This window comes from Legionella septentrionalis (assembly GCF_003989745.1).
GTDB lineage: Bacteria > Pseudomonadota > Gammaproteobacteria > Legionellales > Legionellaceae > Legionella_A > Legionella_A septentrionalis.
The window spans coordinates 1-57671 of the sequence record NZ_RZGS01000005.1 but is presented as its reverse complement, the minus strand read 5'-3'; the positions used below and the strand labels follow the sequence as shown (position 1 = coordinate 57671).

Sequence of the window (57671 nt, the reverse complement as noted above, 5' to 3'; positions counted from 1 at the left end):
ATGTCGATCTGGATACGGTTAAAGCGGTGGTAGCCAACCGTTTTCAAGTCATGGCTTATTATTATAAGCACGTAGTGCGTCCTATTCTCCGCCATGAGAAACGCAATAACGTTGCAAATAAAGTAGACAAGCGTTTATTCCAGCGCGCCGGGCGTTTGTTACGCCGCCAGGAAGAATTATTATCTCCGCGGGCGCATTCTCGCTTGCAAGCTTTATTGAATCGATATGAGCAATTGCGTCTGGTTTATAATTACCGCCTATCATTACAAAATGTCTGGACAAAAACTGCTGTATCGCAAAAAGAGTTGATTGAATCATTACAGCAATGGTGCAAGCAAGCTGAAGAATCGGGATTAGAGGTTCTTCGTCAATTTGCGCAACAATTGAAAGGTTTTGTTCCGAAAGCAATCACGCATTGATAGGAAAATATTGCTGACGGTATAACCGCCAGCAATATCCTTGTTTATGCACTATAGTCTTGTTTGCTCGGATTGTTTTTCGTTTGTTTGACAGCAGTAAATTTTTGTTTTTTTGGACAATATCCATCAGGAACAACAGGGAGGTAAAGGATGGAACGACGTGTTGCTATAGTGACTGGCGGTACGGGAGGGATTGGTTCTGCCATCTCTCGGCGTTTGGCAGCCAATTATCAAGTTATCGCTTGTTATTTTAAGAATGGGCATCATGAAGAAGCGAAGCGCTGGCAGGTTACTCAAAAAGAAGCAGGCTTTGACATAGACATTCTCTATGCTGATTTGGCTAATTTTTCCGATTGTGAAAAACTGGTCGCACTTGTCATGGAACGTTATGGCCAAATTGATGTTTTGGTCAACAATGCAGGGATCACCTGCGATACTTCTTTTAAGAAGATGACGCAACAACAATGGCAGCAAGTGATTGATGCCAATCTCAACAGTGCGTTTAACATGACGAGAAATGTATTGCCAGCCATGCTGGAGCACAATTATGGACGAATTATCAGTATCTCCTCAATTAACGGCCGCAAGGGACAATTTGGGCAGTGCAATTATGCTGCAACCAAAGCGGCTTTATTTGGGTTTAGTAAGAGCTTGGCGCAGGAAGTGGCAAGCAAGGGTATTACTGTGAATACCGTTTCACCCGGTTATATTGAAACCCCCATGCTATCTTCTCTGAAACCTGAAATTTTAAGTTCCATTATTGCGCAAATTCCTGTTGGCAGATTAGGCAGGACAGAAGAAGTAGCTGCCGCCGTAGCATTTCTGGCGCATCCTGAATCCGGCTTTATTACGGGTGCCAATCTGGATGTAAATGGCGGTCAATACATGTAATCTGTGGATAAGCTGTTGCCGAGATGCTCTCTCTTTTAAGGAAGATTATGACTGAAAAAGTGGTGTTAATTACGGGTGGTATGGGGGATATTGCTACGGCTATCGCCAAACAATTAAATAAAGCCTATGGCCCGGTAGTTGCTTTGGATGTGGCTTCTCAGGAAGAGGGGGAGCATTGGCGGGCTAATTTAAATGAACAAGGTTTTCACAAAGTTCATTACCGTAAAATGGATGTGACAAATTTTGAAGAGTGTGGAGAAGTCATTGCAGCCATTGCAGCGCAATTTGGCCGGATCGATGTATTGATTAACAATGCAGGGATTACGCGGGACGCTGTATTTCATAAAATGACTAAGCAGCAATGGGACGATGTGTTACGTGTAAATTTGGATGGGATGTTTAATGTGACACGGCATGTGGTTGAATACATGCGTGCACAAGAAAGCGGGCGCATTGTCAATATTTCTTCAGTTAATGGACAACGCGGCCAATTTTCGCAAGCCAATTATGCGGCATCCAAAGCGGGAGTATACGGATTTACCAAGAGTTTGGCGCAAGAATTAATGGCTAAAAATATTACCGTGAATAGTCTGTCGCCTGGCTATGTGAATACCCACTTAATGGAAGGCATCCGCCAAGATATTCTTGAAAAAATAGTGGAACAAATTCCCGCCAAACGCTTAGCAAAACCCGAGGAAATCGCTTGGGCTGTCGATTTTTTGCTTGATGATAGGAGCATTTACATTACAGGTTCCAATTTAAGCATCAACGGTGGTTTGCATATGTATTAGGCTTGCAGCGATGAGACTTATAAAAAAATATAAAAACCGTCGTCTATACGATACGGAAACCAGCAAATACATTACGATTGAAGAACTTGAGCGATATACCGTCGAGGGAATTTTATTTCGTGTGGAAGATGCTGCTTCGGGGAAAGACATTACAAACAATACTCTTTTACAAATTTTGGTAGAAATGGAGGCGGGGCCTACGCAATTTTTGTCAACTGACTTACTTAGGCAGCTGATTAATTTGGCCCGCCATCCTATGCATGAAACGTTTAAAAGCATGCTGGAACAAACCATGGCGCTCATGGAAAAGCAATTTCGGGAAAATCCTTATTTTAATTCGGAAGCAACGAAAGCCTGGAATGAACAAATGCAGCAATTTATTTCTCAATGGCAGAATTTCTTCCGTAATTAATGGTGCAGCGCAACGTAATTTGTCTTGACAAAAAAGTCAGGCAGTCTACAATTTCATTGTGCACTGCAACATAAAAGGAACAGATTATGAACCGTGAATACTTTGAAAAATTGTCTGATATGGCAAAGAAGGCACAAGCTCCTTTTCAAGCCTGGGCTGAATTAAATGTGAAAACATTGCAAAGTTTTTCGTATGTAAAACCTGATGAATTTGCAAATATTAAAAAGCCTGAAGAGCTTTTTGAAAAACAAATGCAAATGTGGGTAGAAAATGGGCATAAAGCATTAGATTACATGCAGAAATCATTTCAAATTTATGAAAAAGCAATGCTTTCCTTAATGCAGGAAACAAAACAGCAGTCTGAAACTAAAAATTGATAATCATCATCCTAGCTGTAGCGTCATGCACAGCTAGGATTTTTCTCTATTGCGATTACTGGCTTCGCACTCTTATACACATATTCTCCAGGTGCTTTTTCTATACTTTTATATGGTAATTCATCAATATTGGGGATATTTCGCAGACGGCCTGATTTTTTATTCAGCCATTGAAACCAGGTTGCCCACCAGGAACCTCGATGATGTGTGGCTTGCTTCAACCAATCATCCGCTGCCTCAGGTGCTTTAGAATTCGTATAAAAGCCATATTTTTCACCGCCGGGAGGAATAATGATTCCTGCAATATGGCCAGAGCCTCCCAATAAAAAATGTTTTTCTCCCTTAAAAAGTTTGAACCCCTCATAAATGGTTTTCCATGGGGCAATATGGTCTTTTTGCGTTGCAACGAAAAAAGTGGCGACGGTAATTTGCGTCATATCCAGCGGGGTATGATTCAAATGGATTTTGCCGGGTTTAATTAAATCATTACAGAGATACATCCAGCGCAAATACTGCGAATGCATTTTGGCGGGCATATTCGTTGAATCTGCATTCCAAAATAAAATATCAAACGGTACGGGCGCTCTTCCACGCAAATAGTTTTTAATGAAAAATGACCATATCAAATCACTAGCGCGCAACGAATTAAATGCATTCGCCATAAAATGGCCATCAAGATAACCTTGCTGATTCATTTTTTCTTCGAGTTTGCAGAGTTGCTCCTCATCAATAAATACGGCAATGTCTCCCGGATCACTGAAATCTATCATGGATGCAAGAAATGTTGCTGAGCGGATAAAATCATCTTGATGTGCCTTAAGATAAGCTAATAACATTGCCAATAGCGTACCGCCGATGCAAAAACCCAATGCATTGACTTGCTTAACGTTTAATTGCTGCTGGATAATGCGGATTGCGGTAAGAGGGCCTTCATGCAAGTATTCGTTTAAACCCTTATGGGCAAAACGCCTGTCTGGGTTAACCCAAGAGATAACGAATACAGTAATTCCCTGACTGACCAGCCATCGGATCAGGGAGTTTTCCTGGCTTAAATCCAAGATGTAATATTTATTAATCCAGGGTGGGATGATGAGAAGCGGAATAGATTTTACCTGTCTCGTATGGGCAGTGTATTGAATTAATTCCATTAATTCATTTTTATAAATTACGTTTCCCGGAGTAACAGCAAGATTTTCTCCAATTTTAAAGGCGCTCGTATCCGTCATTTTAATAGAGAGCCGAGAGGAGCCGGCTTCCAAATCATCCAGGAAATTTTGCAAGCCTCGCAGCAGATTTTTACCTTGGCTTTGCATGGTTTCAGCCAAAAGTTGCGGATTTGTGTGTAAAAAATTATCCGGGGAGAGTGCATCTAAATATTGGCGCGCAAAAAATCTAACGCGTTTGGATTGCACGGGGCCTGAGTATTCTAATTGTTCCAACAATGCCTTTAAATGCTCAGCAGCAAGTAAATATTGTTGGCTTAATAAATTAAAAAAAGGATTATTGACCCATTCTTCACTACTGAAGCGCTTATCTTGAATAGGCATGGGTTGACCTTTCTGCCAGGATTCAAGATGTTGGTATAAAAGCGTCGCTGCATCATGACAGTAGGCAATTTGCATTTGCCAGAGGCTTTGCGGATTTTTGTTTAAAGCCATGGCGGTTGCTTGCACGTCTTTAAATAAGTCCATGATTTTTTCAAAAAACATGGATAGGTGTTGTGGTTGTTCCTTAAAGGAAGCTAATAAACGCAAGCTTTTTTCTGCAATGGATTGCATCAGTTCACTCAGTTCTTTGTCTTGAAACACGAATAACTCCTTTTAAGATTGTGCTTCCCGTTTGCAGTCTGCAAAGGCGCGTTTTATTTTCCTGCGACTTGCATGAAATTAGCAAGCCGGATAAATAGCATAGCCTAAGGAACAGCATGTGTTTGCAAATGCGCAAACGGTTATGGCTTGGGCGTCTTTATGATATAAGATACAATGATTTATTTGCCCTCAAAGTTCCCATGCGCCTTAAGCAATTAAAATTAGCAGGCTTTAAATCGTTTGTGGATCCCACGGTCGTTCCCTTTTCCAGTGAATTGGTAGCGATTGTTGGCCCAAACGGCTGCGGCAAATCTAATATCATTGATGCCGTGCGCTGGGTGATGGGAGAAAGTTCTGCCAAAAGCTTGCGCGGCGAGTCCATGACGGATGTTATTTTTAATGGTTCTGCAAACCGCAAGCCAGTCGGACAAGCGTCTGTTGAATTAATTTTTGATAATAGCCTTGGCCGCTTGACAGGACAATATGCGGCTTATCAGGAAATTTCAGTTAAACGTTTGGTGACCCGTGACGGGGATTCGGCTTATTTTTTAAATGGCAGCCGTTGCCGACGCCGCGACATCAGTGATATTTTTCTAGGAACCGGCGCAGGTGCCAAGGGGTATGCCATCATAGGGCAAGATATGATTTCACGCCTTGTCGAAGCACGTCCGGATGATTTAAAAGCATATATTGAGGAAGCGGCCGGCGTATCCAAATATAAAGAGCGCCGCCGTGAAACGCTGCAAAGGATAAGCCACACACGTGAAAACCTGGATAGAGTGGCGGATATCCGTGAAGAGCTCGGTAAACAACTTTTGCGTTTGGAGCGGCAGGCAAAAACGGCGCAGCGTTTTAAGGCATTAAAAGAAAAAGAGCGTTTATACAAGGCAGAAATACTAGCCTTAAAATGGCGGATTTTAGCTGACGAACAAAGCGTATTGCATACAAAGCTTAAGCATCTTTCCCTGCAATACGAGCAGCAGCAGACCCAACTTATTGGTCATAAGAAAGGTGAAGTTGCAGTTAAAGACACGTTAAATACAACACAAGAGCAATTTCAGAAAATTCAAAAAAATTTTTACGAATTGGGACATGAAATTGCCCGTCTTGAAGAAGCGATTCATAATCAGCAGCGCGAAAGGCTTAGACTAGCCGAATACATTGAGCAATTGAAGCAAGAATCGCTGGTTTCAAAAGAGAAACAAAATTATCTAGAAAGTGAGATTAAGCTTGCACAAAAAAGCGTGGAAGAGTTAAGTGTAAATTTGATAAAGCTTGAGGGAGAATTATCCATCCAACAGCGCATGCTACAAGAAAAACAAGAAGCAGAGCTTGAGTGGAATAAAAAATGGCAGCAAATGCTTGCTGAGCAAAATACCGCCCGGCAAAAAATTGAAATCACCAAACTTAATTTACAACACCTAGAGCAGCGGCGTGCGCAAACTTTAGTACGCCTGGAAAAAATTAAACAAGAACATGCTTCTTTTTCGTTCGAAGCGCTTGCGGCAGAGATAAATGCTTTGCAAGACACGAGTAAGAACATAGAAGAAGAACAAGACGAAATCATTATAAAAGCCAAGCACATAACAGAAACTTGTACGAAATTGCAGACGAAGCTGCAGGAAACCGAGCAATTATTGCGTGCCACGCAAACCAAGGTACAAAAGCTAACCACAGAAAGAGCGGCATTACAAGCAGCACAAAATGCAGCATTTAAAGTCAAAAATGATCTTCATGCTTTGCCGCAGTGGCAAAATAACCCACGGTTAATAGATGCCATTCATGTCTCTGAACCCTGGCGCCCCGTGTGTGAATTTATCTTTGCTGAAAGCTTACATGCCATTTTATTGGATTCACTGCAGCCAGTCTTGGAAAAAGCCATGGAGGCACAGGGGAAGACGGCGGCATGGGTTACCCCTGTACAAAAAATAGAGGCAGGGGCACCCTACCCACGTTTATGCGATAAAGTTTCCGGCACGATACCAAATTGGGTTTATGCGTTTGAGCATATTTTTGCTGCTGAAACTTTACAGGAAGCATGGTTGTGGTTATCCGATTTAAAACCGCATCAATCCATAGTCACCCTCGATGGGTATTGGTTAGGCCCAGGCTGGATGCGCACGATTAATTTAGCGGAACAAAATAAGAACAGCCTTCTTCTTTGTAAAGAAACCTTGCTTAAGGTTAATGAGGAATTGGTTGCAGCCGAGGCAGAATTCCAAAATTTATTACTAAGACGTGAAGAAATACATGAAAGTTTGGCAAAAAATACGCAATTGGAACATGTCATACAAAAAAATATGGCAGGAGGGCGAGAAGCCCTGCAACAAAATAGGCTGGCACTACAACACAAAGAGCAATTGCTGCAACAGGCACGGTCGCGCAGTGCCGGCATAAAAGAAGAAATTGACGAATTGCAAGAATTGCTGGAATCGTTGGCGTTTGAATCACTGCAAACCGAACATGCCTTGGCTGCAACTAGGCAAGCTTATGCCCAAAGTGAAGAGCAACTGCAAAGCGTTATGGCGGTTAAAGATTTACAGCTCAATGAGCTTGAGCAATGCCGGCATTTAGTAGATAAAACCCGCGCGCAATTGCATCAGGCAGAGTTGCAATGTAATCGCGAAAAGATGAAAGCCGAACAGCTTCAGCAGGGGTTGCAGCAGGAATTGCTCCGTAGTGAACAACTGGAGTTGCGGTTGAATAAATTGCTGCAGCAGCATCATGAATTGGATGCGCCCGATGCAGAATGCAAGGGCAAACTTGAAGAAAAAATAAACCTGCACCAACAAGCTGATGCACAATTGCAAAAAATACAGCAACAGATCGATGCATTGCAAGCCCAGTGGCAAGAATTGGAATGTGTTTTAAAACAGGAAGAGGAACAAGTTTCCCTGCTGCGCGAGCAAATCCAGAATCTGCATTTGCATGAGCAAACATTAAAAATTCGCATTGCGGATGTGCTTGCAGCCTTAAAAGAATTTAATACTCAGCCCCTCCCTTTGCTGGAAGCTATTCCTGATGACGTAACCTTGGCCTTACGCGAGCAAGAACTGTTGGAAATCAATCAAAAAATTAAAACGCTTGGACCTGTCAATTTAGTCGCTATTGACGAATACCAGGTGGAGTTGGAGCGGAAACAGAATTTGGATGAACAGCATCGTGACTTGAGTGAGGCATTAGTCATTCTTGAAGCTGCCATCGCCAAAATGGATCAAGAAACCGAACGGCGTTTAGAAGAAACATTCATGCAAATCAACACCTCGTTTCAAGCACTTTTTCCTCGTCTTTTTGGAGGCGGTCATGCCAAGTTGACATTAACTTGTGATAATCTTCTGGAAGCAGGAATTCAAGTGATGGCTAACCCTCCTGGGAAACGGAATAGCACTATCCATATGTTGTCGGGTGGCGAAAAAGCCATGACCGCAGTGGCCCTTGTTTTTGCAATTTTCCAGCTTAACCCAGCGCCTTTTTGTATGTTGGATGAAGTGGATGCACCGCTAGACGATGCTAATGTAAGGCGTTTTTGCGATCTGATTAAAGAAATGTCACAATTCGTACAATTTTTGTTTATTACACATAATAAAGTTACCATGGAGTTGGCAGATCACTTAATGGGGGTAACGATGCGTGAACCTGGGGTTTCGCGCATCGTTGCAGTAGACGTGCAATCTGTTGTTAATTCGTTAGAATGAGGAGCTTATGATGCAGGCAAACTGGAGTTTGATGCTAAACATCCTATTGTTAATTGCAGTGATTATTGCCATAGGACGCATGTTAAAGGCGCGACGTCAAAGTTCGGCTGTAATAAATCATCAGCCGTCTGTGGGGCAAATCGATTCTCCTGCTTTTGAGGACATCATTGCTGTACGTAAAGTCGATCAGGAGCCTAAAGTACAGGCAATCCCTGAGCCGGTTTATGTCGTTCATGAAAAACCGCAGGCATATAGCGCGCCGCCGCCCTCTGCAAAACCTTCCCTACATGAAAAACAAGCCATCTCACCTAAGCTTTCCCCGCAAGAAAAAATAATGGTTAAAGAGGAACCGGCGGCGCGTAACTTAAGCCATGCGTTTATGGTATTTTTATTAGCCAAGGAAAATCGTCAATTCGCAGGCTATGAATTGCTGCAAACCGTATTGGCTGCAGGTTTGCGCTTTGGCGAAGGCAATTTATTCCATCGCCACCAATATCCAAATGGTCAGGGTCCTGTACTCTGCAGTCTGGCTGCAGCTACGTCAACTGGCGTATTTGATTTGCAAAACATCGGTGCATTCAGTGTGCGTGGTTTATGCTTGTTTATGCAAACATCAGGAAATTCGACTATAGATAGCGAGCGTTTTTCCATCATGCTGGAAACTGCAAAACAATTGAGCGAAGGCTTAGATGCCCATCTTCTCGATGAGCAGAGAAAGCCTTTAACTGATGCTGCCTTGCAGCGTTATTATCAGCGTTTGCAGCTGGAAGAAGTGGCTGATTAACCGCTCGTGGAAAACAATGAGCCACCATCCTGGTTAAAACATTATCCTGACTATTGTTCATTGGAAATTAAAGTCAAACCAGGCAGTAAAAAAAATCAGCTTCTCTTGGATGGAAATGGCGGGGTGCTTCTTTGCCTGCAGGCACCCGCCAAGGAAGGGGAGGCCAATCGGCAGCTCATTAAATATCTAGCCAAGTTATTACGGGTTAAACAAAAAGATATAACGATTCAACAGGGTGCTGTGAGCCGAAAAAAACGCTTGCAAATTCAGGCAAAGCCGGAAGAGCAAGAGAAAATTATAAAAACAATCACCGAACTAAACGAGTAATGCATCATGATGAGACTTCAGGAAATCGCCGCCTTATTAAATACAACATGTACACAAGACGCAGAATTGAGCAGTATATCGATTGATAGCCGTCAAGTGCAGCCACGCAGTTTATTTGTCGCCATCAAAGGGGAGCGCTTCGACGGGCACGACTTTATTGCCGAAGCAGTCAGCAGGGGGGCTATAGCGGTTCTTTGTGAAAAAGAAATACCGCATATGCAGGCAGTGCAATTTGTGATCCCGGATGCTCTGCACGCATTGGCGCTTATTGCGGCGCAGCATCGACAAAAGCATGCTTGCAATGTCATTGCTTTAACCGGAAGCAATGGTAAAACGACGGTGAAAGAAATGATTGCGGCCATACTTCCGCAGCCATCCCATGCTACCCGTGGTAATTTAAATAATCATATCGGTGTGCCGTTGAGCGTTTTACACCTTAAGCCGGAACATCGTTATGCCGTTTTTGAATTAGGTGCAAATCATCCCGGAGAAATTGCGCATAGCGTGGCTATCGTAAAACCGCAAGTCACGTTAATTAATAACATTGCCCCGGCTCATGTAGAGGGATTTGGTTCCATCGATGGCGTGGCCAAGGCGAAAGGTGAAATTCATCAGGGTTTGCCGAAAGATGGTACGGCAATTATCAATGCCGATGATGCATATGCGCATTTTTGGGATGACTGCTTGCAAGGGAAGAAAAAGGTCCAATTCTCTGCCGCGAAATCAACCGATATCCATGCGCGCGACATTATTTTTGATGAGAAAGGTCATGCCCAATTCGTTTTAGTGACGCCAGCAGCAGAAGCGCAAATTAGTCTGCGGGTGCCAGGTTACCATAACGTCTGCAATGCCTTGGCAGCTGCTGCATGTACCTGGGCGCTGGGCATCGACACTGTGCGAATTGCCTCTTCTCTATCAGAGTTTGCCGGGGTAGCGGGCAGGATGACACCACGCATTGGAAAAAATCAATCTTTAGTTTTGGATGATACCTATAATGCAAACCTTCGCTCCGTATTAGCGGCGTTGGAAGTTTTAGCAAAATATAAAGGCAAGCGCATTTTTGTATTTGGGGATATGGGGGAATTGGGGGAATGGGCCAGGCAACACCATGAGGAAGTGGGTGAAGCTGCGCGTCAGCATGGCATTGACATGCTGATGACATGCGGCGCCCACAGCCAGTTTACTGCGCATGCTTATGGTGCTCGCGGTAAGCATTATCCCAGCCAGGCTGCTTTAATACAGGATTTGTTGCCATGCTTGGATGAGGAAACCATTGTTTTAGTTAAAGGTTCACGTTCGGCTGCTATGGAGAATATCGTTCAGCAATTAATAAATTAATGGCAACAATATTGCATATGAGCCGCTCATGGTGAATAGTTGAAGTTAGAGGAATATGATATGCTTTGCTGTTTTTTTATTAGGGCTTGTTAACAACTCTTGCTAAAAGTATAAAAATCTATCGATTTGTGGCTAAGCTGTGCTTTTCAGAGCGGTGCACAGCAATGTCTGCAATCGAACAGCTTGTCCTCTTTTAGTGACTGATTAACCAAGCTATTCGCCTCCCACATAGAATTAAGAACGATAGAGGTAACATACATGTTGTATTGGTTAACGCAACTATTGCAAGGACAATATCACGCATTTCGAGTCTTTCAATATTTAACATTCCGCTCTATTCTGGCAGCATTGACTGCTTTGTTGGTAGGGCTTTTTTGTGGTCCGGCCATGATCCGCTGGTTGCGCGGTTTGCAGATTGGACAAATGGTTCGCGACGACGGTCCCAAAACGCATCTCTCGAAAGCCGGTACTCCAACGATGGGCGGAGTATTGATTTTATTAGCCGTGACCGTAAGTACCTTGCTTTGGGGAGACTTACGCCAAGCAAGCCTGTGGCTGGTATTATTGGTCACCCTGGGGTTTGGATTGGTGGGCTGGGTCGATGACTATCGCAAATTGGTCCTTAAAAACAGTAAAGGGTTGCCGGCGCGCTGGAAATATTTTTGGCAATCATTAATTGCTATCGTGGCAGTTGTTTATTTGTATTGGCATGCTGACATGCCGATCCAGACACAGTTGACGATCCCGTTTTTCAAGAATTTATTAATCGATTTGGGTCCTGTTTTTCTGGTTTTAGCTTATTTTGCAATTGTTGGAAGCAGCAATGCGGTTAATCTTACCGACGGGCTGGATGGTTTGGCGATCATGCCTATCGTCATGGTAGCGGGTGCCTTAGGCGTATTTGCTTATGCTGCCAGCAATGCAGTATATGCTCATTATCTTGCCATTCCATATGTACCGAATACTGGTGAGTTGACTATTTTTTGTTCTGCAATGGTTGGCGCAGGTTTGGGTTTTCTTTGGTACAACAGTTATCCTGCCCAAGTATTCATGGGGGATGTCGGTTCGCTTGCATTAGGGGCGGCCCTAGGTAGTGTTGCTGTGGTGGTAAGGCAAGAACTGGTTTTGTTGATCATGGGCGGGTTATTTGTACTTGAAACCTTGTCCGTCATTTTGCAAGTAGGTTATTTTAAGTATTCGGGCGGCAAACGTTTATTCCGTATGGCGCCTTTGCATCACCATTTCGAGTTAAAAGGATGGTCGGAGCCGAAAGTTATTGTGCGTTTTTGGATTATGACCGTTATTTTTGTGCTTTGCGGTCTTGCCACATTAAAACTGCGGTAATTGATTCAAATTAAAGGTTGGCACTATCAACCATTTTATGAGAGGTATCTATATGCACCCGTCGTTGCATCTAGTAGTTGGTTTGGGTAAAACCGGGCTGTCGATTGCTCGTTACATGCATCGAAGAAACATGCCTTTTGTGATGTTTGATACGCGTGAAAACCCGACGGGATTAGCTGAGTTTCAGGCTCAATTTCCGGATGTAGACGTTTTTTTGCAAACATTGCCGGAAAGTTTGTATCCGCAGCTGAGCGAAATCATTTGCAGTCCAGGTGTGTCTTTGGATGAACCCTTTCTTAAGAAAGCCATGCAGCAGGGTATTTCTGTATTGGGCGACATTGAGTGTTTGGCGCGTGAAGTTGATGTTCCTATCGTCGCTATTACTGGCACCAATGGTAAATCCACTGTCACCACGTTAGTAGGTGAAATGGCCAAAGCTTCAGGATTGACCGTGGCAGTAGCCGGGAATATTGGCTTGCCTGTATTAGATATTTTGGATGTTGGCGTGCGTTACGATTTGTGGGTATTAGAATTATCGAGTTTTCAATTAGACCTCACGCACTCATTAGCTCCTGTGGCTGCCACCATTTTAAATGTCACGCCTGACCATTTGGACAGGCACCACACGTTTGATGCTTATGTTCAGTCAAAGCACCGGGTTTATCAGCAAGCCAAGACATTGATTTATAACCGTGCGGACGAATATACGCATCCTGATGCTAGTAAAGTTCAGGCTGCCAAAGTATTAAGTTATGGCCTCGATGCACCACGCGCCGGAAATTGGGGATTAATCACCACCGATGCCATTACTTACCTTTCCCACGGAGAGGAGCGCTTGTTGCCCACCGATGCTTTGCGTATAAAAGGAAAACACAATTGGTTAAACGCTCTGGCTGCCTGTGCTTTGGCAGATGCAGTAGGTATCGCTCCAGTTTTTATGACTGAAGTGTTAACGCGTTTTTCAGGTTTGCCGCATCGCAGCCAATGGGTGAGAACATTGGACGGCGTGGATTGGATTAATGATTCGAAGGGCACGAACGTAGGTGCGACGATGTCTGCAATTTCAGGGATAGGAGGCTCTATGCAAGGCAAAATCGTATTAATCGCCGGGGGACAGGGAAAGGGCGCTGATTTTTCAGAGCTTCATCAACCGGTGGCTGATTATGTCCGTTCAGTTGTTTTAATTGGTGAAGATGCTGATAAAATCGAAAAAGCAATCGGAAATGCCGTACCCGTATTACGTGCACCTTCACTGGATGAAGCAGTCCATGTGGCGAAATCTCACGCAAAACCGGGTGATGTCGTGTTGTTGTCGCCTGCATGTGCAAGTTTTGATATGTTTCGGGATTTTAATCATCGCGGAGATGATTTTATTGCTGCGGTGAACGCTTTGTGAGTACCATGCGACCTCGCCATTATACACAACGTGGAAAACCGACGAATAAACCATTGGCTTTGTATGATAAATGGTTGATTGCTGCAGTCATGGGGCTAATCATCATTGGCTTAATGATGGTTGCCTCAAGCTCGGTGATGATATCAGCCAGAAATTATCACCAGCCATTTCATTTTTTAATCCGGCAAGCCTGTTACCTTGCGCTGGGTTTTAGTGCAGCCATCATTATTATCCGCACCGACAGCAGCGTTTGGGAAAAAGCCAGCATTCCGTTGCTGTTGATTTGTTTGTTAATGCTTCTTTTGGTACTGATTCCAGGTATCGGACGCATGGTCAATGGTAGCCGTCGCTGGCTTTCTCTGGGGCCTATCGGGATTCAGGTTTCAGAGCTTGCAAAAGTGACCATGATTTTTTATTTGTCGGGATATTTGGTTCGCCAGCAGCAAATGATGAATCAAAGTCTCATGGGCTTTATCAAGCCCATGATCATATTGGGGATTTTTTCTTTTTTATTACTTTCGGAGCCAGATTTTGGAGCCACGGTGGTGATTGCAGGAACTGCGATGGCCATGTTGTTTTTAACGGGCGTGAAATTGCGTTATTACGTGGGTTTATTATTGTTGGTAAGTGCGAGTTTTGCTTTTCTGGCAATTTCATCCCCTTATCGTTTAAAGCGGTTAACCGGTTTTTTAAACCCATGGGCTGATCAGTACAATACAGGTTATCAATTGACTCAATCCCTCATTGCCTTCGGACGGGGGGGATGGTTTGGCGAAGGGTTGGGTGATAGTGTGCAAAAATTATTTTATTTGCCCGAAGCACACACAGATTTTTTATTTGCAGTACTGGCGGAAGAATTAGGGCTGGTCGGAATTCTGCTTGTTTTAACTTTGTATAGTATACTGGTTTTTAGGGGTTTATTAATTGGTTTGAATGCTTATGCCCAGAATCGTTTATTTGCCGCATACACGGCTTATGGAATTACGTTCTGGTTGGGGTTGCAAGCGGCGATTAATATGGGTGTCAATGCTGGCTTGCTGCCAACAAAAGGATTGACGCTGCCGTTAATGAGCTACGGTGGTGCCAGCATGGTCGTCTGCATTTGTGTTATCGCTTTATTGTTACGAATTGATCATGAAAATCGTTGGCAGTCTCTTGGTTTATAAAGAGGCAATGCAATCGACTACACAAGGGGGAATGCTGTGGACAGCAGAGGAAACTTTCTATCACCAAGGATGGGGCGGGTAGAACATATACATTTTGTGGGTATCGGCGGTTCCGGCATGTGTGGTATTGCCGAGGTATTACACAATGAGGGTTATCGCATCACAGGTTCTGATTTAGGTGAAACCCGTTCTGTGCAACATTTGCGATCCTTAGGCATTCCAATACATATCGGGCATCGAACTGAAAATATTTCTGGGGCAGATGTGGTGGTCCGCTCTACGGCAGTTGCCGATCACAATCCGGAAATTATAGCTGCTCGCGAACAAATGATCCCGGTAATCCCGCGCGCTATGATGCTGGCCGAACTGATGCGGTTTCGCCAAGGCATTGCAATAGCAGGGACTCATGGTAAAACTACAACCACAAGTTTGGTTAGCAGTTTATTGGCTGAAGGCGGGCTTGATCCAAGTTTTGTCATTGGTGGTAAGTTAAACAGTTGTGGCAGCAATGCCCAGCTCGGTAAATCGGCTTATTTTGTAGCCGAAGCCGATGAAAGCGATGCGTCATTTCTGTTTTTAAAGCCGACGATGGCTGTAGTGACTAATATTGATGCGGATCACATGGGCACATATGGAAATGATTTTAATGTCTTGCGCAATACATTTATTGAATTTCTGCATCATTTGCCATTTTACGGCGTTGCCGTGGTTTGTATAGAAGATGAAGAAATCCGCCATATTTTGCCTGCCATTCAACGGCCTACGTTAACCTATGGTTTTCGCGAGGGAGCACATTATCGTGCCTTGGACTGGACGCAGCAGGGGTTGCTTAGCCGCTTTCATGTGGAAAGGCCAGCCCCGCATAAACCTTTAACCATACAATTTCAGTGGCCTGGTCGCCACAATGTATTAAATGCACTGGCGGCTATTGCCATTGCCACCGAGTTAGAGGTGGACGATGACTCCATTGTCCGGGGCTTAGTCAAGTTTGAGGGTGTTGGCAGGCGTTTTCAAATGTTGGGGGAACGTGATTTTCCCAAGGGTAAGGCTTTAATTGTTGATGATTATGGTCACCACCCCAGTGAAATTTCCTCCACTATTGATGCGTTTCGTGCCGTTTGGCCGGATAAGCGGCTCATCCATGTATTCCAACCGCATCGTTATACGCGCACGCAATCCCTTTTTCCGCAATTTGTTCAGGCTTTAAGCCTTTCGGATGAATTGTTGCTGCTGGATATTTATTCAGCCGGTGAACCGGCAATTCCTGGCATCTCCAGTGAAAAACTGGCACAGCAAATCCGTGCTCATTTTCCTAATGTATCATTAGTGAACGATCAAAACCTTGAGCAAACGTTGGATCAGCTTGTTGCCGATGGGGATGTGATTCTCATGCAGGGGGCCGGTAATATCGGTCAATTGGCCAATAACTTGGTGCAAAAATTGCGAGAAACAGCGTGAACACTTCGGTTGCGGAATTAAACGACGTCATTTATAAAGGGCAGTTATTGTTTAACGAACCCTTGGCTGATTATACAACCTGGCGTATTGGCGGTTCTGCCAAAAGGATGTATAAACCGGCAAATCTTGCTGATTTAGTCCTCTTTTTAAAGCAATTGCCTGATGAAGAGCCTTTGCTTTGGCTAGGTTTGGGCAGCAATACGTTAATTAAAGATGGCGGTTTTGCAGGTACGGTTATCCTGACCCAGGGTTGTTTAAATGCCATAGAGTTGGTTAAAGCGGAGGAAGTCCGTGTTGAGGCAGGCGTTTCTTGCGCTAAAATGGCTAGGTTTTGCGCCCGCAATCAATTGGCAGGCGGCGAGTTTTGGGCCGGGATTCCTGGGACGATGGGTGGTGCGTTGCGTATGAATGCAGGCTGTTTTAATGGCGAAACCTGGAAATACGTCGTTGAGGTAGAAACCATTACCCGCCACGGGGAAATCCGTCGTCGTGCCCCGGCAGAATTTGAAATTGCCTATCGTCACATGGCCGGATTGGCTGAAAATGAATGGTTTATTGCTGCCACTTGTCGTTTAATTCCTGGCGATAAAGAGAAATCGTTACAATTGATAAAAGAATTATTAGCGCGGCGCGCTGAAACTCAGCCCACGAATGAATATAATTGCGGTTCGGTTTTCAGGAATCCTCCCAATCATTATGCAGCCAAGCTAATTGAATCATGCGGTTTAAAAGGCAAGCGTCTTGGCGGCGCTATGGTTTCTGAAAAACATGCTAATTTTATTATTAATCATGAAGGTATGGCTTCAGCAAGCGACATCGAGTCTTTAATTCACTTTGTGCAAAAAACAGTGTATGAGCAGACAGGAATCGAATTAGTCCGTGAAGTGCATATTGTTGGAGACGAACATGTCAAATCGAATTAATTTGGTATTGCTCTATGGAGGCAAATCCGGAGAGCATGAAATTTCATTAATATCAGCCGCTTCAGTCTTATCCAATTTAGAAACCTCTCGTTATAACATCATTCCCATTGGCATAGACAAAGAAGGACGATATTTTTTAAACCAGTATGAAGAATTATTGGCTTACCCACATTCCCTGCCCATAGTAACCGCAAATTCCACACCCCTGGATTCCATTGTCATCGACGGCCGTTTTGCGGTAAAAGCCGATGTCGTATTTCCTGTAACCCATGGGCCACTTTATGAAGATGGATGCCTGCAAGGTTTGTTAGAGTTAGTTGGTGTGGCTTATGTAGGTTGTACGGTATTATCTTCCGCAGTTGGCATGGATAAAGACATTGCAAGGCGCTTGGCTTGTGTAAACGGGATAAAATCCGCACGCTATCGCTTGCTTTCTTGGCATGCTTCCACAGAGGAGGTTGAACAATTTTGCCATGAAGTCGCGGCGGAATTCGGTTGGCCTTTATTTGTGAAGCCCTGTTGCATGGGCTCAAGCGTCGGCATTCACAAGGCTAAAAATAAGTCGGAACTCATGGCTGCCATAGCCGATGCAAAGCAATATGATGAAGAAATTTTGGTGGAAGAATACATCAAGGGCCGCGAAATTGAATTGGCGGTGCTTGAAAATTCATCACCTGCGCATCCCCCAAAAGTAACTTTGGCTGGCGAAATTTGTGTCAATCATGCGGATGGGTTTTATTCTTATACTGCCAAATATCTGGAAAGTGAACAAACTGAGCTGCACGTGCCGGCAAAAATAAATGAAGAATTATTAAATCGCTTACAAAAGAGCGCCGCTGAAATTTTTGTTAATTTAAAATGCAAGGGGTTGGCTAGAGTTGATTTTTTTGTAAATGATGAAACGGGCGATATTTATTTTAATGAAATCAATACCTTGCCTGGGTTTACTCCAATCAGCATGTATCCCAAATTATGGCAGGCAAGCGGTTTACCTTATCAAGCATTGCTGGATGAGCTTATTAATCTGGCGTTATTTCATCATGAGTGCCGCCAGCGTTTGGTAACGCATTATCAGTAACATTAACAGGTGGTGGATGTGGACAGAGGGCGATTACGTTACGTAACTTTTTTGACGCTGCTTTTCGCCTGTGCATTTTTATTAACAGCGCGTCTGGTTTATTTGTTTCTCGCTGATGCGCAACGTTTCCCCATCACCACGGTTAAAATCACTGCAAGTTTCCAGCACATCACGCGTAAACAACTTGAAGAAGTTTTGACCAATTATCTTAATTCGAGTTTTTTTTCCTTACCAGTCAGACGCTTGCATGCTGACTTGGTTTCTTTGGATTGGGCTGAACAAGTAAATATTGAACGCATTTGGCCTGACACGCTTAAGATCACTTTGGTGGAAAAAGCCCCGATTGCAAGTTGGAATGATGCATTGGTTACTGCAGAAGGGCAATTGTTCAGTATTGGCCAAGAACAGGCAGAGACGAACTTGCCACAATTATTAGGACCTGCAAATCAACAAGCGGACGTCTTACAAATTTATCAAAAATTGAGTAAGCTATTAGCAACATATGGGTTACATGCAGCTTCTTTGCAACTGAGAAATAACCAGGCTTGGGAACTATCCTTGACCAATGGTATCCAGCTGCATTTAGGCAAGCGAGATTTAGAAAAGCGTGTCGAGCGGTTTTGTAAGGCATATCTCGCTGTTTTTGCAGATAAATCAGAACAACTGTCTAGTGTTGATTTACGTTATGCACGCGGTATGGCGGTGCGATGGAAACAACAAACGGGAAGATAATGGCTAAAAAATCCGAAAAAAACATCATCACCGGCTTGGATATAGGTACATCCAAAGTCGTGGCCTTGGTAGGCGAAGTAACGCCTAGTGGCACTATAGAAATCATTGGTATAGGCCGTCACTCCTCCCGCGGTCTTAAACGAGGCGTAGTGGTTGATATCGAGGCAACCGTTAATTCTATCCAGCGAGCTGTTCAGGAAGCTGAACTCATGGCAGGATGTGAAGTAAGAAACGTATACACGGGTATTGCCGGGAGCCATATCCGTAGTTTAAATTCGCACGGTATTGTAGCAATACGCGATCAGGAAGTTTCTCCAGCGGATATTGAGCGGGTCATTGATGCCGCCAAAGCCGTTGTGATTCCGGCTGATCAAAAAATTCTTCACATTTTGCCGCAAGAATTCATTATTGATAACCAGGGTAATATCCGCGAACCCGTCGGCATGGCGGGTGTGCGTTTGGAAGCACGCGTGCATATCGTGACCGGAGCGGTCAGTGCTGCGCAAAATATTGCCAAATGCGTACGGCGTTGCGGGTTAGACGTAAATGATATTATTTTGGAGCAATTGGCTTCCAGTCATGCCGTGTTGACGGATGATGAGAAAGAATTGGGCGTTTGCCTCATCGACATTGGCGGGGGTACCACCGATGTAGCCATTTTCCTGGGCGGTGCTATCCAGCACACAGCCGTAATCCCTATTGCTGGCGATCAAGTAACCAATGACATTGCCGTTGCTTTGCGTACCCCAACCAAAGCGGCTGAAGTCATCAAATTAAACCATGGCTGCGTCATGTCAGAGCTTGCAAATGCTAGCCAAATGATAGAAGTATTAAGTGTTAATGAACGTCCCGGCCGGAAAATTTCTGCTAAAGCCCTCTCAGATGTTGTTTCAGCGCGTTATGAAGAATTATTTATGTTGGTACGCAATGAATTACGACGCAGCGGTTTTGAAGAATTGATCGCAGCAGGCATTGTGCTAACCGGGGGAGCATCCAACGTACATGGTGCGATCGAGCTGGCGGAGATGTGTTTTGAAATGCCTGTTCGCCACGGTTGTGCGCAACCAATTGCCGGATTGGGTGAAGCTTCAACTAATCCTTCATTGGCGACTGGCGTGGGATTGTTATTACACGGCTTTCAACAGCAGTATGAAGGTGGTTATAATGTTCCTGTACTGAACGATACAAGCAGTAGCATTTGGACGCGGATGAAACAATGGTTTCATGGTAATTTTTAAGATAGCTGCGTTTAGTAAGTTTTAAGTCTTAAGAGCTGTTTACGAATTTACTCCAAGGCGGAGTCAGTTTGTAAGCAGCTCTGTGCCGTATAAGGCATTCTCTCAAGAATGCTACAAATCAACCTGAATCACGAGAGGTACACGAATGTTTGAATTAATGGAGAGCAGCCAGCAAGACAATGCCGTGATTAAAGTCGTTGGAGTCGGCGGTGGCGGTGGTAATGCCGTAGAACACATGGTTTCTGAAAATATTGATGGTGTAGAGTTTATTTGTGCGAATACCGATGCACAAGCGTTGAAAAAATCCAATGCAAAAATTCTTATTCAATTGGGTGATCAATTGACGAAAGGATTAGGAGCTGGCGCAAACCCAAAAATCGGGCGTGAAGCAGCAGAAGAAGATCGCGAACGCATTAAAGAAATTTTGCATGGTGCGGACATGATTTTCATAACCGCTGGGATGGGAGGCGGAACAGGCACGGGTGCCGCGCCGGTATTTGCTGAAATTGCAAAAGAATTAGGCATTCTAACAGTCGCTATTGTTACGAAACCGTTTTCTTTTGAAGGGAAACAGCGTGCCTTGGCAGCTGAAGAAGGTATAAGACAGTTAGCCGAGCATGTGGATTCATTGATCACGATTCCAAACAATAAATTATTGAGTGTCTTGGGCAAAAACATCAGTTTATTGAATGCATTCAAAGCCGCAAATAATGTATTGCTGGGTGCGGTAAAAGGTATTTCCGATTTAATTACCCGTCCTGGTCTGATTAACGTCGATTTTGCTGACGTGCGTACCGTTATGTCTGAAATGGGCATGGCCATGATGGGCACAGGCAGCGCCAAAGGCGAGCAAAGAGCACGGCAAGCTGCTGAAGCTGCAATTGCTTCTCCCCTCTTGGAAGACGTCAATTTCTCTGGTGCGCGTGGCATTTTGGTCAACATTACTGCTGGCTTGGATATGTCAATTGGCGAGTTCGAAGAGGTGGGTGATGTAATTAAAGGCTTTATTTCTGATGATGCAACGGTAGTCGTCGGCACAGTAATTGATCCCGATATGACGGAAGAAATGCGAGTTACGGTTATTGTAACCGGACTCGGCGATTCCAGGCAGCGGCAGGGTAGTGTCCAGCAAAATGCAGGACGTGCACGCCTGGTTGAATCAAGACGTGGCGATGGCTCCCTTGATTATGAGCAGTTGGAGCGGCCTGCAGTGATTCGCAAACAAGCGGCAACTCCAGCCGTTAAACAAGGTAGCGAGGCTGTGCCGGATGTGGATTATTTGGATATTCCAGCCTTTTTACGCAGACAGGAAGAAGCATAAAATCTTCGAAAAACGGCCTAAAAAGGCCGTTTTTCATAGGATAAATTGAAAAAATTAGACTAATCAATAAATTGTTGCTAAGATTCCGGGGGTTTCCATATTTAAAAAGGCTTAGCTTAAAGGTGCGCGCTGAATGATAAAACAACGAACTCCTAAGAAGGTGATTCAAGCAACGGGTGTTGGCTTGCATTCCGGTGATAAAGTGCTTCTCACCTTACGTCCGGCGCCGATTAACACGGGTATTGTCTTTAGACGAATCGATCTTTCCCCAGTGGTAGAAATTCCAGCTTCTTATGAATACGTTTGCGATACGATGCTGTGTACTTCCCTGCAACGCGATGGTGTTAAGGTAGCAACAGTTGAGCATCTGCTCTCTGCATTTGCAGGTTTAGGCATTGATAACGCCTATGTTGATATAAATGCGCCTGAAATTCCAATTATGGATGGAAGTGCGGCTCCTTTTGTATTTCTCATTCAATCGGCAGGGATCCGTGAGCAAAGTGCCGCAAAACGCTTTATTCGCATCTTAAAGCCAATACGGATTGAAGAAAAAGACAAATACGTACAATTTCTTCCCTATAATGGCTATAAAGTTTCATTTACAATTGATTTTGAGCATCCTGTTTTTAATGATCGACCGCAAACGGCTCAATTTGATTTTTCCACTACTTCTTATGTAAAAGAAGTATGCCGGGCAAGAACCTTTGGTTTCCTTTCTGATTATGAGAAATTGCGCGAAAATGATTTAGCCAAGGGTGGTAGCTTGGATAATGCTATTGTCGTTGACGATTATCGCGTCCTCAATGAAGATGGTTTACGGTTTGAAGATGAATTCGTCAAACACAAAGTTCTTGACGCAATTGGTGATCTTTATTTATTAGGTTCGGGTTTAATTGGTGCATTTGAAGGTTATAAATCAGGTCATGAATTAAACAACAAGCTATTGCGCGAATTGATGGTACGACAAGAGGCATGGGAATATACCTATTTCGATGCGGAAACTTATCTACCTTCTATCCAGTCTGTCTTACTTCCCATAGAAGCTTAGACCAAACGTCTTCTCTTAAACAAGAAAATGATTAAATACATGGCTGTGGCTCGTCTGTGTCGTTGCGGTTAGCGTAGAGCTAACCCGCTACAGATTATGATTAGCTTTCGGATTTACCGCAGGCATTCAGGCTTGGCACCTCTTGAGTTGTTTCAGCATCATGGTTGCTGTGTTTTGCCAATTTATATAATGCATTTTTTAAAGGTAAAAAGCTGCATTGTTCGGCAGCATGCATGATTGCCATTTTGTTTTGTAGGGACAGCATGTGCGGAACGGGGGTTTTGGTTTTGATTTGTATTTGCTCTGCAGGGTTAAGTAGTAATTTAATAGAAGCCAATTGATAAATTCCCGCTTCCTGCCGCAATTTATCGCGCAGTTCAGGAAGCAAAAAACGTAATTGGGTAGCCCAAATGGCATCGTCTACCAGCAAAATCAGGCAACCTTTATTAAATCCTGCAATGCTGCAATGTTTTTGAAAAAGTGGAGGGAGATGTTGGCTTACCTTATCTTTTAACGATTCAGAGCGCAGTGCTTGTTGACATAATTCAGCAAGCTTTGGATTTAAGCATTGATTGATTGGCCGCATAAACATCCAGTATAAATAGAAAAATAAGCGTGTCTGCAATATGATATTGCAATGCATCACCTTCGATTCAAAGAGTTGCTACGATCATATCGTTTTGCAGTTTGAAATCAATGGTAAGGATAATAATGACCGATAATAATGTAATCCATCAAGCCCGACTGCATTGGGTTTTATTTGTTTGGCCACTGGTGCTATTCACGGCAGCTGTGTATGTGGCTATGAATTTTGAGCTTTTTTATGAGGTTTCCTTGGTGGTTGCGTTTTTTGCGTTAATTTGGTTACTGATGATGTGGGTAACGTATCAGTTTTCCTCCCTCACAATAAACAAAAAACATGTCATTTTACGTAGCGGGGTTTTGGTGCGGCAAACCATTGATATCCCATTGAACAAAATAGAAAGCATTGATATCCGCCAAACCATTCTGGGTAGTATACTGCGTTATGGCTCCTTGGTAATTACAGGCACAGGAGGTACACGGCAAGTGGTTAATTATATTAACAAGCCTTTGACCTGCAGGCGCTATATAGAACAATTAATGAATGCAGAATGAGATAGCAATTTACGAGGATCTTTTTAAACAAAAAATCCTGAATATACAGGTGCAACAAAGCCCTTATGGCAGCAGTATTCACTTTTTAGTTTTGCCAGATGGCAGTGAATGGGTGGTTAAAATTATTCCTGCGCAAAATTGGCTAGGGGATTTTGATGAAAAATATTTGAATTTTACCGAGAGCATTGCGGCTCAAGTGGCTGTCAGCCTGCAGCTTACCAAGTCAGCAAAATTGTGGGAAACAGGTAATTTTGCAGTGCAAGTGGCAGGTACGTGGCGGTTGTTTATCCCCTATTGTCCCGGTAAGGTTTTAGTAACTTGCTCTAAAGAGCAGGCATTTAAACTCGGCTCCATACTTGCCTCCTTGCATCAATTGGATTTACCTAAAGAAGGCAGCAAGCCTTTCCCACAGCCAACTGCCGCCCGCTCTCCTTTTCTATTACAAATGGTTGAGGAATGCTGTCACCATCATCTGCATGCTTATGAAGATTGGGTTACCAGCCACCGCGATATTCACTTGGGTAATGTAATATGGAAAAAAAATATCCCCTATTTAATTGATTGGGACAGCGCAGGTTTAATCCATCCATTTGTAGAACTAATTGGGCTTGCTGTTAACTGTGCCGGAATAGCAGCAGGGCGGTTCAATCCACATTCTTTCAGCGCTGCCTTATGCGGATATAGGAAACAAGCGGGCCGGTTACCTGCAAGCGATAAACCGCTATGGTCTCTTTGTTACCAAAGCTGGTTGCTGTGGCTTGAGTTTAAAACAAAACAGAATGAAGAAAATGAAATAAAGAACACGCTGCGAGCTATTGCCCTACTCAAAGAAAAAATGGAGGTCATAAAAAATATATATTATGCAGCATGAGCGCTTGGCCGCAACAGCAATGCTTTATGGCGAGTTTGACATGGCCATGAGACCATATCAAACAGGCACGCCATTTAGCTTTGATTATATATGAGGCGGGGCAATTGTATCATCGTTTTCATCACCTTCCGGCTGCATGATTTGATTATAATTTGCCTTATACGCTTGGAATTGCTGGGGAGTGGGGCCATAGCGTAGATTCAAATCATACTGCACAACTTTGTCGACAAACTCTTGGATTATTTCTTTGGCTTTTGGATCTGCTTTTTTAAGGAAAGAGACGTTTTTAACTTGTAAAATCTCTTCTTTATAATTGCTATCCGCACTATTTAACAAAATAGGAATATTTTGAATCTCGCCTTTTGCCTTGCGCACCGTGTTAATTGCGAGAGTACCACTCCAATCATCCCTCATATCGTGATCAGTAATAATGCCGTTAATTTGCCCGCTCCTAAGATCGTGGCGAAATTGGTCGAGATTCCTGTCATGTTCAGGGTGGTTGGACAGTTCATATTTCTTGCACTCGATTTCATATCCGCGTGCTTTTGCTGCTTTTACCATCTGTTGATTCGCAAGAAGAGTAAATGCGTCATCATCGAGAATTGCAATGCACAATTTCCGGTTTTTTGCAGGGACATTGCTTGGTTCCGGGGGAACTTTCCGTAATTTCTGAACCCCTCCGGCAGTGGTTTCGTCGGGAGCCTCGGGCATGCTGTCTAAGCGCTCGACGTCTTCATCAATCTGCTTGCGTACATCCTTTTCTTTTTCCATAATCGCCTCCTGGCAAATGAACTCCTTAGAATTTTAGTATAATAAATCGCCATGCGTGCGAAGCAATCAGCTATGCCTCCAAATACAGTGGGCAGTGCCGGGTTTAAGCATCCATGCAAGCATCTTGTTAATTTATGCAGCAGGGATTTGTTGTGCGCTAAGCTCACAATTTTCCTGATAACGCCCGCCTGTCCCTTTAGCAAAGAATGACATCGAGTGTGAAGTGGCTGCTGCATAAATTCCCATGACAATTAACCCTGGAATAATTCCGGTAAAAATAATGGCTATGGCCAGCAAGCAGCGATTGCGGAATCTACTCCAATCGACGTTATCGGTTAAATTAAGATTTTTCTCCATTTCCATTAAAGATGCATGGAAGGCTTTTATTTTCTCGCTGGGTAATACATTGGGATTGCTTAATTCCTCATACAATTGTCTAACACCTTGATGGGTATCCTGAATTTGCTTGTAATTTGCCGTGGATTTAGGATTCCCCATATCCAAGAATCCGTTTAATGAATCCAAATGGCTTCCTTGGATATCTTTATATTTTTGCGCTTCCTGAAACAAATGTTGCAAATGTTGTTCAGTATAAACAAGCAGCTTGGTTTGGATGATATGAGCGCATTCTACTTCCTTCTTGGAAGCCAGGGTTTCAATGAATTCCTGCTTAATCTTAAATTCTTCCTGGTGTTTTTTGATGCTTGTCTCGTGTTGGCTTATAGTCTTATCTTTCTCATTAAGAGTTTGTTGTTGTTTTTCGATTTCTTCGGTTTTAGCCGTAAGCTTTTCTTCTTGCTGTTTGGCTTCTTCAACCATTTTCTGCAGCGCTTGCTCTTTTTGTACCAGATTTTCTTGTAGGCTTCTTTTTTCAGGATCAATTGCACCTAAAGAAATCGCTCTTTTTTTGACGGTTTCAAAAAAAGCATGGCTGATGAGCTCGGGCTGCAGCTGCAAGTCATGTTGTTTTTCCAGTAACAAGCGGGCGGAGGCTTTTACCAAGGTGTCGCTATGCTGGCAAAGTTCATCGCGGTTGATTTCAATGGTTTGCTCGCCACCTTTGGAAACTAACCCGGATAAAGTGTCATAACCGCCATCCAGTACTTGTGCCGCTTCATTAATTTGTTCCAATTCTTGCAGGTATTGTTCGGAAGTCCGTTGGTGCGCTTCAATGTGGGCATTTAAATTTGTAGCGGTTGCCAGTTCAACGATTTGTTTAAAAACTTTCTCTCTATCTTGAAATTCAGAATTATTTATTGCTTCAAGTTCTTTTTTTAAGGCTTCTTTAACAGTTGTTACGTTCACCGGGTCAAGTTCCGCCATGCATTTGCGAATGGAAGTTAACGCTTCTGATTCGCCAAGCTTATCTAAGCCTGATTTAAAGCATGTGAGGGTTTGCTGAAAATCTTGCTCTGGTGCCAGGAACAAGTGCAATTGTTTTTGCATGCTCTTAGCCCGCTGGGTGATTAGGCTCGCATGTTCTTCTACGGTTTTTTTCAAGCCTGATTGTAAAATTCTTTCGAAACCATCCAATATATTAATATATGTGTTGACTTGTGTTCCTGATTGAGCAATTTGGACAATTTTCTCTTTTGCCAATGTTAATACTTTAAACGGCTCTTTTATTGCCGCCATCAATTGTTGCTTTTCCTGCGAAGACAAATTATTGCGAAGGTAAGTTTGGCTTACGGCGTCAATCAGCATGGAGAAGCCGGAAAAAAATACTTTCCTGCCCTGCTCATTCTCAAATAATTTACGCAAGCGTTGGGTTTTTTCATCTTCATTTTCTGCAGGTAGACTGAGAAGAATTTTTAAAACGTCTGCCAGGGCAGTCGTGATATGCTGCAATTGCTCTACCGGCTTGGCTGAAATAATTTCATCAAACTGAATGTATTGGCGTAAATAAAGCAAGGCATGCTCGGTATTGACAAATTCCCCCTGCAGGGATGGCGCAATGTCTCCCATGCTGAAATCATTATGGGCACGGTAATGCACATAACGCTGACCTTTAATATCTTCTATCCCGACGACGATATAACCATCTTGAGCGAGGGATAAGAACGCTTGGTCGTTTTGCTTAACGCTAAGGTAATGATTAAGGAGAAGGTTATACCTTGCCTTTTGATCCCTTTTCATGAATTCATTGGCAATTTGTTGCAAGTCAGGATGAGCGCAATCAATATCTTCATTTAATGAGGTAAAAAGGGTTTGTCCTGCATTTGCTGTGACTGTATGGCTGAAGTGCAAAAATTTGCAAATCATCAATTTCATTATCGTGGACGTATCGCCGTTCACAGGAGCTCGGTTGAGCTTTTGCGTATATAAATTTCCACTCGTGGTGCCATGATGTCCGGGAATGACGATCGGTTGCATATCTTTAGCGACTATGGGTCTGAAACAACCGCTTCGCTCGTCGCGGCATAAATATAATTCCAGGGAATTGCATTTTTCGGAAAGCGAATCATAAAAACGCGGATCATCCCATCGAGTATAAGGCAGCCCATATAAGCGTCCGCCGGGAACGGGGTCAAGTAAAAAAGCATTAAGGTTAAGTTTGTTCAATCGCTCCAGTAATAATTTTCTATTTTGTGGCTTATCCTGAACACTTTTGGAAAGCTTTTGCATCGCAGCTTTTGTGTATGGGCATGTGGAATTGCATAAAATTTCATGAAGGCTTTTTGGGGTGTCTTCCGATGCCAGTTCTTCTTTGATCCGGTGAATTTCATGTAGTGCCAGCATGGTTTCTACAGCGCCACGGCTGTGGGCGCCTAAAATTAAAGTTTCTTTGCCACTGGCTGCAAATCCGAGGGTTTGTAAAACAAGTTTTGAAATGCGATCGCCTACCAGGGTGCCGGCTGTATCAGGGCCATCAATTACCGTGACGCTTTCCGAAACATAGGAAATAGCACCTTTATGTTTTTCTCCTTTCTCACCCAATAAATGCGTGATGTATTGCATTAGGAAAGAGTAAAACTCACCAAGTTCGTAGGGCGAGTTTGCAGGTTTTTGTACGACAACAGGTTTTTCCGTGAATTGCGTATCGGTGCCTAAGGCAATGAGAAAAGCGGAAGGTTGCTTGGGTTTTTCTTTAGTAAGGGACTCAAAAACATCATCTAGGCAAGTCATTTTAGGCATCTATAAGCTCTCCAATGGGTTAACAAAGCCATTCCATTGAATTACGCTCACATCCCCGTAAAGCGTTCATTGATTAATCAAAAACTGCTCAATTTTAAATCAATTTGCCTGTATTCGTCAAGTGATGGTGTAATAAATTTGCTTTTTTTGCTACAAGAAAGCAAATTGTTAAAAATATTATAAATTAATGCAGGTATGCAAAAACTGGAACGATGAAATTCACGATAAACAATAAAAAACTAAAGGCAAAAATAAATAATGTGACAGGTTGCAAATAGGGTTGCAATAGGATGGCTCTGGTGCAGGAGTTAAGCTTTAAATTATAAATAAGACTCGTTAATAATAACATGCCATAAAAATGAAAAGAATACACTCCAATTGCGTTTAGCGTGGATTCCATCCTGGCCGCCATAACATATCCTGTAGGGAAGGTGAGGAAGAAGAACGCCAAAAGCCAGAGAAATAGATACCGGGGCGGTTTAGGGGTGCTCCTAATTTCAAGCCAAGACAATAGGAGGGGAAATAATAGTAAAGAAAAATAATACATCCAGCCAAATGGGCTCATAAAGAGCATCATGACCAAGGTTAGGCAAAATCCTTTGTGCTTTAGCGAACTATCCTTTTGTTTCCCAAGTTGATAAAGATAAAAAATTAAAAAAAGAAAAAACAAAATTACATAACTTAATTTTACCCAATGCCAACTTTTTTGGTAATGAGAAACATCAACCCATAAACGGAAAAGATAGCCATAGAAGGAAGCGTTCCAACTGTCGCCATACCAGAGTACCCTGCTCATCATGGAAACATAGTGTTTGTAGATGATAATTCCATAGCAAAGCCATGGAATTAAAAGAAGCAAAGCGATGGTTGCTACCATGACAATAAACGTGCGGTATTTTTTTTGAGATAATGAATAGAGTAACAATAATCCTGGGAAAAATTTTATGGAAACTAAAATTCCCCAGAGCAACCCTGCACGCACTTCTTTCTTTTCTACCAAAGCGTCATAGCCATACATGGTTAAAAAAAATAATATTCCCCCAAATTGTCCAATGATGGTATTAATGGCTACCGGAAAAAAAGCAAAATAAAGTAAATAGAGATAAAACTGGTTTTTACGATAGAATTCAGCAGGGAATGCATATTTAAACACAATGCGTACGCCTAGCACTCCTAAAGTTAAGCTTGCGAAAGACCATAACCAAAGCGCTGCATCAAAGCCTAGCCAAATTAAGGGGGTGGCCAGCCAGAGAATTATGGGGGGATTTAAATTAGCCGGTAACAATGCTATGTCAGGAAAATAGCCGCGAAACAAGACTTGATAAGGATTTTCTCCCGCATGCAACACATAGGAAGCGGTGTACAACGATGAGAAATCCATGCGGTATTGGCCTGTAAAGACAAAATAAAAAATCACTAAATAAGCACTGCTTATGGCGATGAAACTTGCAGTTGCCAAAGGCGGGATTGATTTTTCTTTGAAAAAAGCTGGCACTAACCTCATGGTTTGCTCCTTGCTGTTTTTCCTGTAGCATTATGGGCAATATGAAGTAAGGTATGATACCGGGTTTCATTGAGCCTGCAAATGACATGCAAGTCACGATAAGATGTATAAATTCAATTATATAGTTTCTCGCCCGTTGTCTTTATCTTTAGGCGCATAGGCAAGTGCCTCAAAATTGTCTGCTGTTAGCGGCTTGCTTAAGTAAAAACCTTGGCCAAAATAACATTTTCTTGCGATTAAATAGTTTAATTGCGCCTCCGTTTCAATACCTTCCGCGACGATGTTCATTTCCAATTCTTGGGCTAATTTGATGATGGTATCAATAACGATTACCTTATCCTGCTCATTTTGGATATCCGAAACAAATAATTTATCAATTTTTAATGTATCAATGGGTAAAGATTTCAAGCGGCTTAAGGAAGAATAGCCCATTCCGAAATCATCGATGGAAATATGCACGCCCAACTTATCAATTTGCCTTAAACCTTCCGTTATGAAAACATCATTTCTCATTACCAGGCTTTCCGTAACTTCTAAGTCAAGAAAAGCAGCAGGATAGTTATAATTTCTTAATGTTTTTTCAAGGTTTGGGAAAAAGTCTCTGTTTTCAAATTGCACGGGTGATACATTAATTGAAAACAGTAAATTTCGCTTATATTTTTCTGCCCAGGCTTGGGCTTTTTCGCAGGTTTTCTTCAACACCCATACGCCAATATTCACAATCAATCCTGTGTTTTCTGCCACAGGGATGAATTCATCGGGGGCAATTTCCCCCAAGGTCGCATTGTGCCAGCGCAGCAGGATTTCTGCGCCAATAATTTCTCGCGAAATTAAATTATATTTGGGTTGAAAATATAAACTGAATTCATCATTTTTAAGAGCTGTACGTAAATAAGATTCAATTTCAGCTTCTCTGGTTTGCAGGTGGCTTAACTTTTCAGTATAGAAACGATACGTATTTTTCCCTGACTTTTTAGCACTGTACATGGCGATATCTGCATTTTTTAAAAGTTCTTCCGCCGTTTTGCCATCGCCTGGAAAGATGGCTATGCCGATGCTGACGCTGCTGGTCAATAACTTACCATATACAGGGTATGCCGTGTGCAATCCCTGAATGATGCGTTCTGCAAGTTTTCTGGCCGCAGAAGGGGTCTTTAATCCCCTGCTGATTAAAGTAAATTCATCGCCGCCGATACGCGATAAAATATCGCCTTTGCGCGTTAATGAACTTAATTGCGCCGAAAATTGCTTGAGAAAATGATCGCCATGAGTATGCCCTAGAGAATCATTGATGGATTTAAAATTGTCCACATCGATGACAAATAAAACGAATGCTTGATCATGTCTGGCAGCATGCGCCACGGTTTTTGCCAATAAATTTTCAAATTCGCGTCGATTAAAGAGGTTTGTTAATGGATCGTGTGCTGCCAGATATTTTAATTGACCTTCACTGATTTTTAAATTTTTTTGTGCCTCAAGAACCGCATTATAAGAAAAAACATAATTGATAATTAAACAGGAAAAAGGGATGAAATAAACAATAATTTTTAAAAAATAGGCAATGTTGTAAGCACTATCGTATTGTGTGCTGGATAATAGCATCAGATATATGGCAGTAACAATTTGAGTTACCGCCATATAAAAAATACAGTTTGTTAAGATATAAGGGTATTTTTTATAAGCAGCAGGATAGATAAAAAGTATAATGGATAAATAAATAAACAGATAAATTAATTCATAAGGCCGCGATAAGATAGCGGATTCAAACCACATTTCCGGCAGTTTTGTACTTGCAGCAGCGTAATAAATGGATGAAAAAGCAATAAGAAATAAAAGAATGCTTAAAAGAATAAAGGTAAATGAACGGAAGCGCTTACCTTTTTCAAATTTAAGCAATAATAAAAAACCAATAATAAAGATAATGCCGCTTATTGAATTTGAAAAAGTCCAAATGACTGCATCCAGATTTTTTTTATCGATATAATCAGGTGTTAAGCCATCGATAACCAAGGTATGCAATGCTTCAACTGACCCTGAGAATAAAACGGCTAAGCCAATAATCAGGGCAACCTTATCATTGGCAAGACGGTATTGGGTAAAGGCTAATAAAACAGTGATTGCGGCCAGGGAAAAGGCTGACCATTGCAGTAAAGTTTGTCGGAAATAGCCTCTTATTTGCGCTTCGATAATGGAAGAGCCCAACACGTGATCATAATTAATATTTTTTACAATAAAATCAAAGCCGAAGTAATTTAAAGCAACAGCGGGCAAACCCAAAACCAAAATAAGAATAAAAACAAATAGAGGCGGGATTCGCCTTAGTGTTTTTGTGTCCAGGATTAAAGAATTGTTCATTGTTAGTCCATTAAAGACTTGTTCTGTTCCATGTTTCTCTTCCAGAGCAATTTTACTGAGCAATACTTCAATTATAGATAAAATCATGATAACTATGAGGAATTATATATCTAACCTTTGGGAAAAGATAATTTGTCGCATCGCCAATACTCTCTGCTTCTGCTACGCTTTAACAAGATTTAATTCTTTGCGGCGAGCGTTTCGCTGACCGCTTGACCATCAAGGACGAGTCGATATGGAGCCATCCCAAAATAAAGATTCTAATGATGAGAAAAAATTTTTGCCGCAAGTGCGCTGCCTGGGCTCGGATATGCCTAGACAAAGTTGCGAGACGATTGATTCCAATGAACCTGAAGAATTTTTTAATTTCATGGATAGACTGTTCCAGGCTTACTTAGCAAAGGGCACGGCTGGCATTAGTCCTGCCGCTATTGCTACTGCTTATTTTTCATGGTTAGCGCAACTGGCTCAGTCGCCTGGCCGTATGCTTGAATTAGGCCTTTACCCTTTTTTACACGCAAGCGACGTCCTTAAGCGCATTTGTTGTGAAGCGCAACCTGCCAATGGTTGCGATGTTCGCTTTCATACAGAAACCTGGCAGCTCTTCCCCTGGCGCTGGTGGGCTGAGTCTTTTTTACAAACGGAAGACTGGTGGCGACGAGCAACGCTAAATATTTCCGGGGTTCCCGATCATGTAGAGCGCACCGTTTCTTTTACAGTCCGGCAAGTTTTGGATGCTCTCTCACCCGCAAATTTTGTTTTAACGAATCCTGATCTGTTTTGGGAAACGCTGCGCTCAGGCGGCAAAAATTTGCTTCGTGGCATGGAAATTGGTTTGGAAGACTTTTTAGTCCGCTTAAGTGGGCTGCCTCCGCCGGGAGCAGAGCATTTTATTCCAGGAAAAGACGTAGCCGTTACGCCGGGGCGTGTCGTATTTAGCAATGATCTTATTGAGTTAATTCAATACGAGGCAACAACTAAAACGGTATATAAAGAGCCATTGCTCATCATACCGGCTTGGATTATGAAATATTACATCCTGGACCTATCACCACATAATTCATTAGTGAAATGGTTAGTGGAGCAGGGGCATACCGTTTTTATTATTTCTTGGAAGAACCCCGACAGTTCCGATCGTAACTTGAGCTTGCATGATTATTATAACTTGGGGGCGATGGCCGCGATTAATGCAGTTTCACGTATTTTTCCTAAAATAAAAATTCATCTCATGGGATATTGCCTAGGCGGCACGTTGGCATTGATTACTGCCGCTGCGATGGCGAGAGAAGGAGATAAACGCTTAAAGAGCTTAACTTTACTTGCAGCGCAAGGTGATTTCACGGAAGCAGGGGAATTGATGTTATTCATCACCGAAAGTGAAGTGGCTTTCTTAGAAAATATGATGTGGGAGCAAGGGTATTTGGATACAAAGCAAATGGCAGGTTCTTTCCAAATGCTGCGTACTTACGATTTAATTTGGTCTAAAATGGTTCAAGATTACATGCATGGTACTCGCCGCGGCATGATTGATCTATTGGCATGGAATGCAGACGCCACCAGAATGCCTTATAAGATGCACAGCGAATACCTTGAAAAACTATTTTTAAACAATGACTTTGCCGCAGGCCGTTTTATGTTGGAAGGCAATCCTGTCGTGCCGGAAAATATTCATGTGCCCGCATTTGTAGTGAGTACTGAAAAAGATCACGTGGCGCCCTGGCCATCTGTTTACAAAATTCATTTGATGCTCAATGATGATATAACCTTTGTCCTGGCCAGTGGCGGACATAATGCCGGGATTGTCAGTGAACCAGGTCATCAAGGCCGTTCCTACCGCATACGCGAGCATAAACATCGGGCTGCATACATGGGGCCGGAACAATGGTTAAAAAGTGCAGCAAATCATGATGGCTCATGGTGGCTTGCCTGGAATCAGTGGCTTGTGAAACATTCTTCTTCCCAGCAAGTCACAGCGCCAGTATTTGACGAGTCCTTGCCCAAAGCCCCAGGAACTTACGTTTTGCAAAAATAATGCAACTACAGATTAAGTTAAAAATCGCTAATAAGAGATAAGGGAAAAGCGGCTATGAGTTATAAAGATTATTATAAAATAATGGGATTAAATCGGGACGCAACAGCAAATGATATTAAAACAGCTTATAGAAAACTGGCGCGCAAATACCATCCAGACATCAGTAAAGATCCCCAGGGCGAAGAAAAATTCAAGGAATTGGGTGAGGCTTATGAAGTATTAAGAGATCCTGAAAAAAGAAAAGTATATGACCAATACGTTAGAGACTGGGATTTAAACCAAAAAGCACAATATTCTTCCCAACAAAGCAGCTGGGATTTCGGTGGTAAAGAAGGTTTTCAGTTTGACGCTGATTTTTTTGAATCCTTGTTCGGGGCAAGGCCATCCGGGGAGCAACGATACGCCGGTGCCGATTATCGAAGCAATCTCGTTATCAGTTTAGAGGAAGCATACAAAGGGACGGTAAAAGATATCCTCTTGCCAACCGCGCAAGGCCAGGAAACCCTGCGAGTTAAAATTCCGGCTGGCATACGCAGCGGGCAACAGATCCGTGTACCAGGCAAAGGCGCCAGCGGCGATAAAAGCGGCATTCGCGGCGATTTATATCTAACCGTACACATCGGCAAGCACCCTTTATTTGAAGTGAAGGATAATGATATTTACATGACTCTTCCTATTGCACCATGGGAAGCCGCTCTTGGAGCAACGGTTGTTGTCCCTACTCTGGGTGGCAAGGTGGATTTAAAAATTCCACCGGGCTCGCAAGGCGGGCAAACACTGCGCCTGAAAAAACGTGGTTTGCAAGGGAGTGTGCCTGGCGATCAATATGTGATTTTAAAAATCATGATCCCGCAGCCGACAACGGATGCAGCGCGTAATGTTTATAAAAAGATGGCTGAGGAAATGCCGTTTAACCCACGTGAACGATTGAGGATTTAGTATGGGAAACAAGCAAGTCATAACAGGCTTACTCGTGGATGAAAATCATACGGTTTCATTTATTGAAGTATGCGAAAAATATGATATATCCGAAGAATTGCTGCAGGGAATGCTAGAGCAAGGATTGTTTAGCCATCCCCCTAAAGATGTAAAAAACTTGCAAATTGATTATGCAATGGTGCGTAGGATTCAATCAGCCAAACGCTTGCAGCAGGATCTGGGGGTCAATATTCCCGGAGTGGTTTTGGTATTGGAATTACTTGAGGAGTTGGAGCAACTCAGAAGCGAATTGAGTATTTTGCAGCGTCATATGGAAATGCCTGAGTAATTATTTGAACTCAAGCTTGGCTTGGTTCTCGCGCTCGTCTGCAATCTCACTGGTTAAGTGAAAGAGTCCCAAAGTAACCAACCCGGCAGCTAAACCCGCCCCTGCAGTAATGCCTAGAGCAGCCACGGGGGCGGCGGGCGTACTCAACAGCATAACCAGAGCAGTGATGGCCACGGCAAAGGCGATGATGCTGCACACGCCGCTTAGCACACAAAAGGCACCTAATAAAAAACTATAATTGTTGCGATGGGATGATTTTTCTTCAGTTTCTGGGGATGTCAGAGTTGGAGTAGCGGGCAATATAATTTCACTGTCATTCGCATTGTTTGGTGTGGAAATAGGATCTGTGTTGGCTGGTGGAGAGATGGGGGGCTGCTGCTCTTTAAACTCATCGGATTCCTGAATTCCCCCTCCTTGGAGTGAAGACTGTTCGGCTGTTTCCATGGGGATGGTTTCATTGCTTGCTTGTTGGTTTTGTATCATATCCTGCTGTTCACGGGCATCATTTCCCTGGATAAATTTTTTCATGTTTTCCATTTGTTGCAGAAAAAGCGGAAAGGGCGAGGCCTGTTCATCCAAAAGACCTTTTGGGCAAATTGCGGGTAACAGTAAAGAATAGGGTAAGGCGTCTTCCAGTTTCATTTCCTGGCTTAAGACTGCTGTCCGATTTTTTAAATACTGATCATAGCTGTGCTGATATTCAGAGAGCAATTTCTCAGTCTTGGAATCTTTAATTAAATAATAATGGCCAACTGCACTATCCAGAATGACTTCAAATGGAACGCTGTCGTCTTGTTCTGGGTTTATGTGTTCAACAAGAATTCCGCTTAAATTATATATTCTAAAGGAGTAGTTTAAGCGTCGTAAAACCGGAAGTAAGTCATCCGGAGCCAATTTGGTATTCAATTTGCCAATTTCTTTGGCATAAGCCACGCGTCCATTATTAGCCCAATGAGCGTGAAGACATGCATCATTGATATCTTCTTTTGCAGCGCGAATGACACAAGATTCCAAAAAATCCTGATTGGCTTGACATAACACACCTTCTGGGCCGGAGAGTAAATCTTCAGGTTGTATTCCTTCCTTACGGGCATCAATATAAGCCTTAAACGCGTTTAAAATAACAGGGGGGGTCTCACTCGAATGTTCAAAAAGCTTTGCCGTTTCCGTAGCAAACCATTCGCGTAACAAGATACCAAGCACCAAGGTTTTTTCCACCATAAAATTTGGAAAGGTGGTTTGATTTTTATCTGAAACTTTTGCATAGGCAGCGAAGAAATCCAAGGAGGCTGCATCAGGAAACAATTTTTGTAATTCTTTAGCTGGGCTATCAGGCTCGAGTATGGATTTAAACGTAAAAAGATCGGCAGGCAAAGGCAGGCCATTTGCTAAAAGAAATGCTCCATAGCAGTGAAAGAAGCAATTTTCAAATGCACCGGAAACATCTACTGCCTGTGTTTGCAGAAATTGCTGCACGTTTTCAGAGGTAAACCGCATTATCTCAGCAAAATTAATGATCTTTATTTATCATAGCGCAAATTAATTAAGGTTTTATTAAATTCTCTAACTCAATGCCTCTCGTATTGTCCAGGTGCGTAATCCTTGGGCGTTAACGCCAGGTCTTGGTTTTATCCACAATAATAGCGGAGTAGTCGAATCTCTGTTTGGGGGAGTTGGGCTATTAAGGGCTACGGCAAAAGCGTATCTTTTTCTAAGTTGTTGCAAAGTTGACCAAACTTGCCCCACATTTACATTGTAATCTTGCAAAATTAATTCATTATTTCGAAACAGTACGGTAACTGCCTGCCCTTTCACTGCCTGTTTTATTGCTGTTTCAAGCTGGCGCCATTTCGCTTTTCTATTGCGCTGCAAATCGGCTTGAGTTGGATGTTGCTGATAAGCCACGCGTGCATGGGCGTTTTTAGGCCCAAGAAACCGGTTATAATTAGGTTTTTGTTGTAAAAAGAAATCACATAAAGCATCAACCAGAGAACGGTAACGGCCAGAAACAGCAGGTTTCGTTCCAGGGAGTACATTCACGAAAATGGCAAATGCCAGCGTATGCGCATTGGCCGTATATAAATAACCTGAAAGGCCAATGACACCAGTCATGGTGCCTGTTTTAGCCCGGATTAATCCTTGCTGGGTGGGCTTGCGGAAACGCTTTTGCAACGTTCCATCCTGGCCTGCAACAGGTAAAGCCGCGATGTATTCATATGCAAGCGGGAAACGCTCGTGCAGAAAACGCAACAAGCCTACTGTTTGTTGCGGAGTTAATTGATCATAGCGCGATAAACCCGAGCCATCCGTGAGCACTGCATTTTGCATATTAATCCCGGTTTGCTGCTGGATAAAATTCTTAAGAACTACTTGCGCTTGCTGCCAATCTACAGGAGCGCCATGGAGTTTTGCAGCAGTATGTAGATAAAGGCTGTCAGCATATAAATTATCAGAGGGCTTTAGCGTATCAGCCATTAATTGCGCAATAGGTTTTGAATCATGGCTGGCTAAAAGCAGTGTACCGGGAGGCGCATTGCCGAGTAAGACTTGACCATCCAGACCAATTTGTAAATCAGTCAATTGTGATTTAATCGATTCTTGCGTATAGCGCAGAGGATTGGTAATGGCAATGCGTTGTTGCACAGCCCATTGGCCCACGCCCACGCACCCGCGCACGGTCAAGCGATTGTCTTCATCCATGCTAAAGCCGATGCCGCATCCTTTTGTTTGTGGCTTGGTTTCAACCTGATTGTTAATTAATAAGTTTGCACTGTGATCACTAATTTCTACCAGTGCTGGCTTGCCTGCCTGGTGAGCAGGGTTTATGGTAATGGTTAAGCGGTTTTCATCGAGCACGACCGGTGCAATGGGAGCACCATAACCGTATTTAAAGTCTTGTACCACCCATCCTGGCGCGTGACTGGCAACAAAACGATGGTTGCTGACTAATACGACGTCTCCCTGGATGCGTTTTACTCCCCATTCACTCAGCTTTAACAGTAAATCAGATAAATGATCCTGCATAAAGGACGGATCGCCAGGCAAATGTAAAAAAACCGAGCCTTTTAACGTGCCATTTTCAAGAAGCGTGGCATTGGTGCTTAATTGCGTTTTAAAACGGTAATCGGGCCCTAAGACCATAAGTGCTGCAGCATCTGAAAACAATTTCATATTGCTTGCCGGGATAAAAAGACGGGTGGCATTGCGCTGGTATAAATTTTCTCCTGTATTTAAATCGATTATTGAGACGCCCATATTGATGGAAGGATCCACCTGGTTAATCAAGTGATCCACTGTCCTTTTTAACGTAGTGGCATGTGCGCTTAAACATACGATTCCAAACAACAAGGCAGGCAGAATCCTTTTCATCAATTGGGAGCTCCAAAAATAAATGATTAGAAATTGGTGCAAAAGAAAGATTGCGTTGAAGTATTAATCATAGCGCAAGCCCATGCGTTCCAGAAGTCCCGAAAGGGTGTCGTTATCATAAAATTTTATTTTTAGCCATCCGCCACCATCTTCCGGAACAATTTGCACCGGAGCTCCTATTTGCTCGGCTAATTGCATTTCCAAAAAAACCTTATCAGGAGTTTCCGCACCATTGGGCGAGGCTGAGTTTCGGGCTTTTAAATCTTGAACTTTTTTTTCAAGATGACGCACTGACCAGCCATGTGCTTCTATTTTTCCAGCCAGCATTTCCTGCTCGGCAATGGTAAGTCCAACCAAGGCGCGGGCATGCCCTAAAGAAAGTTGCTTGTTTGCAATTCTTTCCTGAAGGGATGGAGCTAAAGTCAAAAGGCGTAAAATATTTGCAATGTGGCTGCGTGATTTCCCAACCAAGGTGGCAATTTCTTCTTGATTGAAATGAAATTCCTGGGATAAACGGCGATAACCATGAGCTTCTTCCATTAAATTCAAGTCTTGCCGCTGGATATTTTCAATTAAGGTAATTGCAGCTGCTTGCTCTTCGCCGTATTCGCCTATTAAACAAGGCACTTCTGTTAATCCAGCCAACATGGCCGCCCGCCAACGGCGTTCGCCTGCGATGATTTCATAACAATCAGGCGTATTTTGCCGAACGATGAGTGGCTCAATCAAGCCTTGCGATAAAATGGATTGCGCCAGTTCCTGTAAGGCATCCTCAGCAAATGCTTTTCTTGGCTGATAGCGTCCTCGTTGTAAAAATTCAATTGGCAGCCATTTCAGCGTTTGCATGAAACATTCTCTGGCAGTGATTCTGGCTTATCATAAATCCACCAGCCAGCGTGAAATAACATATGGGCAATGATGGTTGCCAAAATTCCAAATTGCCAAAAGATAAAACCAAACAAAATTCCTTGCCAACCATACAAAAGTAGGAATAAATAAAGAAAGCGCCTGTCGCGGGTACATCCTGCAGCCAAATAAAGCGGTAATTGGCTTAATGCATAAAGAATGGCTTGCATGAAAATAGCGCTACAGATAATGATGGCATGTCGCTGCTGTGAAAAAAGAATGGCAAAAAAAGCACAAACATTCAGTAAGCCCCAACGCGCTAGTATTTCTTCAGCGACGCTGTAAAGCATGCTGCCGTCTAAGCCGATGGCTGCACGAATTTTTTGCAGTTGCAGTAAAGCAGTTGCATCAAGAAAGCAGGAAACCACACCATAATACAAGACAAGGAAAACCAGTAAACCGCCGGCAGTGTAAAGAAACATAAACAAAGCCGTGTCTTGCCAGAAATCCAGGTGCGGGTGTGCAGACAGCAGCATGGCTAAGGCTTTTGCTCCTAAGCCGGTGGGAATGGATAATACACTGCCTGCCATGCTCATCACAAACACCATGAGCAGGGTTTGCCCAACGGCGATTTTGCTGATTCGCCTCTTAAGTTCTTCCGAGCTCGTTTTTAGTAAAAAACGGATTAAGCGGGGTACCGCAATCAGTATTCCCGGAATGGAAAGAACAAATAAAACCCCAACGAAAGGCCAATTAATCATGATTGTTTACTAAGAACGCTGTAAAAAAAACCATCCATATTGTTTTCACCCGGTAGAATTTGCCAACCATGCCCCGTTGCATGTGCCCATGCATGCGGGTGCATGAGGGGTTTACAATCCAGATGCCTATCGATGAAACGAGCAATTTGTTGTTCGTTTTCTTCGGGCAATATCGAACAGGTAGCGTAAACCATGAGCCCGCCTGGAGCAAGAAGCGGCCATAATGCGTCCAATATTTTTTCCTGCAATTTGGCAGCATTCGTAACTTCATTTTTTGTGCGCAACAATTTAATGTCTGGATGACGGCGAATCACGCCTGTAGCAGAGCAAGGTGCGTCAACTAAAATACGGTCGAAGGGTTTGCCATCCCACCAGGCATCCGGAACAGAAGCATCTCCGGCTACGAGAGTTGCTTGCAAATGCAAACGTTGTAAATTTTCTTGTACCCGCTCCAAGCGCTTAAGATCGGCGTCGACGGCTACACAACATGCCAAGTCAGGTTCACTTTCCAGAATATGGCAGGTTTTGCCTCCAGGGGCGCAACAGGCATCCAAGAGCCGAAGTCCTGGTTTTAACTGTAACAGTAAAGCAGCCATCTGAGCCGCAGCATCTTGCACCGATACATCACCCGCGGCAAAACCTGGAAGCTTTTCCACAGGACAAGGCTCAGCAAGAACGAGGCATGCTGGTGCATGGGGATGCTTGTGTGCCGCAATATGCGCTTCCTGCAGCCGGTTTAAATAAGCGTCAGTACTGATGCGTGCATTATTGACGCGCAAGCTCATGGGCGGGTGCGCATCATTCGCTCTAAGTATCGCTTCCCATTTTGCAGGCCAGGTTGTTTTTATCTCTTGCAGCAGCCAGCGAGGGTGGTTGTGTTTATAGGCTGGCGAATCGTATATCTTACTTATGATGGTTTCTTTTTGCCGGCAAAAATTGCGTAAAACGGCATTGATTAAACCCTTAGCCCATGGTTTTTTCAATTGTTCCAGCAAGGCGACGGTTTCTTTAACAACGGCATAATCCGGGGTATGCAGATAATGCAATTGATAAATACCGAGCAATAGGCTGAGCCAGATTTCTAATTCTTTTGGCCTTTTTTTTAATAACGGAGTAACCAATGCTTCTAAAGCAAAATAAAAACGGCAAACACCAAAGCAAAGTTCTTTGGTAAAAGGGGGGGCGGTTTGCAGCAAATGCGATAATGGCTTTTTTTCCTGCAGCAACTGGGTCAAAATGCGAACAGCAAGCAAGCGTTCATTTGGTTTCATCATCGTAAAACCAAGCCAAGATACAGCTGGTTACGTGCGGCATTTAACCAGTCAGCGACCGACATGGCCTTCCCGCCTGCAAATTGCAAGCGCTGGACCAGTAAGGCATGCTTGCCGGTTGCAACCAGCATGCCTTTTTTATTTAAAGCGACAATGGTGCCAGGAGAACCCTCATAGGTTTGCGGTATGATGTGAGCTTGATGAATACGTACAGGCTCCTCATTAGCATGGGTGTAAGCAATAGGCCAGGGGTTAAAGGCACGGATTTGCCGGTCGATTTCCTCGGCCGGTTTATGCCAATCAATTAATGCATCTTCCTTGTTTATTTTAGGGGCATAAGTGGCTTGAGAAGAATCTTGTTGCTCACCTATTATGCTTCCCTGACTCAATGCATGTAAAGCTGCAAGCAAAGGTGCGACCGCTAATTGCGCCAAGCGATCATGCAATTGTCCGGCTGTTTCTTCTGGATGAATGAAGCAAGATGCTTTGGCTAACATATTGCCGGTATCCATGCCAACATCCATTTGCATGATGGTAACGCCAGTTTCTTTATCTCCATGCAAAACAGCATGCTGGATGGGGGACGCGCCACGCCAACGGGGTAATAGCGAAGCATGGACATTGATGCAACCATGAGGCGGGATTTCAAGTACCGCTCGCGGTAAAATGAGCCCGTAAGCAATCACTACCATAAGATCAGGTTTTAAAGTCGCTAACTCGGTTACGGTTTGCGGCTCTTTAAAATTAACAGGTTGATAGACAGGCACATGCTGACTTTCCGCCCATTCTTTTACTGGCGAGGCTTGCAAGCGCCGGCCTCTTCCAGCGGGGCGGTCCGGTTGCGTGTATATTGCTGCCAGATTATGGCCGGATAGCGCAATGGCTTGTAAAGAAGGTAGGGCAAATTCCGGTGTGCCCGCAAAAACAATATTTAACTTTTTCATGTTTTGCGTGTTTTTTGCCGTAGGAATTTCTCGAGCCTTCTTCTCGCCAATGCTCTTTTTAGCGGGGATAGTAAGTCTACGAATAATTTTCCATTCAAGTGATCAATTTCATGCTGGAAGCATTCAGCCAATAATCCCTCAGCACTCATTTCATATGGTTTACCGTAACGATCCTGAGCGCGGATTGTTACCTTGCCTGCTCGGACAACGGTATCGTAGGCTCCAGGAACTGAGAGACAGCCTTCCTGATATTCAATCGGATTTTCTGAGGCAATTATTTCAGGATTAACCAACACGAGTTGCTGCGTTTTATCGCCTATTACATCAATTACCGAAAGACGCAGATCAATGCCAATTTGCGGCGCAGCAAGCCCTACGCCTTTTGCAGCATACATCGTATCAAACATGTCTTCGATTAAAATTTGCAGTTCTTCATCAAATACTTCAATTTTTTTTGCAACCCGTCGTAATCTTGGATCGGGCAAATAGATAATTTTACGTATGGCCATTTTGCACTGTTTAACAACAATCATTGCATGGTATTATCGCCCAATACACTGTCGGGTAGCAAGTAGCGTAACTTGCGTTAGTATTGAGTTTAATAGCGGAAGCGGCATGGCAAATCCGTGCCAGGGAATTTTTGCGATAAACCAGCCAAGACAAGGATTGTTGCATGCGATATAAGCTCCTTTTTATTTGTCTCATTTTATTTGTAACCGCCTCGCATTCGTTAACTTTGCGCTCCAATGCTCCTGCGCGTTACGTCGTGCAGCCTGGTGATACTTTATGGGATATTGCCAATCGTTATCTTGCTTATCCCTGGGAGTGGAAAGCTCTTTGGCATGCGAATCCGCAAATAAAAAATCCTGACCGCCTTTATCCAGGAGCAGTTCTTGAGTTACGTTATCATCAACGCAATCCTTATTTAAGGGTATTGTCAAACGGTACGGTAAAATTATCACCCTACATGCGCCCCATGCCGCTTGAAGAAGCTATCCCACCGATTCCGCTGAGCGATATTAAGCCCTTCCTGGATGCTTCTTTGGTGCTCGATCGCGATACGCTCACCAATGCACCTTTTGTGCTTGCCTTTACTACGGAACATATGTTGGGAAGCCAGGGAGATAATGTTTATGTGAAGAACCTCTGTCCGCCTTGTCCACTTCCAGGAGCCACCTTTTCTTATGCTTTGTACAGACCTTGCGGTGAATACCGAAACCCGGTTACCAAGTGTTTTCTGGGTTATAAAGCCAACCTCGTGGCTTATGCCGAACTCGTAAGAGGCGGGGATCCGGCCACTATTTTGTTGACGGACATCATTCAGGCAGTTGAATTGAAGGATCGTGTGATGCCCCGCAATTACCCGGAATTTGACTTAACCTTTGAACCTAAGACCCCATCTTGCCAAGTGCGTGGCATGATCATTGATTTGCCTGGCGATTATTCGCAAGGTGCAGTAGGGCTTGTGGTCGTTATTGATAAAGGCAAGGATGCAGGGTTGCAGGCCGGGGATGTTTTGGGGGTGTACAGTGAAGGGGGTGGCGCTCCAAATCCTCGTTGCACAGGGGAATGTGTAAAACTGCCTCCGGAACGTATTGGCGAAGTCATGGTATTTCGCACGTTTACCCGCACGAGCTTTGCTTTGGTGGTACGCTCAATCCGTGCCATAAACATAATGGATACGGTGACTAATCCATGAACAACAAGCATTATTTGTTAGCCTTGAACCGGATGCCGCTGGTTGGGCCGCGTACGGTAAGCAAGCTGGTACAACGTTGGCCTGAACTTGGCGAGTTGTTTGCTTTACCTATGGCTGAATTAGAAGCGGCAGGCTTACCTTACAAGCTTGCCTATGCTATTAAGACATTTGACTTTACACAAGTGGATAAAGACTGGCAGTGGCAAGATGCTGCCAGCAATCATCATGTGTTAACTTTAGATGATATTGCCTACCCACGCTTGTTAAAAGAAATTTATGACCCGCCTCCTGTATTGTACGCCATAGGGGATTTATCCGTATTACACGCGCCAACTGTAGCCATTGTAGGCACGCGCAAGCCCACTATACCCGGACAAGAAACAGCGAGACGGTTTGCATTGGAACTGGCAGCGCATGGTGTAGCCATCGTCAGCGGCTTGGCCCTGGGTATTGATGGGGAAGCTCATGCGGGTTGCCTTGATGCCGATGGGCAAACCATTGCTGTGCTGGGGACCGGAGTGGATTGCATATATCCACGTCGGCATCAAGAGCTGGCTCGCAAGATAACGCAACAAGGTCTTTTACTGTCGGAGTTTCCTTTAGGTACACCCCCGGTTGCTGGACATTTCCCCCGCAGAAATCGTATAATAAGCGGTTTGTCATTAGCCACATTGGTTGTTGAAGCAGCAATAAAAAGCGGTTCCTTAATTACAGCCCGGTTAGCACTTGACCAAAATCGCGATGTGTTAGCAATCCCGGGTTCTATTTATAATTCTCAAACACAAGGATGCCATTATTTATTACAGCAAGGGGCTAAGTTGGTCACTTCAAGTGAAGATGTTTTAAATGAATTGCGTCTTGATTCCGCAGGATTAGATGAGAGTAAACCGGTTCTTCTTGCAACCGGGGATGAAAAACTAGTAAAGTGCATTGGTTTTGAAACGACCTCTGTCGATCTAATTGCGATGCGCAGTGGCTTAAGTATTGAAGACGTGGCTTGTGGCTTGGCCGGGCTAGAATTGCAAGGTATTGTAAAAGCGGTGCCTGGCGGTTATATAAGGTGTGTATTATGAAAGACAGCTTGTTCGAATTGTTGTTAAATTTATTTGAGAAAACGCTAAGCAAGTTAAAAGAAAATTATTTAGCCGACAGCGAAAGAAATTCTGCCGAAGACAGCCAAGTTGATATTTATTCCTCCCTTGCTTCTGAAAAAGGGGCGATCGTTTCCGAATTCATCAAGCCGGCGCACACGAACTCCATGCGTGTTTTTACTTATGACGAGCAGATGAAATTTACTAAGGCAAGTTACCAATTTTTAATGCGCATGTTAACTTGGGAAATTATTGACGCAACGACCCTGGAATTAATTATTAATCAACTTGTTTTTTCAGATTCCAGCATGGTGACCCTGGAAGAAACCAAGTGGGCGATCCGTAATACGCTTGCAGAAAATTTGGATGAGAAACAACTTGCTTTTCTTGATCTTGTGCTATATCAAAAGAAAGATAACTCTATATTGCATTAAGATCAATTCAAGAGGTTTTACTTTCCATGAGCAAGCATTTAGTTATTGTAGAGTCGCCTGCAAAAGCCAAAACCATTCAGAAATACTTAGGTGATCATTACGATGTGCTTGCCTCTTATGGACATGTACGCGATTTGCCTCCTAAGAAAGGTTCTGTCGACCCGCAACGTCATTTTGCAATGACGTATGCTCCTATTGAAAAAAATTCCCGTCATATTGAGTTAATCGCCAAAGCTTTGAAGAAAGCTGATTCGCTCCTGCTGGCGACCGACCCGGATCGGGAGGGTGAAGCTATTTCTTGGCATGTCTATGAACTCATGAAAGAGCGTAATCTGTTAACAAACAAAGACGTGCACCGAATTTTTTTCAATGAAATCACTAAATCAGCAATTCAGGAAGCCATTGAGAATCCACGTGCTATTTCCATGGATTTGGTGAATGCCCAGCAAGCCAGACGTGCTTTAGATTATTTAGTGGGCTTTAATCTTTCCCCTTTGTTGTGGAAAAAAGTACGGCGTGGTTTGTCGGCTGGCCGTGTACAAAGTCCGGCTTTGCGGCTTATTGTGGAGCGTGAAGAAGAAATTGAACGTTTTGTTGCGCAAGAATATTGGAAAATCATCGCGCAGTGCGAACATGGTGGCATGCCGTTTGCAGCACGGTTAACTCAATATCGTCTGGAAAAACTGCAGCAATTTACCATCCATGAAGAGCAACAAGCACTCGAGGCTAAAAATACACTATTACGGGAAGCAGGCGGTTTCCTTGTAGTAGATAATATTGAGAAAAAACAGCGCAAGCGTAATCCGGCTGCACCCTTCATCACATCTACCCTGCAGCAGGAAGCTGCACGCAAATTGGGATTTACCGCCCGAAAAACCATGATGGTCGCCCAACAATTATATGAAGGGATTGATATCGGCACGGGCACTGTGGGATTGATTACTTACATGCGTACCGATTCAGTAAACCTTGCTGCTGAAGCTGTAATAGAAATACGCGATTATATTCTTAAACGCTATGGGGATGAAAATGTGCCTAAGAGTCCCCGTATGTATAAAACCAAATCAAAAAATGCACAAGAAGCGCATGAAGCCATTCGCCCTACCTCCATAAACCGCACTCCGGAGGCGATGCAAACGCATTTAACTGCTGATCAGTTCAAGCTTTATAATTTAATTTGGAAACGTACCATTGCTTGTCAAATGGCTGAAGCACTGGTGGATACGGTAGCAGTTGATTTACGTTGCGGACAGGACAATATTTTTCGGGCCAGTGGTTCAACAGTAGTTTTCCCAGGCTTCCTCCAAGTATATGAAGAAGGCCGGGATGACAGCAAAGAAGATGAGCAGGCAATGGTATTGCCGAAATTCATCCTTGGTGAAAAAGTGGCCTTGCTCGATATCCAAGCTAACCAACACTTCACCGAACCGCCACCAAGGTATTCAGAGGCTTCTTTAGTCAAAGCATTGGAAGAGTTTGATATCGGCCGGCCGTCCACGTATGCAACCATTATTCATACGTTGCAGCAGCGTGAATATGTGGTTGTGGATAAAAAGCGCTTTTATCCGACGGATGTTGGCCGCATTGTCAGCCATTTTTTAACTAATTATTTTACGCGTTATGTAGATTATAAGTTTACGGCGCATCTTGAAGACACGCTGGATGCTATAGCCCGCGGCGAAAAAGAATGGGTCCCTGTACTGGAAGATTTTTGGCAACCTTTTATCCAAAAAATTCAGGCAATTGATGAACAAGTACAACGCAAAGATGTGACTACGGAAATGCTTGAAGAAGCATGCCCGAAATGCGGCAAGGCTTTGGCTATTCGCCTTGGCAAGCGGGGCCGCTTTATTGGCTGTACAGGCTATCCTGATTGTGATTACACCCAAGATTTAAGCGCTCAGGCAGGGGAAAAACCTGAGCCTGACGTAGTTGCAGGGCGGGTATGCCCAAGCTGTCAGGGTGCTCTGCATATTAAAACAGGCCGCTACGGGCGTTTTATTGGTTGCAGTAATTATCCAAACTGTAATTATATGGAACCACTAGAAAAACCTGCGGATACTGGGGTGCAATGTCCAAAATGTAATAATGCCACGTTGCTTAAACGAAAGTCGCGCAAGGGGAAAATCTTTTTTTCATGCGCGAGCTACCCAAAATGTGATTATGCTTTATGGAATGAGCCTATCGCTCAATCTTGCCCCAAATGTGCATGGCCAGTACTGACTATAAAAGAAAGCAAGCGTTCCGGTCGTCAGGTTATTTGCCCTAAAGAGGGGTGCGGGCATACTGTAAAAGAGTAGTTCCCAACGAAGAATTTATATACAAAATAGCCCGCCAGCTATTGACACGCTTGGTCAAGCGTATAAAAATACCTAGGAAATTTTTCCACTAAGGAGTAGTTAATGTCAGATAAAGTACAGGGCACTGTAAAATGGTTTAATGAAAGCAAGGGATTCGGCTTTATCGAAAGCAATGGTAAAGATTACTTTGTCCACTTTAGTGCCATCCAAGCGAATGGTTTCAAGACCTTAAAAGAAGGCGCAACCGTTATGTTTAAAGCCGGCCAAGGTCAAAAAGGTCCGCAAGCTGAAGAAGTTGAGGTATTGTAATCATCGCGATTATAGTTGGTATCGTAGTAAAAACGCTTCGAAGTTCAAGTTACTCTGTGATTTCCCAACTGTACTATTTTCAAGACGGTGGTGTTGCGACACACTGCAGTGTGGATTATTTCCAGACCGCATTTAAGCAGCGCCCCCATTTGTCCGCCAAGGTAAATTAATTCTTTGTTAGACTTCCTTCCCCGTACCGAATATATTAAAGAAATGAATGGCTTGTTGATGAGCCGCTATAATTTTTATCCTAACTATGGCCTTGATTTATTTCTCGTAAGGAAATAAAGCTTACCTGGATCAGCAAGGGCTATTTCAATAATCGCTTGCAAGCGATTACCAATGCGGTTTTCATTGATGTGGCAATTATCTAAACTTATGGCTGCCATGCTGACCGTCTTGCAGTTTTACGCTGATTGCAGGAAAGGGAATTGATCGGATTAATAAATATGCTTAGTCAAATTTTGCTGTTTGCACTGGTTGGTTTTTGTGCCCAAATGGTTGATGGGGCATTAGGGATGGCATATGGAGTTATCAGTACCGGGGTTTTGGTTAGTTTTGGAGTTTCTCCTGCAGTAGCCAGCGCTTCAGTGCACACTGCCGAAATTGTCACAACCGGCATTTCCGGTTTTTCTCATGCAATGTTTAAAAATGTGGATTATGCCTTGTTTAGGCGCTTGGTCATTCCCGGGATGATTGGCTGTATTTTAGGTGTTTTAGTATTGACTAAAATACCGGATTATATTTCCAAACCCTTTATTGCCAGTTATTTAATTTTGGTAGGATGTTTTATTTTATATAAAGTCTTTCAGGAAGGGAAAGTTATACAATCCATTAAAAACTTTGTTGTGAAAAAAGTATTGCACCGCAAACCCTCCGATCATGCCAGGGGGATTATGCCTTTAGGTTTCTTTGGCGGATTTTTTGATGCCGCAGGTGGCGGGGGATGGGGGCCGATAGTGAGTTCTACCTTGCTGATGCAAGGAGCGACTCCCCATTATACAATAGGCTCGGTTAATTTGACTGAATTTATAATTACTCTAACAGTTTCCAGTACATTTTTTTTCACCATGGGGATTGGCAATTGGCCTCTTATCGCAGGATTAATTTTAGGCGGTGGAATTTGTGCCCCATTGGCTGCTGTTTTAGTGCGTCGCCTGCACCCGCAAATTGTCATGTTGCTCGCCGGCAGTTTAATCGTGTGTTTAGGGATATACACAATTGCCGGGATACTGTTTTAATGCGCAAGCATGGCTATGTTTCTGGCGGTTAAAGTTGTAGCAAAATTTGCCGATTTCCTTTGTATATTCATCAAAGTGATCGCGTATTATGAATATCAAAAGGCATTTTGCGCTTACTTCAAGCATCTTAAAGGGCCATGTTAACCGTTATGCCATCCTGGGTTTGATTATTTCTTTAACCAGTATTCTCCTGGCTTCCATGTTGGTTTCCTATCAACTAACCGGCAGGATAAGCCTCGAAGGCATGATTGCGGCGCAAACAAGCAACCCTGCCATATGGGCTCTGGATATTACTCCATTCATGTTTGCATACTGGGGACAATCGTTTTGTTATGAATTAGCCAGCAAGGCTGAATCCATTATTGAAGATAAAACCAGGGAAATGGCGACTAAAAGCGGTGATCTTGAATTAAAGCTTAAATACGAAAGTAATCACGACAGTTTGACCAATCTTCCTAATAATCGTTTGCTAAGCCAGCGCATGAATCAAGCTATACAACAAATACAAAAAGGGGAAGAATTGGCCTTAATTGTGTTAGCCATCCGCAATTTTAAAGAGATTAACTATAATTTCGGGAACTTTAGTGCAAACAGTCTCTTGTTGCAGTTTACTGAAAAATTGAAATCCATATTGCTGGAACCCTATATGTTGCAGGCTTATATGGGTATGAACATGGTAGCTCGCCTGCAAGCTGCCGAGTTTGCCATTTTAATTCCCCGGTTGCGCAAAGAGCATAATCTGGAAGATATTTTATCCAATATTATTGAAGATACATCCGTCAATTTTATGATTGATGGCAGTAACCTCGATATACAAACAACTGCCGGGGTCGCACTTTACCCAAATCACGGCAAAAATGATGAAGAATTATTAAATCATGCCATGATGGCATTGTTTCATGCTGAAAAAGAAAATCAGCCGCATGCCGTGTATGAAGCGACCATGAGCAGCAATTACAAAGCAAAACCTATGATGTTAAAAGAACTTACCGAAGCAATTGAACATGCAGAAATTGAAATCTTGCTGCAAGCGGATTTCAATCTCGCAGAGAAAAAAATAATAGGCGCTGAAACTGTTTTAAATTTTGATCATACGAAATACGGCATGTTCAACAATGAAAAATTTGCTGAAGTGGTGGAAGGAACGCCTTTGGTAAAAAATCTAACGCTGTATGCCTTACAGAATGCAATAAAACAATTGGCGCGCTGGCAGCACATGCAGCAACCCATTTATATGAGAACTTATCTTTATAGCATGGACATGGCATTGCCGGGGTTGATCGAAGAGCTCATCAAAAAAGATGGTGTTCCGCCACCGTTATTGAACATCGAATTGACTGAAAAAACCTGCCTTGGCGATCAAACCCGCTCAATTAATGTGCTTAATCAATTAGCCGCTCTAGGGGTAACGATTACCATCAGTGATTTTGCCAGTGGCTATTCATCCTTCCTATATTTGACCAATTTTCCCATCAATGAAATAAAAATCGATAAGTCATTCGTTATAAACATGATGAAGGATGAGAAAAAACACAGCATTGTGCGTGCCATTATCAAACTGGCAGAATCCATGAATCTCACCGTAGTTGCCGATGGGATTCCGGATGAAAATACACTGCAAGGTTTGCTTGAGCTAGGCTGCAAAATCGGTAACGGGCCGCATCTTGCGCAAGCCATGCGCATGCATGAGTTTAACCAGCTGCTAACGGCTAAGATTTCTTAATTTATCTCTTTTATCTTGCAATAAAATTTTTATAAAAAAAGGGAATAATGACAAGAGGACGAGTCCTGGCAATAAAAAGATGACTTGCGGTTTCAGCAGGATATTAAAATCTGGGCTTTTACCCGACATCAGTAAATTTCCCATGCTTTTCCCGATGGATAATAAGTTTGTAAAGTTTCAAAAGTGATGCATTGCCCAGCGCCCAATAACCAGAAAATAGCAAGCATCCCTAGAGTAATGAGAAGGGGCAGGGCTTGTACTGCCAACAGGAGATATTTATTCATGAGTTTTCATTAGCAAACAGGTAAATTAACTATAGGACGTTGCGGCATAACAGGCTTGGTTAATCGGCTTTAAAGAGTGACACGTCATCTCCGTAAAGTTTCTGTGAAACTACTGAACAGAAAAATTAAAATAGGTTTCGGGATAAGGTTCATTTTTCAAGGTAAAATGCCACCACTCCTTCTCATAGGGGATAAAGCCATTAGCAATCATTAATTTTCGCAATAACATGCGGTTGTTTTTTTGCTCTTTTGCTAACTTGGGATAAAACACTGCGGCGCGCTCGTCAAAAAAATCAAAAGGTGTACCCATATCCACCGCGTTATCTTCTGGTTTTTGCATTGAGTTTGCCTGTGGGAGTTTAACCAAGGTCAAATCAACTGTACTGCCGCGCGTATGTCCGGAGTGTAGAGCAATATAGCCTTTACTGAATAATGCTTCTTTTATTTCAGACGGATAAAAAGCTTCTTTCATCCGCGTGTCATTCATATCTTGCGCCCAGGTGTAGAAAGCATTCACGGCTTGTTGGGGCCGGTAACAATCATATACTTTGATGGTGTATCCTTGCGCCCGGATGGCTTCTTGTGCTTGCTTTAACTGCAAGGCGGCAGGCCGGCTTAGGACGCAGCGAGGACTCACGTAACCTGGAGCCGGTTGTCCCATAAAATTATTGCTGCTGGCATAGCGTATCTCTTCAATAATTTCTGGCGCCAACTCATGCAGATAAACAAAATTTTCAGGCAGAGCATGGCTTGGTCGCAGATAAAAAAGCAATAAAATTAAAACAATGCGTTTCATTTTGGCTCTCAGTTAAAGCCAAATTATAAGGGGTGGTTTGCAAATGATAAAGAATCGGTTCAGTAATATTTAATTTTCGTGCAGGTAACATCCACTGTACCATCATTGCAGAATGTAATTTTTTTAGGCGGGCTAACCAGCACTTCTCGCGTTTCTATGATGGTGGGGTTAGTAAAACCGCAAGCGGTAAGCTGAAGAAAACATACATATAAAAGTGCGCGTTTCATGACATGCTCCCTGCGGTTCTTGTTAAATTGTAGGATATGGATTCTGTTCTTACCACTGCCGGTATTTTTTGCTCATATGCTTGTTTTTTTGAAAGTCCTTTCACTATACTGATTCGTCGTTAAGGCGGGCGGCTTTTATATTTCTGCAAAGATCCGGACGTTGAGTCAGGTAAAATCTTGTCCCTCAGATCCTTTGACGAGAATGGAATCAGCTCTTTGCGAGCTATAAAAAGCTTGTCTGATAAACAAGCGCTAACAGTACAGGGTGTTATCATGTTAGACCGAGCAAGCGTTGTGGATGAACAATTTATTAAGCGGGTCAGGCAAGCCGAGTTTCCCGAACCTAAAACGAAAACTACGCCCACTGAGGCCGGGTTAGATAAAAAAACCGCCATCGACCTTTTTGATTCACAAATAAAATCACGTCAGCTTGACTTAATCGCGCGCCAGCTTAAGGAAAAAGGTTTATCTTATTACACCATAGGCAGCAGTGGTCACGAAGGCAATGCGGTTTTTGGCCAGGTGTTTAGGCATACCGACATGGCATTTCTGCACTATCGCAGTGCAGCTTTTTATCTACAGCGTGCAAAGCAATGTGGAGGTTGCGACGGTGTGCGCGATATCTTATTGTCTTTAGTGGCCGCGGCAGATGATCCTATTGCCGGGGGGCGTCATAAAGTATTTGGCAGCGTGCCCTTGTACATCCCGCCGCAAACTTCAACCATCGCATCGCATTTGCCCAAAGCATTGGGCGCAGCTTTTTCGATTAGGCGCGCTACAGAGTTGCATGTTCCGAGTAAATTACCTGGCGATTCGGTGATTTTGTGCTCTTTTGGCGATGCATCGACCAACCATGCAGCGGCACAAACCACAATAAATGCCAGCGCCTGGATTGTGGAACAGCACTACCCGTTGCCGCTAATATTTATTTGTGAAGATAATGGACTGGGTATTTCGGTGCCTACTCCGCAAAACTGGATTGAACTTTCCATAAAGAGCCGGCCAAATATTCACTACATTGCCTGCGATGGTTTAAACATAGCGGATTGCTACCGCAAAGCCTTGCAAGCAGAGCAACTCGCACGGGTAAAGAAACAAGTGGTATTTTTACACATGCGTTGTGTACGGTTATTGGGGCATGCTGGTTCAGACATTGAATCTCAATATCGTACGCAAGTGGAAATTGAGCAAACCGAAGCCGATGATCCGCTTTTACATACGGCAGCATTACTGTATCGCGAAGGGTGGATGACGCAAAATGCCATTATTGATTTATACGAAGACAATCGTGCTCTCATTAAAGCGAAGGCCATTGAGGTGATAAATTGTCAGCAATTGGCGAATGCTGAAGCGGTCATGTCTTCTTTGCTGCCAAAGGTTAACAAACTGCAAAATTATCCAATTCCGGATGAGGCAAGCCGGAAGCAGCGGTTCGCAGCGTCTTATTCACAATTAACGGCGAAGCGTAACCTAGCGCAGCATATTAATTTTGCCCTGACTGATCTTATGCTGCAGTACCCCAATATGTTGATATTTGGTGAAGATGTAGGAAAAAAAGGCGGGGTTTACCGGGTCACTGCCGACCTGCAGGCCCGCTTTGGCCTGCGCCGTGTATTTGATACCCTCTTGGATGAAACCACAATTTTAGGTACTGCCATTGGGCTTGCTCACAATGGTTTTCTACCGGTTCCGGAAATACAATTCCTTGCTTATCTCCATAACGCAGAAGATCAATTGCGGGGGGAAGCAGCCACACTTTCCTTTTTTTCAAATGGCCAATATCAAAATCCCATGGTGATTCGCATTGCTTCCCTGGCCTATCAGAAAGGCTTTGGCGGGCATTTCCATAACGATAATTCCATTGCCGTTTTGCGTGACCTTCCAGGCGTCATCGTTGCATGTCCATCCAATGGACCTGATGCAGCAAAACTTCTGCGCACCTGCCTGCGCCTGGCGCAAGAGCAAGGCCGGGTAGTGGTTTTTCTGGAACCTATCGCACTTTATATGACCAAAGATTTACATGAGACAGGTGATAATGGTTGGCTATTTGACTATCCAGCGCTTGATGCCAGTATTCCGTTTGCTGAAGTGAGTACCTATGGGAAGGGTGATACCGTTATCCTCACGTATGGAAATGGATATTATTTGTCCAGGCAAGCCGCAAAAATATTGGAAGAGCGACACGGAATCATGGTGAAAATTGTAGATTTGCACTGGTTAAGTCCATTGCCTGCCGAGGCTATTTTACGGGAAACCGCTAAGGCAAAACGGATACTGATTGTGGATGAAGGCCGCCGCAGTGGTTCTGTAAGCGAGGGTTTGATGGCTTTGTTACTCGAGCAAGCTTCTTCGCGTATAAAAATAAAACGCATTACGGGAGAGGATTGCTTTATCCCGCTTGGTACATCCTGGCAATATTTGTTGCCAAGTCGCGACAAAATTATTGCTGCCGTAATGGCATTGCATTCTACGAATAAGGAGAAAGAAAGTGGACGACTTACTATTTCTGGATGAGTTGCTGCAAGATGATGAGCGTATGATTCGCGACAGCGTGGCCCGTTTCGTCGATAACGAGGTGACGCCGCTCATGGCAGATGCTTTTGAAGAGGCCGTTTTTCCGCGTGAGCTGATAAAAAAATCGGCTGATTTGGGGCTTTTAGGCTTGGTTTTACCCGCGGAGTATGGTGGTGCTGCTGCATCATACGTAGCTTACGGTTTGGTTTGCCAGGAATTGGAACGAGGCGACAGCGGTTTGCGCAGTTTTGTATCGGTACAAAGTTCTTTGTGCATGTACCCGATTTTCCGCTACGGCAACGAAGAGCAACGCAGGCGGTTTTTACCTGCTATGGCTGCGGGAGAAGTAATCGGTTGTTTTGGCTTAACTGAACCTGATTCAGGCTCAGATCCGGCCAGCATGCGCACGATGGCGCGCAAAGTTAATGGCGGCTGGCGCCTGCATGGTGCCAAAATGTGGATAACCAATGCACCAATTGCCGACATTGCTATCGTGTGGGCAAGAACTGAGCAAGGGATTCGCGGTTTTATAGTTGAAAAAGAATTTAACGGGTTTACACGTAAAGAAATAAAAATGAAGATGTCTCTGCGCGCTTCGCTTACCGGCGAATTGGTGTTCGATGATGTGTTCGTGCCTGATGAAAATTTGCTTCCAGGGAGCGAGCGGGGTTTGGGGGCGGCACTCAGTTGTTTGAGTCAAGCACGCTATGGTATTGCTTGGGGAGCTATGGGAGCTGCCATCGGTTGTTTTGACGTAGCCCGCAATTATTTACTTGAGCGCAAGCAATTTGGCAAACCTTTGGCTTCATTCCAGTTGATTCAAAAAGACTTGGCGGCAATGTACACTGAAATTGTTAAATCACAATTTTTAAATTTACGAATTGGCCGGCTTAAAGATGAAAACCGCGATACGCCTGTCATGATTTCTTTGGCGAAAGGGAATGCATGCCGGGAAGCATTGAAGATAGCGCGTTCCTGCCGCAATTTATTGGGAGCTAACGGCATCAGCCTGGAGTATCCCATCATTCGCCATATGTTGAATTTGGAATCAGTTTATACTTATGAGGGCACAGATAACGTGCACACTCTGGTATTGGGCAAACATATTACCGGGATTAATGCTTTTGGATAACTAAAGGCAAGTTTTTAAACTTGCCAGCATTTATCCTGTTGGAAAGCCTGCTTTTTTTGTCCTACTATTTAGATCCAGGCGCTACGCTTGCAAATAAAAATAAGGAGATAAAAACATGGCAGCATGGAATAGCGTTATATTTTTAAAAACAAAGGAATCCTGGACTGATACAGACAAAGTATCCAAGTGGCCGGGCGTGAAGGAAATATGGTCTACCTCCGGCGACTGGGATTGGTGCATCAAGCTGGACAAAGAACACTCTACTCCTGAAAAAACAGAAGAATTTGTAACAAAATTGCGCCAAGCTGATTGGGTTTCTTCAACCAATAGCAGCTGGTGGCGAGAAGTATACAGAAAGTAATCTAACATCCGGAGCCTTTCAAGGCTCCATGAACTTTTAGCAGATTTACGCGAGTACATCCTTGTTATTTAAGCCAAGACCAGTTATTATTCCGCTTCCTGTCGGGGCGTGGCGCAGTCTGGTAGCGTACTAGCATGGGGCGCTAGGGGTCGTGGGTTCAAATCCCGCCGTCCCGACCAAAAGTTCCCCTTTAAAATCAATAAGTTAAAGATTTATTAGTTAAACTTCTTAAAAATCAAAAATACTGCTAGGTGTACTTCTGGGTGTACTTTCAAGATTCAATAATTAGCCCGTTTCTCTTCAAGTTCTTTTGTTCTGGAATTTATTCTATCCTCTAAATCCTTGAGAGAGACCTTACCTAATTTAACCTCGGGAGTATCTTGAAACCTATCTATTATGCTGAACCATTTTCCAGAGAAACAAGCCTTAATATAATCTTTGATTATTTCTTTATCACGTTTATCAGCAAGCGATAGATGTAGCGTGATCAGATTTTCCAATTTTTTTAGTGTGCTATTTAATTTTGATTGAAATAATAATCAAAAATGGGCGTGCGATATTACCTATATTCGTACCCAGGAAGGATGGCTATACCTTGCAGTAGTAATCGATTTGTACTCGCGTGCTGTGATAGGTTGGTCTATGGATAAGCGCATGAAAAAAAATTTAGTATGTGACGCGCTCTCCATGGCTTTATTTAGGCGTAAATTTCCTAAAGAGGTTATCGTTCATTCTGATCGCGGCAGCCAAT

General features: G+C 43.4%; 51 protein-coding genes, 1 tRNA gene and 1 pseudogene (1 of these 53 running past the window's edge). 36 read left to right on the top strand and 17 right to left on the bottom strand.

The window, feature by feature from the left end; genetic code table 11:
- The 5 genes from ELY11_RS03300 to ELY11_RS03280 form a co-directional block, all read left to right on the top strand.
- Positions 1-419, top strand: partial view of a DesA family fatty acid desaturase gene (locus ELY11_RS03300; RefSeq protein WP_126953719.1) — the end only. It extends 769 nt beyond the left edge of the window; only the last 419 of its 1188 coding nucleotides appear in the window; the start codon falls outside the window, past its left edge; it ends in the stop codon at positions 417-419.
- Positions 420-569: 150 nt separating this feature from the next.
- Entirely contained in the window at positions 570-1310 is a 741-nt protein-coding gene (gene phbB, locus ELY11_RS03295) for an acetoacetyl-CoA reductase (RefSeq protein ID WP_127032518.1), read from the top strand.
- 44 nt (positions 1311-1354) lie between these two features.
- A complete protein-coding gene (gene phbB / locus ELY11_RS03290; RefSeq protein WP_126953774.1) occupies positions 1355-2101 on the top strand; it encodes an acetoacetyl-CoA reductase in 747 nt (248 codons plus the stop codon).
- Between the two features lie 10 nt (positions 2102-2111).
- On the top strand, positions 2112-2513 hold the full coding sequence (locus tag ELY11_RS03285; RefSeq protein WP_126953717.1) for a polyhydroxyalkanoate synthesis regulator DNA-binding domain-containing protein: 402 nt from the start codon (positions 2112-2114) through the stop codon (positions 2511-2513).
- Between the two features lie 86 nt (positions 2514-2599).
- Complete coding sequence (locus tag ELY11_RS03280; protein WP_126953716.1) at positions 2600-2890, top strand: phasin family protein; 291 nt, start codon at positions 2600-2602, stop codon at positions 2888-2890.
- A gap of 23 nt (positions 2891-2913) precedes the next feature.
- Here ELY11_RS03280 and ELY11_RS03275 read toward each other — a convergent pair whose 3' ends face one another.
- Positions 2914-4698, bottom strand: a complete 1785-nt coding sequence (locus ELY11_RS03275; protein ID WP_127032517.1) for a PHA/PHB synthase family protein — start codon at positions 4696-4698, stop codon at positions 2914-2916.
- Positions 4699-4898: 200 nt separating this feature from the next.
- Between ELY11_RS03275 and smc the strand changes: the two genes are divergently transcribed.
- From smc to lpxC, 14 genes are all read left to right on the top strand, one after another.
- Entirely contained in the window at positions 4899-8393 is a 3495-nt protein-coding gene (gene smc, locus ELY11_RS03270) for a chromosome segregation protein SMC (protein ID WP_127032534.1), read from the top strand.
- A gap of 10 nt (positions 8394-8403) precedes the next feature.
- Entirely contained in the window at positions 8404-9177 is a 774-nt protein-coding gene (locus ELY11_RS03265) for a cell division protein ZipA C-terminal FtsZ-binding domain-containing protein (protein ID WP_126953772.1), read from the top strand.
- Positions 9178-9183: 6 nt separating this feature from the next.
- The gene (locus ELY11_RS03260) at positions 9184-9504 is read left to right on the top strand and encodes a DUF167 domain-containing protein (protein WP_126953714.1); all 321 of its coding nucleotides are present in this window, start codon (positions 9184-9186) and stop codon (positions 9502-9504) included.
- Positions 9505-9513: 9 nt separating this feature from the next.
- A complete protein-coding gene (locus ELY11_RS03255; RefSeq protein ID WP_127032533.1) occupies positions 9514-10842 on the top strand; it encodes a UDP-N-acetylmuramoyl-tripeptide--D-alanyl-D-alanine ligase in 1329 nt (442 codons plus the stop codon).
- A 258-nt stretch (positions 10843-11100) separates the two neighbouring features.
- Positions 11101-12186 (top strand): phospho-N-acetylmuramoyl-pentapeptide-transferase, encoded by a 1086-nt coding sequence (mraY, locus tag ELY11_RS03250; protein ID WP_126953713.1) that lies wholly within the window; start codon positions 11101-11103, stop codon positions 12184-12186.
- Between the two features lie 52 nt (positions 12187-12238).
- On the top strand, positions 12239-13582 hold the full coding sequence (gene murD / locus ELY11_RS03245) for a UDP-N-acetylmuramoyl-L-alanine--D-glutamate ligase (protein ID WP_126953712.1): 1344 nt from the start codon (positions 12239-12241) through the stop codon (positions 13580-13582).
- Positions 13583-13587: 5 nt separating this feature from the next.
- Complete coding sequence (gene ftsW, locus ELY11_RS03240; RefSeq protein ID WP_199737620.1) at positions 13588-14748, top strand: putative lipid II flippase FtsW; 1161 nt, start codon at positions 13588-13590, stop codon at positions 14746-14748.
- Positions 14749-14817: 69 nt separating this feature from the next.
- Entirely contained in the window at positions 14818-16206 is a 1389-nt protein-coding gene (murC, locus tag ELY11_RS03235; RefSeq protein ID WP_256478873.1) for a UDP-N-acetylmuramate--L-alanine ligase, read from the top strand.
- Complete coding sequence (murB, locus tag ELY11_RS03230; protein ID WP_126953709.1) at positions 16203-17129, top strand: UDP-N-acetylmuramate dehydrogenase; 927 nt, start codon at positions 16203-16205, stop codon at positions 17127-17129. The genes murC and murB overlap by 4 nt, the downstream gene beginning before the upstream one ends.
- A complete protein-coding gene (locus ELY11_RS03225) occupies positions 17113-18207 on the top strand; it encodes a D-alanine--D-alanine ligase family protein (protein WP_126953708.1) in 1095 nt (364 codons plus the stop codon). Before murB ends, ELY11_RS03225 begins: the two co-directional genes overlap by 17 nt.
- A gap of 12 nt (positions 18208-18219) precedes the next feature.
- Entirely contained in the window at positions 18220-18939 is a 720-nt protein-coding gene (locus ELY11_RS03220) for a cell division protein FtsQ/DivIB (protein WP_126953707.1), read from the top strand.
- On the top strand, positions 18939-20177 hold the full coding sequence (ftsA, locus tag ELY11_RS03215) for a cell division protein FtsA (protein ID WP_199737618.1): 1239 nt from the start codon (positions 18939-18941) through the stop codon (positions 20175-20177). Before ELY11_RS03220 ends, ftsA begins: the two co-directional genes overlap by 1 nt.
- A 145-nt stretch (positions 20178-20322) precedes the next feature.
- Positions 20323-21498 (top strand): cell division protein FtsZ, encoded by a 1176-nt coding sequence (ftsZ, locus tag ELY11_RS03210; protein ID WP_126953705.1) that lies wholly within the window; start codon positions 20323-20325, stop codon positions 21496-21498.
- A 133-nt stretch (positions 21499-21631) separates the two neighbouring features.
- On the top strand, positions 21632-22546 hold the full coding sequence (gene lpxC, locus ELY11_RS03205; RefSeq protein ID WP_126953704.1) for a UDP-3-O-acyl-N-acetylglucosamine deacetylase: 915 nt from the start codon (positions 21632-21634) through the stop codon (positions 22544-22546).
- A 100-nt stretch (positions 22547-22646) separates the two neighbouring features.
- Here the strand turns inward: lpxC and ELY11_RS03200 are convergent, their stop codons facing one another.
- Complete coding sequence (locus ELY11_RS03200; RefSeq protein WP_158615166.1) at positions 22647-23132, bottom strand: DUF721 domain-containing protein; 486 nt, start codon at positions 23130-23132, stop codon at positions 22647-22649.
- Positions 23133-23257: 125 nt separating this feature from the next.
- On the opposite strand from ELY11_RS03200, the gene ELY11_RS03195 reads away from it, so the two are divergent.
- Both ELY11_RS03195 and ELY11_RS03190 read left to right on the top strand, forming a co-directional pair.
- Positions 23258-23683: a PH domain-containing protein gene (locus ELY11_RS03195; RefSeq protein WP_126953702.1), complete on the top strand. Its 426-nt coding sequence runs from the start codon at positions 23258-23260 to the stop codon at positions 23681-23683.
- Between the two features lie 49 nt (positions 23684-23732).
- Positions 23733-24554 carry a phosphotransferase enzyme family protein gene (locus tag ELY11_RS03190; RefSeq protein WP_158615165.1) on the top strand — a complete coding sequence of 274 codons (822 nt, stop codon included), beginning with the start codon at positions 23733-23735 and terminating at the stop codon, positions 24552-24554.
- Positions 24555-24638: 84 nt separating this feature from the next.
- On the opposite strand, the gene ELY11_RS03185 is transcribed toward ELY11_RS03190, so the two are convergent.
- From ELY11_RS03185 to ELY11_RS03170, 4 genes are all read right to left on the bottom strand, one after another.
- Entirely contained in the window at positions 24639-25325 is a 687-nt protein-coding gene (locus ELY11_RS03185) for a hypothetical protein (RefSeq protein ID WP_127032513.1), read from the bottom strand.
- Positions 25326-25457: 132 nt separating this feature from the next.
- Positions 25458-28460, bottom strand: a complete 3003-nt coding sequence (locus ELY11_RS03180) for a Rad50 family protein (RefSeq protein WP_127032512.1) — start codon at positions 28458-28460, stop codon at positions 25458-25460.
- A gap of 184 nt (positions 28461-28644) precedes the next feature.
- Positions 28645-29964, bottom strand: a complete 1320-nt coding sequence (locus tag ELY11_RS03175) for a glycosyltransferase family 87 protein (RefSeq protein ID WP_127032511.1) — start codon at positions 29962-29964, stop codon at positions 28645-28647.
- 117 nt (positions 29965-30081) lie between these two features.
- On the bottom strand, positions 30082-32406 hold the full coding sequence (locus tag ELY11_RS03170; protein WP_233579607.1) for a putative bifunctional diguanylate cyclase/phosphodiesterase: 2325 nt from the start codon (positions 32404-32406) through the stop codon (positions 30082-30084).
- Between the two features lie 223 nt (positions 32407-32629).
- Between ELY11_RS03170 and ELY11_RS03165 the strand changes: the two genes are divergently transcribed.
- Genes ELY11_RS03165 through ELY11_RS03155 form a run of 3 tightly spaced genes read left to right on the top strand, consistent with a single transcriptional unit; the run spans position 32630 to position 35618 of the window.
- Positions 32630-34351 carry a PHA/PHB synthase family protein gene (locus tag ELY11_RS03165; RefSeq protein ID WP_199740771.1) on the top strand — a complete coding sequence of 574 codons (1722 nt, stop codon included), beginning with the start codon at positions 32630-32632 and terminating at the stop codon, positions 34349-34351.
- A gap of 54 nt (positions 34352-34405) precedes the next feature.
- Positions 34406-35290, top strand: coding sequence for a DnaJ C-terminal domain-containing protein (locus ELY11_RS03160; protein WP_126953696.1), 885 nt, complete (start codon positions 34406-34408; stop codon positions 35288-35290).
- Position 35291: 1 nt separating this feature from the next.
- Positions 35292-35618, top strand: a complete 327-nt coding sequence (locus ELY11_RS03155) for a chaperone modulator CbpM (RefSeq protein ID WP_126953695.1) — start codon at positions 35292-35294, stop codon at positions 35616-35618.
- Here ELY11_RS03155 and ELY11_RS03150 read toward each other — a convergent pair whose 3' ends face one another.
- The 7 genes from ELY11_RS03150 to def all read right to left on the bottom strand — a co-directional run bounded on the left by ELY11_RS03150 (position 35619) and on the right by def (position 43318).
- Complete coding sequence (locus tag ELY11_RS03150; protein WP_126953694.1) at positions 35619-37115, bottom strand: hypothetical protein; 1497 nt, start codon at positions 37113-37115, stop codon at positions 35619-35621.
- A 66-nt stretch (positions 37116-37181) separates the two neighbouring features.
- The gene (dacB, locus tag ELY11_RS03145) at positions 37182-38987 is read right to left on the bottom strand and encodes a D-alanyl-D-alanine carboxypeptidase/D-alanyl-D-alanine endopeptidase (RefSeq protein WP_127032509.1); all 1806 of its coding nucleotides are present in this window, start codon (positions 38985-38987) and stop codon (positions 37182-37184) included.
- A 63-nt stretch (positions 38988-39050) separates the two neighbouring features.
- On the bottom strand, positions 39051-39833 hold the full coding sequence (locus ELY11_RS03140; RefSeq protein WP_126953692.1) for a ParB/RepB/Spo0J family partition protein: 783 nt from the start codon (positions 39831-39833) through the stop codon (positions 39051-39053).
- Positions 39821-40594 carry a CPBP family intramembrane metalloprotease gene (locus ELY11_RS03135; RefSeq protein WP_233579605.1) on the bottom strand — a complete coding sequence of 258 codons (774 nt, stop codon included), beginning with the start codon at positions 40592-40594 and terminating at the stop codon, positions 39821-39823. The genes ELY11_RS03140 and ELY11_RS03135 overlap by 13 nt, the downstream gene beginning before the upstream one ends.
- The gene (gene rsmB / locus ELY11_RS03130) at positions 40591-41865 is read right to left on the bottom strand and encodes a 16S rRNA (cytosine(967)-C(5))-methyltransferase RsmB (RefSeq protein WP_127032531.1); all 1275 of its coding nucleotides are present in this window, start codon (positions 41863-41865) and stop codon (positions 40591-40593) included. Before rsmB ends, ELY11_RS03135 begins: the two co-directional genes overlap by 4 nt.
- Positions 41865-42809: a methionyl-tRNA formyltransferase gene (gene fmt, locus ELY11_RS03125; protein ID WP_126953690.1), complete on the bottom strand. Its 945-nt coding sequence runs from the start codon at positions 42807-42809 to the stop codon at positions 41865-41867. Before fmt ends, rsmB begins: the two co-directional genes overlap by 1 nt.
- Positions 42806-43318, bottom strand: a complete 513-nt coding sequence (def, locus tag ELY11_RS03120; RefSeq protein WP_233579603.1) for a peptide deformylase — start codon at positions 43316-43318, stop codon at positions 42806-42808. Before def ends, fmt begins: the two co-directional genes overlap by 4 nt.
- A gap of 164 nt (positions 43319-43482) precedes the next feature.
- On the opposite strand from def, the gene ELY11_RS03115 reads away from it, so the two are divergent.
- The 5 genes from ELY11_RS03115 (at position 43483) to ELY11_RS03095 (ending at position 48642) form a co-directional block, all read left to right on the top strand.
- Positions 43483-44508 carry a LysM peptidoglycan-binding domain-containing protein gene (locus tag ELY11_RS03115; protein ID WP_126953688.1) on the top strand — a complete coding sequence of 342 codons (1026 nt, stop codon included), beginning with the start codon at positions 43483-43485 and terminating at the stop codon, positions 44506-44508.
- Positions 44505-45581 (top strand): DNA-processing protein DprA, encoded by a 1077-nt coding sequence (gene dprA, locus ELY11_RS03110; protein ID WP_127032507.1) that lies wholly within the window; start codon positions 44505-44507, stop codon positions 45579-45581. The genes ELY11_RS03115 and dprA overlap by 4 nt, the downstream gene beginning before the upstream one ends.
- Positions 45578-46033, top strand: coding sequence for a DUF494 family protein (locus ELY11_RS03105; protein ID WP_126953686.1), 456 nt, complete (start codon positions 45578-45580; stop codon positions 46031-46033). The genes dprA and ELY11_RS03105 overlap by 4 nt, the downstream gene beginning before the upstream one ends.
- Before the next feature lie 26 nt (positions 46034-46059).
- Complete coding sequence (topA, locus tag ELY11_RS03100; RefSeq protein ID WP_126953685.1) at positions 46060-48333, top strand: type I DNA topoisomerase; 2274 nt, start codon at positions 46060-46062, stop codon at positions 48331-48333.
- A 102-nt stretch (positions 48334-48435) separates the two neighbouring features.
- A complete protein-coding gene (locus tag ELY11_RS03095) occupies positions 48436-48642 on the top strand; it encodes a cold-shock protein (RefSeq protein ID WP_126953684.1) in 207 nt (68 codons plus the stop codon).
- Positions 48643-48896: 254 nt separating this feature from the next.
- On the opposite strand, the gene ELY11_RS12680 is transcribed toward ELY11_RS03095, so the two are convergent.
- Complete coding sequence (locus tag ELY11_RS12680) at positions 48897-49031, bottom strand: hypothetical protein (RefSeq protein WP_256478814.1); 135 nt, start codon at positions 49029-49031, stop codon at positions 48897-48899.
- Positions 49032-49091: 60 nt separating this feature from the next.
- Here ELY11_RS12680 and ELY11_RS03090 point away from each other — a divergent pair, with 60 nt between their 5' ends.
- Together ELY11_RS03090 and ELY11_RS03085 are read left to right on the top strand one after the other, a co-directional pair.
- Positions 49092-49883, top strand: a complete 792-nt coding sequence (locus ELY11_RS03090) for a sulfite exporter TauE/SafE family protein (RefSeq protein WP_126953683.1) — start codon at positions 49092-49094, stop codon at positions 49881-49883.
- Between the two features lie 88 nt (positions 49884-49971).
- Complete coding sequence (locus tag ELY11_RS03085; RefSeq protein ID WP_126953682.1) at positions 49972-51606, top strand: putative bifunctional diguanylate cyclase/phosphodiesterase; 1635 nt, start codon at positions 49972-49974, stop codon at positions 51604-51606.
- A 128-nt stretch (positions 51607-51734) separates the two neighbouring features.
- On the opposite strand, the gene ELY11_RS12385 is transcribed toward ELY11_RS03085, so the two are convergent.
- From ELY11_RS12385 to ELY11_RS12380, 3 genes are all read right to left on the bottom strand, one after another.
- Entirely contained in the window at positions 51735-51890 is a 156-nt protein-coding gene (locus ELY11_RS12385; RefSeq protein WP_158614969.1) for a hypothetical protein, read from the bottom strand.
- A gap of 109 nt (positions 51891-51999) precedes the next feature.
- A complete protein-coding gene (locus ELY11_RS03080; RefSeq protein ID WP_127032506.1) occupies positions 52000-52686 on the bottom strand; it encodes a M15 family metallopeptidase in 687 nt (228 codons plus the stop codon).
- 59 nt (positions 52687-52745) lie between these two features.
- A complete protein-coding gene (locus ELY11_RS12380; protein WP_158614968.1) occupies positions 52746-52913 on the bottom strand; it encodes a hypothetical protein in 168 nt (55 codons plus the stop codon).
- A 273-nt stretch (positions 52914-53186) separates the two neighbouring features.
- Between ELY11_RS12380 and ELY11_RS03075 the strand changes: the two genes are divergently transcribed.
- The 5 genes and pseudogenes from ELY11_RS03075 to ELY11_RS03055 all read left to right on the top strand — a co-directional run.
- Positions 53187-55427 (top strand): thiamine pyrophosphate-dependent enzyme, encoded by a 2241-nt coding sequence (locus tag ELY11_RS03075; RefSeq protein ID WP_127032505.1) that lies wholly within the window; start codon positions 53187-53189, stop codon positions 55425-55427.
- The gene (locus tag ELY11_RS03070) at positions 55402-56559 is read left to right on the top strand and encodes an acyl-CoA dehydrogenase family protein (protein WP_127032504.1); all 1158 of its coding nucleotides are present in this window, start codon (positions 55402-55404) and stop codon (positions 56557-56559) included. The genes ELY11_RS03075 and ELY11_RS03070 overlap by 26 nt, the downstream gene beginning before the upstream one ends.
- Positions 56560-56674: 115 nt before the next feature.
- Positions 56675-56920, top strand: a complete 246-nt coding sequence (locus tag ELY11_RS03065) for a hypothetical protein (protein ID WP_126953678.1) — start codon at positions 56675-56677, stop codon at positions 56918-56920.
- Between the two features lie 102 nt (positions 56921-57022).
- A tRNA-Pro gene (locus tag ELY11_RS03060) sits at positions 57023-57099 on the top strand.
- A 358-nt stretch (positions 57100-57457) separates the two neighbouring features.
- Positions 57458-57671 (top strand): annotated as a pseudogene (locus ELY11_RS03055) (DDE-type integrase/transposase/recombinase); the annotation flags it as partial.

Excerpts from the sequence above, each read along its gene's own strand:
- phbB (WP_127032518.1), top strand. The coding sequence starts at position 570 with ATGGAACGACGTGTTGCTATAGTGACTGGCGGTACGGGAGGGATTGGT.
- ELY11_RS03285 (WP_126953717.1), top strand. The coding sequence starts at position 2,112 with ATGAGACTTATAAAAAAATATAAAAACCGTCGTCTATACGATACGGAA.
- ELY11_RS03280 (WP_126953716.1), top strand. The coding sequence starts at position 2,600 with ATGAACCGTGAATACTTTGAAAAATTGTCTGATATGGCAAAGAAGGCA.
- smc (WP_127032534.1), top strand. The coding sequence starts at position 4,899 with ATGCGCCTTAAGCAATTAAAATTAGCAGGCTTTAAATCGTTTGTGGAT.
- ELY11_RS03265 (WP_126953772.1), top strand. The coding sequence starts at position 8,404 with ATGCAGGCAAACTGGAGTTTGATGCTAAACATCCTATTGTTAATTGCA.
- ELY11_RS03255 (WP_127032533.1), top strand. The coding sequence starts at position 9,514 with ATGAGACTTCAGGAAATCGCCGCCTTATTAAATACAACATGTACACAA.
- mraY (WP_126953713.1), top strand. The coding sequence starts at position 11,101 with ATGTTGTATTGGTTAACGCAACTATTGCAAGGACAATATCACGCATTT.
- murD (WP_126953712.1), top strand. The coding sequence starts at position 12,239 with ATGCACCCGTCGTTGCATCTAGTAGTTGGTTTGGGTAAAACCGGGCTG.
- ftsW (WP_199737620.1), top strand. The coding sequence starts at position 13,588 with ATGCGACCTCGCCATTATACACAACGTGGAAAACCGACGAATAAACCA.
- murC (WP_256478873.1), top strand. The coding sequence starts at position 14,818 with ATGGGGCGGGTAGAACATATACATTTTGTGGGTATCGGCGGTTCCGGC.
- ELY11_RS03225 (WP_126953708.1), top strand. The coding sequence starts at position 17,113 with ATGTCAAATCGAATTAATTTGGTATTGCTCTATGGAGGCAAATCCGGA.
- ftsA (WP_199737618.1), top strand. The coding sequence starts at position 18,939 with ATGGCTAAAAAATCCGAAAAAAACATCATCACCGGCTTGGATATAGGT.
- ftsZ (WP_126953705.1), top strand. The coding sequence starts at position 20,323 with ATGTTTGAATTAATGGAGAGCAGCCAGCAAGACAATGCCGTGATTAAA.
- lpxC (WP_126953704.1), top strand. The coding sequence starts at position 21,632 with ATGATAAAACAACGAACTCCTAAGAAGGTGATTCAAGCAACGGGTGTT.
- ELY11_RS03200 (WP_158615166.1), bottom strand. The coding sequence starts at position 23,132 with ATGCGGCCAATCAATCAATGCTTAAATCCAAAGCTTGCTGAATTATGT.
- ELY11_RS03195 (WP_126953702.1), top strand. The coding sequence starts at position 23,258 with ATGACCGATAATAATGTAATCCATCAAGCCCGACTGCATTGGGTTTTA.
- ELY11_RS03185 (WP_127032513.1), bottom strand. The coding sequence starts at position 25,325 with ATGGAAAAAGAAAAGGATGTACGCAAGCAGATTGATGAAGACGTCGAG.
- ELY11_RS03180 (WP_127032512.1), bottom strand. The coding sequence starts at position 28,460 with ATGCCTAAAATGACTTGCCTAGATGATGTTTTTGAGTCCCTTACTAAA.
- ELY11_RS03175 (WP_127032511.1), bottom strand. The coding sequence starts at position 29,964 with ATGAGGTTAGTGCCAGCTTTTTTCAAAGAAAAATCAATCCCGCCTTTG.
- ELY11_RS03170 (WP_233579607.1), bottom strand. The coding sequence starts at position 32,406 with ATGATTTTATCTATAATTGAAGTATTGCTCAGTAAAATTGCTCTGGAA.
- ELY11_RS03165 (WP_199740771.1), top strand. The coding sequence starts at position 32,630 with ATGCCTAGACAAAGTTGCGAGACGATTGATTCCAATGAACCTGAAGAA.
- ELY11_RS03160 (WP_126953696.1), top strand. The coding sequence starts at position 34,406 with ATGAGTTATAAAGATTATTATAAAATAATGGGATTAAATCGGGACGCA.
- ELY11_RS03155 (WP_126953695.1), top strand. The coding sequence starts at position 35,292 with ATGGGAAACAAGCAAGTCATAACAGGCTTACTCGTGGATGAAAATCAT.
- ELY11_RS03150 (WP_126953694.1), bottom strand. The coding sequence starts at position 37,115 with ATGCGGTTTACCTCTGAAAACGTGCAGCAATTTCTGCAAACACAGGCA.
- dacB (WP_127032509.1), bottom strand. The coding sequence starts at position 38,987 with ATGAAAAGGATTCTGCCTGCCTTGTTGTTTGGAATCGTATGTTTAAGC.
- ELY11_RS03140 (WP_126953692.1), bottom strand. The coding sequence starts at position 39,833 with ATGCAAACGCTGAAATGGCTGCCAATTGAATTTTTACAACGAGGACGC.
- ELY11_RS03135 (WP_233579605.1), bottom strand. The coding sequence starts at position 40,594 with ATGATTAATTGGCCTTTCGTTGGGGTTTTATTTGTTCTTTCCATTCCG.
- rsmB (WP_127032531.1), bottom strand. The coding sequence starts at position 41,865 with ATGAAACCAAATGAACGCTTGCTTGCTGTTCGCATTTTGACCCAGTTG.
- fmt (WP_126953690.1), bottom strand. The coding sequence starts at position 42,809 with ATGAAAAAGTTAAATATTGTTTTTGCGGGCACACCGGAATTTGCCCTA.
- def (WP_233579603.1), bottom strand. The coding sequence starts at position 43,318 with ATGGCCATACGTAAAATTATCTATTTGCCCGATCCAAGATTACGACGG.
- ELY11_RS03115 (WP_126953688.1), top strand. The coding sequence starts at position 43,483 with ATGCGATATAAGCTCCTTTTTATTTGTCTCATTTTATTTGTAACCGCC.
- dprA (WP_127032507.1), top strand. The coding sequence starts at position 44,505 with ATGAACAACAAGCATTATTTGTTAGCCTTGAACCGGATGCCGCTGGTT.
- ELY11_RS03105 (WP_126953686.1), top strand. The coding sequence starts at position 45,578 with ATGAAAGACAGCTTGTTCGAATTGTTGTTAAATTTATTTGAGAAAACG.
- topA (WP_126953685.1), top strand. The coding sequence starts at position 46,060 with ATGAGCAAGCATTTAGTTATTGTAGAGTCGCCTGCAAAAGCCAAAACC.
- ELY11_RS03095 (WP_126953684.1), top strand. The coding sequence starts at position 48,436 with ATGTCAGATAAAGTACAGGGCACTGTAAAATGGTTTAATGAAAGCAAG.
- ELY11_RS12680 (WP_256478814.1), bottom strand. The coding sequence starts at position 49,031 with ATGGCAGCCATAAGTTTAGATAATTGCCACATCAATGAAAACCGCATT.
- ELY11_RS03090 (WP_126953683.1), top strand. The coding sequence starts at position 49,092 with ATGCTTAGTCAAATTTTGCTGTTTGCACTGGTTGGTTTTTGTGCCCAA.
- ELY11_RS03085 (WP_126953682.1), top strand. The coding sequence starts at position 49,972 with ATGAATATCAAAAGGCATTTTGCGCTTACTTCAAGCATCTTAAAGGGC.
- ELY11_RS12385 (WP_158614969.1), bottom strand. The coding sequence starts at position 51,890 with ATGAATAAATATCTCCTGTTGGCAGTACAAGCCCTGCCCCTTCTCATT.
- ELY11_RS03080 (WP_127032506.1), bottom strand. The coding sequence starts at position 52,686 with ATGAAACGCATTGTTTTAATTTTATTGCTTTTTTATCTGCGACCAAGC.
- ELY11_RS12380 (WP_158614968.1), bottom strand. The coding sequence starts at position 52,913 with ATGAAACGCGCACTTTTATATGTATGTTTTCTTCAGCTTACCGCTTGC.
- ELY11_RS03075 (WP_127032505.1), top strand. The coding sequence starts at position 53,187 with ATGTTAGACCGAGCAAGCGTTGTGGATGAACAATTTATTAAGCGGGTC.
- ELY11_RS03065 (WP_126953678.1), top strand. The coding sequence starts at position 56,675 with ATGGCAGCATGGAATAGCGTTATATTTTTAAAAACAAAGGAATCCTGG.